This window comes from Gluconobacter sp. Gdi (genome assembly GCF_014132155.1).
In the GTDB taxonomy this organism is placed as follows: Bacteria; Pseudomonadota; Alphaproteobacteria; order Acetobacterales; family Acetobacteraceae; genus Gluconobacter.
Genome location: NZ_BLJQ01000005.1, coordinates 57,672 through 115,342, shown reverse-complemented (window position 1 = coordinate 115,342; position 57,671 = coordinate 57,672). Strand labels below are relative to the sequence as shown.

Here is a 57,671-nt window from a genome sequence, read left to right as displayed (position 1 = left end):
TTTCAAGCCGATGGAACGCAATCTCCGGGGTAGAGGCCATTTCAGCCGGATCATAAAGGGGGCCGGAAGCCTGCTGCTGGAGCGTATCGGCCCGACCGTCCCAGAACATTCCTCCTTGAGGCACCATACTGATCGTTGGGGACGCGGCTGCATTCTTCGGTGAGCGATTAGCATCGGGTGCTGCCGAAGCCAGAACGGGTGCCGTCTCACTTTCTGGATTATCCGGACCAATGCTGAAATTTGGCACGTGCTCCAGATATGTCAGGGAAGGAATGGCTCTGCGGCCATGGCTTGCCAGTGTTGGGCCTCCCAGAAACACGGAAGCAGCACCGGAAGGCCCGTAATGATGTTTTGGGCTGTGACAGGATGCACAGGACAGACGTCCTGAGCCCGAGAAGAGGGGGTCGTGAAAGATTTCACGCCCGATCTTCGCCATCTCGGAAAGAGGTGCATGCGCGGGCCGATGTAATTCGACCGGACATGGATTGCTGCCGTCCTGGGTTGGCAAACATTGATCCGAAGCGACGGCTTGACTGGCCAGCATGGTGGACATCAGGCCGCCAGTCAGCGCCGCTTTGAAAGAACGGAATAAAACGGTCAAAGCGATGTAGCGGGAGCCTGTTGAACAAGTTCACCTGTCTCCGGATTCAGGAAAACGGGTGTGAGGTGTGGTGTCTGCTTGAAGTCGAACAGATCAGACAGATCGGTAGCCTCTGCGTCAAACGATCCTTGCCCAAGACGCTTACCGTGAAGCCAGTTATCTTCAATGAAGCGGGTGATGGAACTCTGGGTAATCTGAGTATGACTGACGTAATTATGCTTGGCCCATGGAGACAGCACGATTAGAGGAATTCTGGTTCCCGGACCACAACGGCCGTTGACCGGCTGACCAGATACACCGGTTGAAGCTGGTGCCGTACCGCAGCGTCCGGGTCCATTGAGCTGATCTGCCGGATTATCATAGGAGCCGTGGATTGGCGTGACATAAGCATGATCGTACCAGCCATCGGAATCATCGTAAGCGATTATAATGGCCGTATCGTGCCAATGCGGGCTTTGCTGAATGAGATTGATAGCGTTCACCACGCCCTGCTGTTCGTCCAGTGGGTCCGAATAGCCGGCATGGCCATCCTGAAAGGCTGGCATTTTCAAAAATGATACGGCAGGCAGATCTCCTGCCGCGACGACTTTATAAAAATCTTTCAGGTCATATTGATGGTTAGCCGGGTCTCGGTGGATACCATCCTGCTGAAACGTACGCCCGATGGCGCTGAGCGATGATGGTCTCGCATGCGTCGGATTGGACGTTGTGGCGTAATACTGGAACCAGTTGTGATGAGGAATGTAATCAACCACATTCTGGGCCACGACAGAAGAATAGGTTTGGCGGTTGCAGCCTGTCGTGCCGTCAGCGTTATGAGCGGTCAGATCAAACCCACCCATAAACCCGCCCCATGTCAGGTTCTTTTCGTTCAGCAGGTCGCCGATGTTCCGGCTGGTCATCATGACCTGTTCAGTCGGAACAGAGCAGACATCTCCAGCCGGATCGATATCATTAACCATGGTCCAGCCACCTTGCCCGTCCGGAATGAAGGGTGACTGGACAGTTAGGGTGGACCGTCCCTGCGAGCTTTTAACGATCTTCATGCCATTGGTTTGCCCGGAGACCACTTCCAGAGCACCAGGAGTGGAGGGGCCATAAGTGTCCGTATAGGTGGCGTCACTCATGGCGAAATTCTGAGCGTAGTTCCACAAAGCCGTAACGGTGTTACCGTCAAAATAGCCCATCACTTGGCCGCGCGTTGAGAAAGCTCCGACGCCCCCCGGCGCACCACGACCAGTGTGACGAGGGAACAGGTCTGCCAGCCCATGATGATAAGCCTGTTGCTCAGCCGTGTAGGCGTGGTTCTGATCGGCAGTGCTGGCCTGTGTTCTGTCTAGACGGAAGGGCAAAGACGCATCTCGGCCGTTTTCAGCGCGAGTGTTAGGATTTTTTAGCAGAAGAGCGGCCGCGATGAGCGTATTGGCGTTCGGCGTGGCTGCCGCCGCATGAAAAGCAGGCTCTCCGGCAGGGTTCGCTGCCGATGGATACGTTCCGAAGTAATGATCGAAGGAGACGTTCTCCTGATAGATCACGACCAGATGATGAATTGGAGTTATTGCCTCCGGAGGCTGCGTTTCAGCGGCATGGGCCGGGGCGTGCAGGAATGGGAGGAGCGTGGTGAGGAGGAGAGCTGAACGTAAAGTCATGCAGGCAGAAATCTAGCTTCTCTGGTGAGACTGGGAAGTGCGGCGTTTGTTATCTTGTTCTGTACTGGCAAACAGGAGGTGGAGGCTAGAACTTTTGTCCTGTACGATCTGGTTGTTCCAGGCGGTCATGAGTGTTTCCCGCCAGAGTTCGTGAGGCTGCTTTAAGGTGGGCTGGTTCATTGGAAAGCCTTCTTGATGAAGCAGGCGACAGAGCCAATGGCACCATAGCGGACGAATGAGCGGGGAAATATTATGGTTTGATTAAATAGAAACCAAATATACTTTTATTTTGGTATGACATCTAAAATTCTGCACTTTGCCATTGCGTCAACAGGGTCGATCATTGCGTTTGGGGTGTGCTTTTTTCTGGCCCATTTGTTTGATCTTGCCAATAGCTTCCATGTACTGAAAATGCTGGTGTGACAGTCATTGGCATGAATTCTCTCAAGCTGAAGAGCGCAGTGGTCTGGCCCGGCCTGATGAATCTTCTAGGTTTGTTGCTTGCAGTATTGCAGTTGCTTACACCTTGATAGAATTGTTGCTGCACAATGTTCGATCGTCCCAAAACTCTGTCGCTCCAATAATAGTCGCCCTGTTTGCTCGGCATCCGGACAAGGGTCTAAAATTGTTTTTCATGCTGAGTCAGTAAAAGATTGATTCTTCGATCATTGTCCGGAACCTTTACAAATTCTTCGTCCGGATGAAAGGTCTGGGTATTTTCTTCAATGATTGAAGAAGCCTATTACGGTGAGCCAATAGGGCTGGGATCTAGAATTTCGTAACGCCAGACACCATTCCGGCGTTTGGAACGGCAGCACACGTCTTGTACTCTGCTATACCGATTAGAAGGCACTTACGACCGTACTACCTGTGAGGCAGAAGACAGACTCTCTTATGCCTCACAGGTAGTACAGGAGCAATTGGGCCTGTTAGACAGGCCCAATTGTAGAAAGGTATTTACCAGACGGTAAAGCCTGCATCGACGTTAACGATGGCACCGGTCATGAGGCTGGCGGCGTCTGAAGCCAGGAACTGCACGACGGATGCCACTTCATCCGGCTGGCCAACTCGGCCCATTGGGGTTCCGGCGATCCAGGCGTCATAGAGTTCCGGCTTTTCCATGCCGAAACGCGTCAGGGTTGTCTCAATATAAGTCGGGGCCACGGCATTGGCGCGAATGCCATGAGGGGCCCATTCTGCGGCCAGCGAACGAATATACTGATGTACGCCCGCTTTTGACGCGTTGTAGGCAGCCTGCTGCTGGGGGCGATTGACGATCTGGCCGGACATGGAGCCAATCGCAACGATGGCGCCCTTTTTCTGCTCGATCATGATCCGGCCAACAGCCTGACAGCACCGGAACATGCCGTTCAGGTTGATGTCCACCTGTTTGAGCCACTGCCCATCCGTCATATCCTCGGCTTTGACTTCTGAAATACAGATACCGGCACAGGCAACCAGAATATCCAGATGCCCCTCTTTCTCGTGAAGGGTTTTGATTGCGGACTGAACGCTCTCCGTGCTGGTGACATCCATCCGAATGCTATCCACATTCAGGTCCTGCTTGCGCAGATCTTCCGCAGATTGTGCAGCAAGTGTTTCGTCCAGATCTGCGATGATGACGCGCGCGCCTGCTTCTGCCAGAGCCGTGACGCAGGCGAGGCCAATATTCTGTGCACCGCCTGTAACCACTGCGACGCGACCGTCAAGGCGAAGTTTTTCCATGTACATGATGTATATTCCTGGGAAGAAAAATCAGGCGGCAAGGGGATGACGGCGGCAGGCCTCGAACGCCAGGCCATCAGGGGCGAAAAGGTGGCAATGCTGCGGAGGAAGCTTCAGGCTGACCGGCGTGTCGACTTCTAGGGTTGTGAAACCGTCTGTCTGAACAACGATGATCTGCCCGTCGGCACAGTGGACATGAACCAGCGTGATGGCGCCGAGGCGCTCGATAACTTCCACAACCCCACTATCATCACTCGCGGGAGCCAGCTCAACGTGTTCTGGGCGAATACCGACTGTAATCTTGGTTCCGGGCAAAATATCCGGTGGCGAGACCGGGACATGCAGAAGAGTACCGTCCCGGAGCTGAACACTCGATCCGTCCTGCCCGCCATTCTGGAAAATAGCGGAGAAGAAGTTCATGGGAGGTGAGCCGATGAACTTGGCGACAAACAGGTTGCGCGGGTGGTGATAAAGCTCCAGCGGTGAGCCAATCTGTTCCACGACACCTTTCTGAAGAACCACGATCTTGTCCGCCATTGTCATGGCTTCTACCTGATCATGGGTCACATAGATGGTGGTCGCGTTCAGCTTGCGATGGAGGGCCGAAAGCTCCACTCGCATCTGGCCTCGCAGGGCTGCATCCAGGTTTGAGAGAGGCTCGTCAAACAGGAAAACCTTCGGGTTACGCACAATGGCGCGGCCGATAGCAACACGCTGCCGCTGGCCGCCTGAGAGCTGACCCGGCTTGTGATGCAGATAGGGTTCAAGCTGAAGCGTGGCGGCAACATGCTTGATCTTCTCGCTCCGTTCTTTCTCCGGCACCCCAGCAAGTTTGAGGCCAAATTCCATGTTCTTGTAGACGTCCATGTGCGGGTAGAGCGCGTAGGACTGGAACACCATGGCAAGGCCGCGTTTTCCGGGTTCCACGTCGTTGACGCGCTGACCGTCAATCAGAAGGTCTCCGGAAGTGATGTCTTCAAGGCCTGCAATCATACGAAGCAGCGTGGATTTTCCGCAGCCGGACGGACCGACAAACACCACGAATTCACGGTCCTCGATCGACAGCGAAATGCCTTTGATGATTTCTTCCGTAAGATAGGTTTTACGGAGGTTTTTGAGTTCAAGAGTTGCCATGAATCAGGTCCCGTTCCTGAGCGTTTGGGGGACGGAGAAAGCTAGGGTAGCCATCATTTGACGGCTCCAAAGGTGAGGCCACGTACGAGCTGTTTCTGGCTGATCCAGCCCAGAACAAGGATCGGAGCGACTGCGAGTGTGGATGCGGCGGATAGCTTGCCGAAAAACAGTCCTTCCGGTGAGGAGAAGGAAGCAATGAATGCTGTGAGCGGAGCGGCATTGGAGGAGGTAAGATTGAGAGACCAGAAAGCCTCATTCCAACACAGGATCAGCGACAACAGGGCTGTGGAGGCGATCCCTGGCAGGGCAAGGGGAAGCAGGACCATTGTCATTTCCTGCCAGCGTGTTGCCCCATCCATGCGACCAGCCTCAAGAATTGGGGCAGGAACTTCCCGGAAGAAAGTAAACAGCATCCAGACGATGATGGGCAGGTTCGTCAGCATGTTGACGATGGCCAGGCCTGTGCAGGTGTCCAGAAGGTGAGTGCTGCGAGCCAGAAGATAGATTGGTACGAGCACCCCAACAGGAGGCAGCATGCGTGTCGACAACATCCACAGCAACGTCCCGCGTGTGCGCTTTGAGGGCATGAAGGCCATCGAGTATGCCGCCGGAATGGCAAGCAGGAGCGCGCCCACAGTAGCGCCAACCGAGATGATGACGGTGTTGAAGGTGAAGTGCCAGTAACTTGCGCGCTCGAACACTTCCGCGTAGCTGCTGAGGGTCGGCGCGAAGATCAGTTGGGGCGGTGTTGAGACCGCCTGAACTTCGCTCTTGAAGCCCGTCAAAATCATCCAGAAAATGGGAAAGAAGAGCCATAGCGCAATACCCCAGCCCAGACAGGTGACGGCGATTTTTGTACTGCGTTTTGTCTTGATCGCCATCTCACACCTCCAGGTTACGTGCGACAGAGCGCACGAGGAACATCGCAGCGACATTCGCAATAATGATGGCCAGGACACCACCAGCAGAGGCGCCGCCGACATCAAACTGAAGCAATGCGCGGGAGTAGATGAGATACGCCAGGTTGGTGGATGCCACTCCAGGGCCGCCTGCCGTCGTGACGGAGATCTCCGCAAAGATTGTCAGCAGATAAATCGTCTCGATCATCACGACGACGCTGATAGCGCGGCTCAGGTGAGGGAGAATGATATGACGGAACTGAGCGATCGGACCGGCACCATCCATCCGTGCGGCCTCTTTCTGCTCGCTATCCAGTGACTGGACGGCTGTGAGGAGAATGAGGACGGCAAATGGCAACCATTCCCAGCTGACGATCATCATGACTGTCAGGAGCGGGAACCGGGCAAGCCAGTCAATTGGCGTTAAACCGACAGCCCGCATCATGGCGGAATAAACGCCATAGATCGGGTGCAGCATCAGGTTCTTCCACAGCAGGGCAGACACTGTCGGCATGACGAAGAACGGAGAAATGACCAGAACACGCGCAATACCGCGCCCGAAGAACTCCTGATCGTAAAGGATGGCCAGAAGCGTGCCACCTCCTACGCTGATGATCAGGACGCCAACGACCAGAATGACTGTATGCAACAGGGAATACAGAAAATCCGGATCAGTCAGAAGGTACCAGTAGTTGCTGAAGCCAGCGAAGCCGTGAAGCGTCGGGTCAATCAGATTGTAGTTGATCAGCGAGTACCAAAGCGTCATCGCCAGTGGGACGAGGGACCAGACGAGAAGGATCAGAACGGCAGGCGACAGGAGCAGAAGCCCCGTTCGCTTGCCTGTGCGTTCTGATGCCCCTTTTGGGGGGCTATGTTCTAGAACTGCCTGCATGGCACTCTGCCTTACTTGGCGCGGCCAGACTGGCGCAGCGAACGGGTGACAGAAGATTGTGCTGCAGCCAGAGCCTGATCCACGGTCATCTGGCCGGAAAGGGTCGCGGCGACTGTCTGCCCGACCTGAGTACCAACCGCTTGGAATTCAGGAATTCCTACAAACTGCGCTCCGGTATAGGGGCGCGGGTCTGCTGTTTGTCCACTTGGGTCGGCAGTCTTGATCGCGTTCAGAACGAACGACGCAAACGGGGCAGCTTTCTGGTACTCGGAGGCAGCATATGTTGAGGCACGGGTGCCAGCGGGAACTGCAACCCATCCCTTTCGGTCCGCAACCAGCTTCACGTATTCCTTGGAGGTTGCCCATGTGATGAAGGTCTGGGCGTCCGTGCCCTGATGGGAACTGACGGGAACGGCAAGGCTCCAGCTCCACAGCCATGTTGGTCCCTTGCCGTAGGGGCCTTTGGGAGCCGACGCGAAGCCGACTTTGTCGGCTACCTGAGACTGCTTCGGATCGAACAGGAGGCCGCCGGCAACGGTGGAATCAATCCAGATGCCGCAATGTCCACTCGCGAAGAGTGCCAGATTTTCATTGAATCCGTTGGATGTGACGCCCGGTGGGCCGTCTTCCTTCAACGCCGAGACATACCATGTCAGAGCTTTTTTCCATGCGTCTGACGTGAGCATTGGCTTCCAGGACATGTCGAACCACTGGGCACCGTATGTGTTCGCCAGCGACGAGACATAGGCCATGTTCTCACCCCAGCCAGGCTTGCCACGAAGACAGATGCCATAGACCTGTCCTGACTTGTCTGTGATCTTGTCGGCGAACTGCCGGATCTGATCGTAGGTAGGTGCGTCTGGCATCGTCAGACCGGCTTTCTGGAACAGATCCTTGCGGTAGTAGGTCATGACGCTCTCGGCATAGAAGGGGAGAGCGTAAAGCTTGCCGTCTGATGTCAGGGCTTCCCGAACCGATGGCAGCACATCGCTAATGTCGTATGCGGCGTCCGGCTTGATTTCTGTGAGCCAGCCCTGTTTTGCCCAGATGGGCACTTCGTAATTCCCGATCGTCACAACGTCGAACTGACCGGTTTTCATGGCAATGTCGGTTGTGACGCGCTGGCGCAGAACGTTCTCTTCGAGAGTCACCCAGTTGAGATGAATATCGGGATGCGCTTTTTCAAACTCCTGCGACAGCTGACGCATGACGATCATGTCCCCGTTGTTCACGGTTGCGATTGTCAGGGTGCCTGCGGCTTGCGCAGTAGAAAGAACTGAACCGCTCAAGAGAACTGCAAGGGTGCAGGCTGTTTTCAGACGAGACATGGAACTCAGACCTTTGAAAAAAGAGCCGCGAACGGAGTTACGCACGACAGCTTGGGTTTTCGGGAGGCAGATCAGTGAGTGGACGTTATTTCAAAGCATCCTGCATTTTCTGACGCCATGCGAGCTGGCTTTCGAGCATGTCGTGACAGATGGAACGTTTGGCAGCGTGGTAAGTCTTCGTTTTCACATCTGGCAGGATTTCGCTGCCAGCATGGCTCATTTGAGCCATAGCTGCGCGCAGAGTGGCATATTGGCCGCTAGCGACAGCTCCCAGAATGGCCGCCCCGAGAAGAACGGAATCAGGCTCTTTTGGGAGGAGAATACGACAGCCGGTTGCATTTGCATGTTCGCGCAAGAAGATCGGGTTCTTGGTGCTTCCTCCCGTGGCCAGAATTGTGTCGATCCGGTAGCCTTGGGCGTTGAGAGCATCAATGATGTCCTGCGTGCCGTAAGCCAAACCCTGGAGGGTAGCCAGATAGAGCCTGGCGAGATCATCCGGCGTCGCTGACAGGGCGAGGCCGCTGATAACGCCTTTCAGATCCGGGTCTGCATGGGGAGAACGATTACCATGGAAATCTGGTAGTAGGTGAAGATTGGCTGTACTGCTTCCTGGCAGTTTCCGGGCTTCCAGCTCTTCAATCCGGGTATTGAGGAGGGCATAGATATTACTGCCTGATTGCTCAGCCTGCCGCTTGAGCTCAGGCCCCGCCGCATGATGAGAAATCACGAAATCAATCAGCGCTCCGGTTGCTGACTGACCTGCTTCATTCAGCCACATATCCGGGACCATGGCGTTCCAGTAAGGCCCCCATACTCCGGGCACGAAACGGGCCTCCTTTGACGCCGCCATATGGCAGCTGGATGTGCCACAAATTAAAGATATTGAGCGCTCAAGAACGGCATCAGAAATTGTGCCTTCCGCTTCGATACCCAGAATGCCAAGCCCCCCAGCATGAGCATCAATTGCTGAAACACCAACGGGAATACCAACTTCTAACCCTAGCTCCGCCGCGGCCTGAGGGCTCAAACCATCCCCGACGACACCCCCAAGCGGGCGAATATCATTGCCGATCCGGGCGTAGTTGTCAGCCGTGAGGTCTTCCAGACCGATAGCCTTGAAATATGTGTCATCCCATCTGTCTTCATGGGCCAGATAGGTCCATTTGCAAGCTGTTGAGCAGGCTGAACGGGACAGGGATCCGGTTGCGCGCCAGGTCAGGAAGTCGGGGAGGTCAAAGAAATGGCTGGCTCTGGCGAAAATGTCGGGAAGGTTACGTTTCAGCCACAGGAGCTTCGGCGTCTCCATTTCCGGAGAAATTTTTCCCCCGACATAGCGCAGGACATCGTATCCACCGTTATTAATTTCGGCAGTTTCATTCAATGCACGGTGATCGGCCCAAAGAATAATGTCCTGCTCTGGTGCACCTTGCGGGTCCACCGAGAGCGGCTTGCCGTTCCTATCAAGTACGACAAGGGAACAGGTTGCATCAAAGCCGATCCCGATGATGCGGAAAGGTTCAGTGAGTGTCGCGAGCGCAGTGCGGGTGGCTGTACAGACCGCAGCCCAGATATTTTCGGACGACTGCTGTGCAAAATCCGGGGCCGGTGACCACGTTCTGGTTGGCTGCACCGCAGAGGCCATTTTCTGCCCGGTCAGGGTGAAAATGCCAGCGCGTGCACTGCCAGTCCCAACGTCAATTCCAAGAACCAGATCCATACAGCACACCTAAAGCTGACAAACACACATAAAACACGCTGTTGGGTGGGGATAATCCAGAAAGAAGGACCGTCAAATCTCAAAGCGAACATTCTGGAATGTTACGTTCAATAAATCTGAGGTGTGCTTCTTTCGGCAGGAATAACGGCCACACAACAACATATAACGTTATTCATGTTACATATATCATTTTCACTGTCCAGCATACGAGATGGGATTTTCATCAACCAAAGGTCTGTCTCGCAAAAAGATGATGTTTTAACGCTCAGGATCCTCCGGGAACGCCAGGAAAAACCCTGAGCAGACAGATACTAGGATTGAGCCATTGCAGGCACTGGAGCACGTTCTGCAAGCAGGCCTTGTGACTTGAGTTCAGCCCAGAAGTCTTCAGGGATAGGCTGAGCAAACCACTCCAGGTTCTGCTTGAGTTGGGTCACATTTCGAGTGCCCGCGCAAAATGAAGAAATCGAGGGGTGTGCCACCACAAACTGAAGTGCGGCGGCAGGGAGTGAAACGTCATAATCGTCGCAGACTGCCTCGATTTTCTTGACGCGGTCCAGAATGTGTTCGGGTGCAGGGGAATAATTGTACTTCGCGCCCGGAACCGCTCCTGTTGCAAGAATTCCTGAATTGAAACCTCCGCCAACAATAAGGGTGGCGCCTCGCTGTTCACAGAGAGGTAGGAACTCGTTCAGCGCGTCCTGTTCCAGCAAAGTGTATCGACCTGCCAGAAGGAAGCAGTCGAAATCTCGTTGCTGGAGAGCGTTATGGCAGACTTCCCATTCATTCACACCAACACCGACGGCTTTGACGACACCTTCTGATCGAAGTTTTTCCAAAGCGCGCCAACTCCCATCCATTGCCTGCCGAAAGGCTTCAGGTTGATCGGGACCATGCGTAAATCGGTCGATATCGTGGATGAAAGCGACATCGATGTGCTCGAGCGCGAGCCTTTGAAGGGAGTCTTCAAAAGCTCGCATCGTTCCGTCGTAGCTGTAGTCAAAGGTCATTTTGTTGGGGGCTGCATTAACCCACGGAGCAAAGTCAATCTCAGTCCTGCGAGCAGAATGCAGCGTTCGCCCAACTTTTGTCATGACGATGAAATCATCTCTGTTTTTCCAACGGAGGGAGTGCCCGAGCCTGAGCTCTGCCAGCCCATGGCCATACATGGGGGACGTGTCATAAAGGCGAATGCCAGCACTCCAAGCCTGTTGGATCATTTCATCTGCCTCCTGATCTCCAACCTTCTGAAGAAAATTCCCCAGAGGGGCAGTGCCGAAGGCAAAAGCTGTAACGCTAAAGTCTTTTCGTCCGAATTTACGACGCTCTGAAGGGTTCATGGTCGCTCCTCCTGATGGGATGATCGTGCTGTGCGTGGGATCGTGATGGGGAAAGGCCGCTGGTCACAGGAGATCATCAGGGGGCTTCCGAACATCTGCAGTTTACGTTGTGATGAGGGGCTCGTTCGCGTGAGCACAGAAATTTTATTGCCGGGAAGGTTAAACTGTTGGAGTGGTTTTTAATGCTTCGGTTTTTGCTGTTAGCTGGAATGCGGAACTGGCGATTGCTGTTTGGCGCTCTTCCTGCCATTCAGGGCCCATGACGAATAACAGGCACTTTGAGATCTTTCTTGCTGCTCCTCCGGGACTGGAAGAAACCCTTTGCTCCGAAGTCCGGATGAAGGGCTTTCGCCAGCCAAAAGTCGTACCCGGCGGGGTGACACTGCGAGGAGGGTGGCCTGAAGTCTGGCGAGCTAATCTCTGGATCCGGGGAGCTAGTCGGGTACTGGCACGCGTGGCGCAGTTCAAGGCGGAGTATCTGTCTCAACTTGAAAAACGAGCACGGGAGATTAAGTGGTTGGAAGTGCTGCGTCCGGACGTTCCGTTCAAGGTGGACGTCTCCTGTTCGTCTTCACGGATCTATCATAGCGGTGCGGCGGCAGAGCGGATTTCCAAGGTTGTGACGGAAATCTTGGGTGCATCTGCTGATGCTGATGCTGATGTAGTTCTACGTGTCAGAATTGATCAGAATTTCTGTACAGTCAGTGTCGATACGTCGGGGGATCTTCTGCACAGGCGAGGGCATAAAGAGGCGGTCAATCGCGCTCCCATGCGAGAAACCCTGGCTTCGCTTTTCTTGAGGAAATGTGGTTACGACGGTCAGGAAGCAGTGGTGGACCCCATGTGCGGTTCCGGGACCTTCGTGATTGAGGCCGCCGAGATCGCGTCTCGCCTCAATCCTGGGCGCTCAAGACACTTTGCCTTCGAGCAACTCGCGACGTATGACGAAGCTGCGTGGCAGACAATGCGCTCCGTCAAAAGTGAGCGTGCACCCGGTTTCCGCTTTTATGGAAGTGACAGGGATGCCGGTGCGATTGCCATGAGCGAGGCTAATGCTTTGCGGGCTGGGGTTGCGGAGTGCACGGAGTTTCGTCAGGCCACAATCAGTGAAATCAGCCCGCCTGATGGAAGTGCCCCCGGATTGGTTATTCTAAATCCTCCTTATGGGACACGTATCGGCGATAAGGCGAAGTTATCTGCGCTATATCGCGCTCTGGGGCAAAGACTTAAAGAACACTTTAAGGGATGGCGTGTGGGTATTCTAACGACGGAAGTTTCACTGGCCCACGCAACTGGGCTTCCGTTTCTCCCCACCGGGGCTCCAATTCCGCATGGTGGTTTGAAAGTGTTTCTTTTTCAGACAGAGGCGCTCGTGTAATCCTGGAGAAAGTACTCTACCCGTTCAATGAAGAGCGCGGTGAAGGGATTGGAAATCTTTGACCGCGCCACGATTGAGAGGGTCTGGGGTTGGGTCCCGTGCTCGTTGAGAGACAGGAACTTGAGCTTTCCTTCGGCTTTCTCCTGAATGATGTCCAATGGTGTCAGGAAAGTGATATGCCCAGGGGAGAGAGCCATCTGGCGCATTAGCTCAATCGAGTTGGTCTCGATGGCCGGCGTCAAGGTCAGATTTCGAGCTGCATAGAGATCTTCGAGGTGGGGTCGAATAGCCATACTGGCGTCAGCTACGGTTAGTGGCCACGCGTTGCATTCTTCGAGGGTAATGGATTCCTGATGGGCGAGGGGGTGATGGACGCCCATCACCACGCCTAGGGGAACCGTGCGCGACGTCTGCACAACGAGGCTGTTGTCCACGGGAATATCAAACCCGATGCCAATATCGGCCTGCCCATTTTTGACAGTCTCGACGAGATCATGCGTGCCGTAGGTGCTGACATGGATCCGCACGTTTTGATGTGTGTTGTGAAAATCAGCCAGAGCAAGCGGCAAAAAGGTCGAGATGGGACCTACCATCGTAGCGATAGAAAATTCCCCGCGTTTGAGACCTTTCAGATCTTCCAAAACTTGCCGCGTGAGGTTCATGTTTTTGAGCGTCTCGCGGACGTGAGCAAGCAGGATTTCTCCTGCGGCCGTCAAAACCAGTTTGCGGGGAAGTCTCTGGAATATGGGAGTGCCCAGATTATCTTCCAGCGTCAGGATCTGCCGATTAATCGCCGTTGAGGCAACGTTTAGCTGTTCGCCTGCCTTTCGGATGGATCCGCAGCGGGCAACCGTATCCAGATAGATGAGAAGGCGGCTATGGAGCATCGTAGTTTTCGCACCGAAAAGATGCAGACTAAGAACGTTCCGAAGATCTTTCAAGGAAAGATGGAAAACATCTTTAACGCCTCTGATAGCGACAGTTTTCGTAATTGGAAGAGAATGTGTTGCATTAAGAGCACACCCTGGAAGCCGTTCGCCTTATGCTGCCATTATGATTGTGATCAGCACACATCTGATGCGAAAAACAGCGAAAATTTTAGAGCTAAAAATTCCTATAATGGATTGAAATAAAACATATATTTTAAAAATAGAAGAGCAAGGTATGATCTATCGGGGGAATGTTGCAAAACATGTGGAGGCGTGTGTAAAAGACACATCAAATGCTCGGGATCTGCCTTGTGTCCTATTTTTGATGTCGGTGCGAGGCAATTATTCGCCTTCTGAGGTAGCGCTCGATTATGTTACGTTTTCGTTATGGGAAAGGATCTCTTCTGTACAGAGATCAGGTCCTGGCAGGAACGAAAATCGTTTTGCAGCAGGAGAAGCCAAAAGGTTATGTGTCCGTACCGATTTGAAAAACACTCGTCCAGGAAGGCGCTTCTTCTTGTAACGTGTTTGGCTGGCTTTGGTTCGTCGTCTCTTGTTGCTTCCGCGCAGGCAGCTTCGAGTAACGCCGCTGTCCACCATAAAGCTCATGCGCATCACCCGCAGGCTGTGACGGGTCAAAAAGCTGAGATTGCAGCTGTTCCTGCTCATCCAAAAATGCGTCGCCCGGCATCGATCAACTCGACGGGGGATGAACACGTCACAGTGTCCACGTCCCGCCTGGCCAGAAGCCGTGGTGGCGGCATGATGCGTGTCGAGACTGCGCCTTACGCTATCCAGACAATCACGAAGGCATTTATCGAGGCTAAAAGCCCGACAAGCACAGCACTTGATCTTATCAAGAACCTGCCGAGCGTGAACGTTTCGACGCCTGATACGTCTGGTATGCAGGGTGGGCGTATTCAGAGCCGAAGCCTGACCGATGCTGATATGGCTCTTATGGTCGACGGTGCACCTGCAGCCAGTGCGGCTTATATGGCCGAAGACATTGATTCAGAAAATCTGGATAGTGTCAGCCTCACGCCGGGTTCGTCCGCCGTTGATCTGCCCGCCACGTCTGCTGCCGCGGGCGTCATGAACGAAGTATCTCATGATCCGTCGCATACATTCGGCGGCTTGATGGATTTTTCGTACGGCACGAATAACCTGTCTCGCGAATTCATGCGCTTAGAGACCGGTGATATCGGCAAGAGCGGCATTCGTAGCTACCTGTCGTTTTCGAATACACATGCTCGTTCATGGATGGGGGCGGGTATCAACGAGCGCCGTCATCTTGATTTCGGTATTCGCAAGGACTGGGAGAATGGTTCGTTTGCGAAGCTCTTCATGTCTTGGAACTTCGAAGACTTCACAATTGATCGGTATCCCACTGCTGCACAGTTCCACAAGTATAAGGACACAGGTGAGGGATACGGTCGTAAGGCTGGATTTGATGCAACTGGAAACGACTACTGGAAAAACAATATCGATCATTGGAACCAGCTCTTTCTGAGCGCTCCAATTCATATCGTCCTTACAGATAAGCTCCAGTTCGATCTGCGTCCGTATTATAACTGGGGCCAGGGATGGGATGGTTCGTCAGGTGGCTTTGCCAATGGTACAACAACATTTAAGTCTGGTCAGACCATTGCTGCTGGTACGCCGCTAACAAGCTACTTCCAAGAGAATGGAGCTCTTGACGTCGGTGCTACAGCCAAGTTGGGCTATGATATCGACAAGCATAACCATTTTGAGCTCGGGTACTGGTACGAAAACCAGGATTATACTCAGCACTTTCCTGTTAGCGTGACGAAGGCTGATGGTTCCAACCCGAGCCCGAACGATTCAACCTATCAAGTCTATTCTGGTGGTTCCCGCTCGTATTTCGGCAACACCACTGGTTATGAAATTCACTCCCTCTTCCTTCAGGATACAGCGAAATATTTTCATGACCGTCTGCTGGTCAATGGTGGTTTCAAATATGTGATGTCCAATGTCTGGTACACGACATATCCGGCACACAAGCAAATGGGCCAGAACCTGACGGCACCTCTGCCGCACCTGTCCGTCAGTTATCATTTCAACGAGCACCATCAGGTTTACATCAATGCTGAGGGTGACTTCCGTCAGCCTTCTGCATCGGCTCTTGGGAACACTACCCTCACTGGAAAGCTGCCCAAGAACCAGTATTCCATCAAGGAAGAGCTTGGATATCGGTATAATGATAAGTACGTTATCGTTGATCTTGATCTCTTCAACTATAACATTACGAACCGTCTCCTGAGCACGTACCTGGGCAATAATCAGTCGGGTGTAGTTAATGCAGGCAACCAGACTGCGCGTGGTTTTGATGCCATGTTCTCTACGCAGCCGATCTATGGTTTTAGCCCGTATGTTTCGTTCGAATACCTTAACGCGCGAATGGACACGAATATTGCCGCGTCCGATGCAAGTGGAAACCTGACCGCCTTCAGAACAAAGGGCACGCAGGCACCTCTGTCACCGCATGTTATGGCAAACTTCGGCCTGACCTATGTGAATAAAGGCTTCTTCGCTAACGCAACGGTTCATTACACAGGTCCGCAGTCCGTTTCGATTGCAGGCGATCAGCGTATTCCGGGATACGTAACGAACACACTATCTCTGGGTTATCATTTCAAGCCAGTTTGGTATGCAAAGTCTCCTACCATTCGTTTGAACTTCACCAACCTAACAGGTTCGATTGTTCGGACAGGCGTGGTTGGTGTAGGTACCAACGCTTCTGCCGTCCGGCTGATGAATGGGAATCTTTCAGGCGCTGGGTCTAGTGCTCAGTTCTACGTTGAACCGCGTTTCAGCATGACGGGAACGATTTCTACAGGGTTCTGATTTCTCTTCCGGCCTCACAAAGCCCTCAGGACATGATGTTCTGAGGGCTTTTTTTATGGTGATGTCTTTCCAGCAGGTTAAGGAGCGGTTGACGCCGTTCGAATTAAGCTGCAGTCAAATATAATTCTCTTTGCTCTAATTAATCAGAGGGATTGTAAAGCATTTTGAATTGGTGGCTGACGACATAGGCTTAATCTAAGCGTAGGGGCCTTCAATGACGGGCCTGTCATGAAGTTTTGAAGAGAAGAACTACAGACATGTCATCTTCTCTTTCAAAAAATTTAATACGGGTAACCCGCCTTCATAATACTAGAAAAAAGAAATTAAAGTATTCCGTGGATGGATAATTATACTAATTTAATATGAATAGGCGCTAATAATGTCACTGGAATGTATTAATTACATACACTCCAACGACATTTGACATGATCAGCTTTCGGGTGTCTTTAATCCTGAAAGCCGCTCATTTCATGTTTGGCTAGTAAGACGTTTTGTGAGATCTGAGCCTGATGCTACAAATCCATAGCACTGGCGAACGTTATAAACTGTTGCCTCTTGGCAGAACTCAGGAGAGGTCGTTGCGGAGCAATCGTCCAAAAAGATGCAGTCGTATCCGAGGCAGGCTGCATCTGTCAGCGTGCTCAGAACGCACTGATCGCTGTTCACCCCGGAGAAAAGCAATGTGTCCACGCGTAGGTTCTTGAGGATGCCTTCGAGGGGGGTGTCCCAAAATCCACTCATTCGATACTTGGAAACGTGAATATCTTCCGGATACACCGCGAGTTCGTTAACGATCGCAGCATTCCAGCTGCCATCTTCCAGAACTTTGCGATCTGCAGAACCTATAGCCGCTCCGATGCCCTTGTCTTCACCTGCGGGGTCATAAACATGCAGGATAGAAGGAGGAAGGTTGAGCTTATCTGGCCGATTTCCCCAGTTCAGCCAGATTACAGGGACATTATGCTCTCGCAGCGCGGGAAGGAGAGACTGAAGAGGCTTGATCGGACGACGGGCCGCCGTGATATCGACACCAATAGATGCTAACCAGCCATCAGGATGGCAGAAGTCGTTCTGCATATCGATCACGATAATGGCGGTACAAGCGAGATCGAAAGTCAGAGCCTGAGGCTGGGACGGAACGCTGACAGGCCGGGAAGGACGCTCAGGCCGTAAAAGGCTGATGGAAGACGTCGTGGCCCCCCAACTGTTGACGTGTGTACTGCCCAGACGTCTCATTGACTCCCTCCACACAGGACCGCCAAATCCTCCGCATCAAGCTTGACTGGAATTCCGCTGCGGATCAGCTTTCCGAAGTCTTCGTCTGGGGTCATCACTGTCAAAGTATAGAGTTTGTTGCTGCCTGTGTTTTCCAGAACGTGCTCGGATCCCGGCTTGACCAGAAGCGCGTCGCCAGCCTTGAGTTCGCAGCTCTGACCATCACACCAGGCGCGGCCTGTGCCGGACAGAACGAAAAACATTTCGTCCGCATCCGTGTGTGTGTTGGGCGGTGTTGCGCCACCAGGTTCAAAAATTTCGACAACGGCAATAGACGCGTAATCGCCAGCTGTCTTGTCAAACAAAATGGCAAAGTAATTGGTTGAATCCGGAGCAATCCGGAAGGCTTCAACGCTATCAGGGCTGCATTTTGCGAAAGGCATGAGAATTATCTTTCCTGTTTGATCCAAGGAAGAAGAAGGTAGGTTCCGGAGCCGCATTTGAAGTGAACTGTCGTCACCTGTTGTTGGTCCAGAGTGGCGGTAATAGGGCTGGCCCCTGTGCCGGGGTTGATCGGAAACACGGGAAAGCAGGAGAGAGACAGGGACAGCCTCAATCTTTCTCCGGCTTTCAATGTGACGCATGTTCCCCGCAACGGCAGAGATGTCTGACCAGGGGCAGTCAGCGCATATCCTTCTGCGAGAGGGTGTACTTTGCCGTTCTGATCGATACGCGAGACGCAGGCATGAAGGTCAAAACCGGCGTATTCACTTTCGATTTCAAAGCACCCTGTGATCGTTCCTGCGAGCAGCTGATCGAATTCGAGCGGGAGCGTCGTGAATGTCAGGACGTCCGAACGCGCATCGGTGCGGGCGCGATCTACGGGGCCTCCCGGAAACCCGAAGCTTCCACCACACGGACCCGAAGGGCGCCACGGATCGAGAGTAAGGCTCTCTGACGGTGCTGTAGGAGCTGTCGACGCGCTCAGAATGCCATCGCGTGTGTCAATCGCGGAGCGACCCGTCCCAACTGGATAGCTTGGAACTGTCCCTGTCGAGAGTGTCGGGAAGTTCTGCCAGCAACAGGCGCCCATATCGAAAAGGCGTACTGGGTTCGCGTCGGGTATAGGGGCAGCTTTTAGATATTGATCGAAGAATGCGATCTGCTGCTGATCGATGTCTGTAATGGCAGCCTCGCCGACGTCCACATCCCCGATATGTCGATCCCACGGAAAGTGAGACCAAGGGCCAACAATCAAGCGTGTTGGCATGTGGGGGGACAGAGCTCGATATGCTTCCAGCGTGCCAGGCAGGTGGCTGTCGTACCATCCCCCAATCAGTAGAACTGCGGGTGCTAGCTCCGAGATTTCGGTCAACCGCGATGCGGGAGAGATTTTGTCCCAGTAGGCATCTCCCGGAGGTGTCTCTCTCCAGCGGGTATAATGGCTATATTTCGCAAGAAGCGCTTCATGCGCAGGCACTGTGGGTTGTCGCCCATTGAAAGACATGCCCCGACTAGCCGCAAAGAGCGCCTGCTGGGCTTCGTAGTCTCCCTGAAGCCTGGCAGTTTCTGCTGCCAGTTGTGTCGCCCAACCAAGGTTGGCGCGCATCGGGAACGCCCCATTTTCATACGCCCAGTCCTGATCCAGCTGCCAGCCGATCATGGTAGGCGCTACCGCTTTGAGTGCTTCTGGTTTTTCTCCGGCTGCCAGAAGTTGGTTGCTCCCCTGAAAGGAGAAGCCAAACATCCCCACGCGACCATTGCTGCGCGGTAAGGATGCGGCCCAGGCGATCGTATCTGCGCCATCTGTCGCTTCATATTCGAACAGGACAAACTCACCACCAGAATCTCCGCGTCCCCGCACGTCCTGCATAATGACGATATAGCCGTGACTGGCATACCATTCTGGTGGTGCGTAGCAGAGCGACGTACCAATTTTGCGGCCGTAAGCCTGTCGCATCAGAAGAACGGGGAAGGGGCCGTCTCCTTCTGGTTCCCAGATATCAGCAACCAGTGAAACGCCATCCCGCGTTTGCATTGTCTCCGTCCGGCGAGATTTCAGCGCTAACATCAGATTTCAGCTCCCAGAGTTTCGTATGAAGGGGGAGTTGCTTCGAGAATGCGACCGTTTCGGAGAACTGTCCGTCCGGCCTGAGAGCGGCTCATCCATTCATTCATGGAACGAGCTTGAAAGATAATCAGATCCGCTGGTGCACCTTTTTCCAGACGATGGATCCTTCCCATCCAGGATCCCGGACGGCTTGTGACCGATTGCGCCCAAGGACGGTGAGTATGATCCAACTGGCCGATCCTCGTACCGCCTTGAAGAATTTCGTGCATGTCAAAGTCCCCGTAAGCGTAGAAGGGGTCTCGGACATTGTCGCTGGCAAGCATGACTGGAATACCCGCGGCATCGAGTTCCTGCAGTAAGGTTACACCTCTCCATCTTGGTGTACGCCCTGCGGTGCGGTCCTGAAGGTACATGTTGCAAAGTGGGAGACTCACAATGCCAATCCCGGCTTCGCCGAGCAGGGAAATAATGTGCGTCTGTTGCGTCTCGCTTTGAACGCTAAGGCTACAGCAATGGCCGCATAAGATCTTTTGACGAAACCGAAGCTTCAGAGCTGTCTGGGCGATCAGTTCCAGAGCCGTTCCGTCTGTTTCTCCATTCTCATCGACATGAAGATCCAGTTCGAGACCGTATTCTGTGGCCAGTCCAAAGAGAACTTCGAGGGCTTCGGGCATCGTGTTGTGCTTCATCAGGACGGCGCCCAGAACGCCCCCCTCTGTCTCGGCGACATTTCTAACGATGCCGTCCCGGTCTTCACCCATGTAGCGCTCAGGCATGGTCAGGGAGACGCCTTGCAGAGCAACTTTCCCGGACCATTTCTTTTGAAGGCGACGCAGAAGCGGCCAAACGCGGTTCCCGTGCGTTCCGAAGGTGTCTAAGTGCGTTCTTATGGCGCTGGTTCCGTGCGCGTAGGCACAGTTCAGACTGAACTCCATGCGGCGTTCAACGTCTGCGTCCGTCCAATACCCTTCTCGATCCTGAGTTGTGGCTTGCAAGGCCCCCATGAAGGTTCCATCAGGATTGGGTGCGCGCTCCCAGATGAAGGCCTTGTCCAGATGGGTATGAATATCTGCAAAGCATGGCCAGACCATCTGACCTTTCAGATCAATTGCGTCCCCGACGGAAGAAAGATTTCCTGCCGGTAGAATATCTGAGATCTTCCCTTCTGAGAGCGCGATATCGTAGCGCATGGCCTCATCAGTGAATGACGAAGGCCGCAGGCCTGCCGGAATAGTCGCATTCAGGAGGGCGCCTGGGGCGGTGCTAGAAGAAGCAGGAAAAATCATGAGCGATGTCTCAGAGCAAAGCGCTGGAGGCTGGCTGCTGCGGCATACAGGACGAGGCCTGCGACTGTAATAAGGAACAGTGCCGCGAACATCCGGGGAATATCCATCTGAAAGCCGGACTGAAGGATCTGATATGCCAGGCCAGCCGAATTGCCACCGGTTCCGGCAACAAACTCAGCTACAATGGCGCCGACAAGTGAGAGGCCTGTTGCAATGCGTAGGCCTGCCATGAACATGGGAAGAGCACTTGGAATTCGCAGTCGCAGCAGCATTTGAAGGCGGGTGGCTTTGTGCATCTGAAAGTAAGCCGCCAGATCTGGATCTACGCTGCGCAGGCCTTGCAGAGTGTTCGAGATCACAGGGAAGATCGCTACTAATGCTGCGCAGGCAGTTAGGGCGAGGGGAGTATTGTGGATCAGGATGATGATCAGCGGCGCAATGGCTACAATCGGGGTCACCTGCATGATGACCACATAAGGCATCAGGCACCGTTCGATCAGCGGGCTCTGCACCAACAGGAAGGCTATCAGAACACCCCCGAGGACGGCCACAACGAGCGCCGCAAATGTGATTTCCAGAGTGATAAGCAGCGCATGGAGTAATGACACGCCGTCCAGCATCAAAGCACGCCAGATGGCAGACGGAGAGGGCATCAGGTAAGGCGGGATATGCCAGAAGCGACAAATCGCTTCCCATGTTGCCAGAATGATGATTCCGAGAGTAATGGGAGCAAGGAGCGAGAGAGAACGGGATGTCATCATTGCTGCGCCTCCTGACCAATCATGCTGTCCCGACTGGCATCTTCGAGGAGGATCGCCAATTCTTTGCTGATGCCGGCGAACTGATCGGAAAGGCGGAAAGTTTCGTCGCGAACAATGCCACGGTCTATTTCGTATTGAGCATGAATACGCCCAGGGTGAGCCGCCATGACCATTACGCGGCTGGACAGAAATGCAGCCTCATGGAGGGCATGTGTGACGAACAGTGTGGTGAGGCCGTCTTCATAGCAAAGACGGGCCATTTCTTCATCCAAGCGGTTTCTGGTAAATTCGTCCAGTGCACCGAATGGCTCATCCATCAGAAGAAGATCTGGTTCGGTAACGAGTGCACGGGCAATGGAAACGCGCATCTTCATGCCGCCGGAAAGTTGTGCGGGATATTGATCGGCCACGTGACCTAGGCCAACGCGTTCAAGAGCGGCATGGGCACGCTTGTCAGCCGTTGTCCGATCCACTTTTTCCAAATCAAGCGGAAGGCGCACATTTTTCACGATCGTGGCCCATGGCATGAGCGTTGCGTCCTGAAAGACGAACGCCATACGGCGCCCTTTCTGACCTACGTCCCTGAAGCCGCCGCCCCACCAGTTCAGTGTGCCGGCCGACGGGGTATGAAGATTGGCGATGAGCTTGAGGAGCGTACTTTTGCCGCATCCAGATGGCCCAATCAGCGTAACGAAATCTCCTTTCTCCACACTCAGATCGACAGGAGAAAGACCGCGCACGCCGTTGGGGAAAATTTTCTCAACGCTGCTCAGGGAAAGAACGGGACTGCTCATGCGGGGACAGTTGCCAGGCTGTTGTGGACGACATCAAGGGTATACCCATCTTTCCATTTCGGACTGTCTGCAATGAGTTGAGCTGAAAGCTGGATGTCGTGAATGCGCTGCCAGCGCTCATCATTCATTGTCATGATGGGTGCTCCCGGTGCGCCCAGAGCTTTGATGTCGCGGAGTTTCTGACGGGACCACGCGAGTTGGTCCGCGCTCATATCCGGATTAGCTTTACGGATCGCAGCATCCCCCTTGGTGGACTCTCCAAAAATATAGCGTTTCCAGCCTTCGCTGCTGGCCGCGATGAACTTCTGGAGCTCGGGGCCACGTTCTTCGAGGGTCTTGCGGGACACCATCAGCACGTTTCCATAGGCAGCGTAGCCCACGTCATCGAGGAGAAAGAAATTGAATGGAATACCAGCTTTTTTGGCGCCGTAGGGCTCCGAGGAAACAAAGGCCTGCATGGCCATCTGCGGATTGAAAGCGAAGGGCTGGAGATTATAGGTGTAGGGATGGGCCTGGTCTTCCGTGAAGCCATAACGCTTCTTAAGCCACACCCAGAAGCTGGCTCGCCCTTCTGAACTGATCAGAATGGGATGGCCCTTGAGTTGGGCGATGTCGTGAATATCCGGGTGGGTCATCACGCCGCCAACACCTTTCTGGAAAGTCGTAGCGATTGCGACGGCGGGAATGCCCTGCACTGCACAGCGGATGGCTTCTTCACCCTGCATGATGGCGATGTCACATTGTCCCGCCATCAGAAGCTGGGTCATGTTCATCTGGGGGCCACCCATCTGAATTGAAACGTCCAGATTTTGAGCGCTGTACAGTCCGTCTTCGGAGGCCTGGTAGTAGCCTCCGTGCTCTGCCTGAGCATACCAGTTGGTCAGCAGGGTCAGGGGCCTGGATGCCGCTTTTGCTCGCCCAGAGGGTAGGGAAGACACCGCGCCCGCAGCCATGATGCCGCGGAGCATACTGCGTCGATCAAGCCTGTAAGGTGTCATGAGGTGCCTCCCAACGTCCATTTATAATTAGACCGTAACGGTTTTTTTGTCTCCGTGGGAAGAGCTATTCTGCTGCTGGACCGATACCTTTTTAACCCATTTGTGCGCGCAAAAAGGATGCACTCACTCTTTTTGCTGAGTGAAAATACAAACTCCCAACATGGTCATGAAAAACCGGAATGCGGCTTCCTGGCCGTTCCAGCTATGGGATTGCCACATCGCGAACCACTCACCTCCGACGACAGAGAAGCCGAAAAACCAGATGAGAAATCCTACGGCCGTCGCGACGGGAACAAGGGTATGAGCGGCCTTAAAGACCGGACTATCCATGTTGATCGCCTTCGCCATCTTCCAAGCCGCAAACGAAAAAAGAGCACCGGTTGCGAATTCAGCGCCAATAATCAGGACGTAAAAAATATGCCACAGCAGCGGGATCGAGATCGCGCGCCATCTGAGACTGTTGCCCGGGAACGTGGTATCCATCGACAGAACGTGACGAACAAATGCATAGTTTGAACCATAATCTGTAATATTATTAAGTGCGACGAGAAGGCCGAAGACTCCCAGAGACCCGACCATCACGGTTTTGGAGAGACGATTCAGGCGCACGGAGCGCGTAGGCAATGACTGTGTTGAAAGTTCGGACATAGCTGGCTCCTGTTTTTTGAAACGCTAGCGGAATGCCCGTGAAATTTGCGCCCTCTTTTTTGCATCGCTCCTGTCGAAAATAGATGCTTTAAAAGCTGCGATCTTCCTGTTTCATCTATCTTTTCGTTCCGGGATGATATCATATCGGAGCAGGGAATGTGTTGGCTCGTCCTCCCCGGGGCGTGTCATTCCACACAAGAGACAACGGAAGACAAGCCCATGACAAGCAGTTCCGAGACGGTTTTCTGGCCCAAAAAGCGCTGGTGTGACATGATTTCCCGCCAGTTTCGTCAGCTTCCCCCTGAGACCGTGGCCATTCTTCCTGTGGCCGCGGTGGAACAGCATGGCCCACATCTTCCGGTCTATGTGGATGCCTGTATCAACGAAATGCTGCTTGATAAGGCAATGGAGGCGCTCCCCGCGACCGTCCCCGCGACCGCACTTCCTATTCAGGCTGTTGGCAAAAGCGAAGAGCATGTTGCTTACCCTGGAACACTGACCCTCAGCGCGCAGACCCTTACGCAGGTTCTCATCGAAATTGGTGAAAGTGTTGCACGATCTGGTGTGAAGAGGCTGGTGCTCCTGAATTCTCATGGTGGACAGCCACAGATCTTAGACATTGTTGCCAGAACACTCCGCCGGACACATGGAATGTTTGTTGTCTGTGTGGGCTGGTCTCGTTTCGGTGTACCGGATGGCATGTTTACCGACGAAGAGCGCCGATATGGCATTCACGGTGGCGATATTGAAACATCCCTGATGCTTCACCTGCGTCCAGATCTTGTTGAGATGGAACGCGCTGATAATTTCGAGCCATGGCCTCAAAAGCTTGCTGAGACCGCCAAATGGCTGGAAGCAGAAGGGCGCGTCGGCTTTGGCTGGCTAACCCATGACATCCATCCGTCAGGCGCGGCAGGGAATGCTGGCATTGCTACGGCTGAGAAAGGCGAGGCTGTCGCTAATCAGTGGATCAAAGGCTTTCTTGAGCTTCTCGTAGAAATTGCGGAATACCCATTGGATCGCCTGCGTCCGATTACGGAGGATCTTGGTCGATGAGTTCTGTTGGGACCTTCCTGTCGCTTCTTGGCGATATTCCCGTTCAGACGGTTCCAGCTCTTGTGAAGCGGAAAAGCCGTGATTTTTACTGGTATAGTCCGGTTCTGAAGCGGCAGCTTGATAGCTGTTTTGGCGATTGTATCGTTATGCCGCGCAATGAAGAGGACCTGCTTCACATTGCCCGAGCCGCCCGTGAGACAAAAACTTTCCTTACTCCGCGTGGAGGCGGGACCGGAAATTACGGCCAGGCTGTTCCCATGGAAGGAGGCGCTGTTGTTGAAATGACAGAGCTTAATAAGCTTCTTTGGGTCAAGGATGGTGTCGCGCGGGTGCAGGCTGGCATGAATATGCTGGATCTGGATCGTGCTCTGCATGAGCTGGGCTGGGAAGCCCGCATGTATCCGTCCACGAAACGGACGGCGACGATCGGTGGATTTATTGCGGGTGGATCCGGCGGTATTGGGTCTGTTCGATGGGGCGGTCTTTCGTCACCGGGGAATATTCTGGGGCTCCGCTTTGTCACTCTGGGTGAAAATCCGGAAGCTCTCGAACTTCGCGGCTCTGATGCGCGGGGCATGCTTCACACCTACGGTACGACAGGCCTGATTACCGAGCTGGAAATTGGTGTTGAGCCAGCCGTGGATTGGCAGGATATGGCCATTTCATTCGGCACGTTTGAAGAAGCGGCAGTTTTTGCGCGTGATATTGCTCTTCAGGCGGGCATTCAGAAGAAGCTGGTGTCTGTCGTTGACGGTGACCTGCCGCCATTCTTCGCATCCGTACGCGAGCACGTGCCGGATGGGGCGTCACTGGTCATTCTCATGGTTGCTCCGGCGGGCATTGAAACGGTCAAGGCGCTGGCTGAAGCTACTAACGGCCACCTTTGCTATGAAGCTAACACCAGAGAAGCTGAAGACACGGCAGGGGCAACCCCGCTTTACGAGTTGACGTGGAATCACACGACGCTTCAGGTTCTAAAAAAGGATCGTGGTTACACGTATCTTCAGTGTGGTTATCCGGCCGTCGGAACTTTGGAAAAAGTCGCGGAAATCCGTGCACTGTTCCCTGATGATCTGATGATGCATCTGGAGTTCTTCCCGATGGGCGGTCATGTAAGTTGTGCCGCTTTGCCGGTCATCCGCTTTACAGATGAGGCGCGGCTTAATCATATCATTGCTGAACATGAGAAAAGGGGTGTGAATATTGCGAACCCCCATGTCGTGACTATTGAGGAAGGCGGTATGCACCGTGTGGCATCACCGGATCTCGCAGCTATAAAGAAGCGATATGATCCGATGTTGCTTCTAAATCCCGGCAAGATGCTTAGTGCTGGGTCAGCCTGACAAAAGACCCCGCCCCAGATCCTTGCGGCGGCAAGATTGAGTAAACTTATAAAAAACCGATCGATCTTGTTGCCGCATGATAAAACGCAGTGATTGTCCGTCCTGTCTTCGGTGGATCCGGAAGGCCGGGCTGTTCATGGTATTGTGGTGGTCGATAAAGCGGTCGGCAATGCTACGCTGTTCGTCGATGGCGAGGATATTGATAACGGCATGGCTATGAAGGCCATTCGTCGGGATAATAGGGCTCGCGGCAGGAAGGGGCACCACGGCATCTCGAAACGTGCTTGCCGGTGCTCCCCTACTGCGGCGAGTATTCATAACTTACAAATCGAATCAGTGATCGAGGTTCTGACCATCATCAGGGCCTTTGAGTAAGCGACTTTGTTCACCCGTAACGCTGACAGGCGTGTCTCCGCGCACCGTAATGCGGCGCAGAAGGCGGGGATGCGTGTCAAAATCGGCTGTAGCGTAATGCTGCGTGGCGCGATTGTCCCAGATGGCCACATCACCGGGTTTCCAGTTCCAGCGGACGGTATTGTCAATCTGCGTGATGTAAGACTGGAAGATCTCCAGCAACCGGTTGGCGTGCTGCGTGGGGACGCCGCGAATTTCCTTGAAGAAATGGCCCAGGATAAGGGTGCGCTCACCGGTCTCAGGATGAACGCGCACGACCGGATGCTCTGTCTCATACAGGCGTGAAATGAAACGAGCGCGGAAGTCCGCAATTTCCTCGTGGCGCGTGTCGTATTTGTAGAAATTGGTGTCGTAATCGTTGCCATGAACGGCCCAAAGTGTGTCGGCAAGCTGCTGCAGAGGCGCGGGCAGATCGTCATAGGCAGTTGCTGTGTTGGCCCAGAGTGTGCTGCCGCCGTAGGGCGGGATCGTGATAGCGCGCAGGATCGAGGCCTTGGGATAGGCCGGCACGAAAGTGACGTCTGTGTGCCAGGAATCCGTTGAACGACCGTTGCGGGAATTCAGTTCGAACGTATAGGGCGTGCCGTCAGCGGCGGGGATAGTCGGGTGAAGGATCGGATCTCCGAAGACGCGGCTAAGCGTCTCGTGCTGGGCATCATCGAGAAACTGGTCGCGCAGGAAGATCACCTTGTGGCGCAACAGGGCCTCATGGAGAAACGCCTTGTGCTCGTCGGAAAAGGGCTCGCGGGCGTTGATGCCGTGAACGATGGCGCCGATACGGGATGTGACCTTTTCGATCGTAAGTTGTGTCATGAGGGAACTCCTTCGGATTGGGGGAGTGCCTGACTACTGGTGCGGTCAGGTCGCGTGAGAGACGGAGGCGTAATGAAAAAGGTCAGGATTGCGCTTGCCAGGAACAGAGCGGCGTAGATGAAGATAATTCCCTGCGTGCCTACGGCGCCTTCAAAAAGGTAAACGATGAAAGGCCCGATCCAGACGCTACTCCCTGCACCAAGATTCAGAAGGGACATGGCAATACCTTTGTGATCCGGCAGAAGAGACGGCGTCAGAGCCGAAAGCGGCACATATCCGGCAAGTGTCATGCCAAAAACTGCGGCAGAGCCATAAACCGCGAGCAGGCTACTGTGGGCGTACAGCAGCGGGATCCAATACAGACCAACGCAACTTACGGCGCTCCCGATACCGCCAAACCAGATGATGGTCTGCCGCCATGAAATATAGTCGCTGGCAAAACCGATCAGCAGGTTAAAGACGATGTTGCTGGCGAAGATGATTTCGAGAAAGCGGATCCATACATCCTGGGACAAGCCCAGACGGCCCGTGAAAAAGAACGGCATGAAGACGATCAGGCCATGCGTAGCGCTGGAATTGACCGCCCGCACGATGCACGCCAGACCGACGCCCGGATTGTGGCGGATCTGACGAACCGTTTCGCGCAGGGTTGGGCCGATGTCTTTCAGGCTGCCTTTCTCTGCACGTGGCGTAGTGGGCAGCGGCAGGACGGCAAGGAGGCCACCCGCTCCCACCCCGAGAAGGGCGATCCAGAGTGTAATGTACTGGCCGTAAACGGGGAGCAGGAGTTGCGCCACAATAGAACCGACCGTGGGCAAGCCGCAGGTAAAGCAGAACCAGAACAGACCGACAGCACGACCCAACCGGTCCTGACGGATCGTAGTGACGAGCAGGGTCAGCAGTCCATAGGAAAACAGCGGATACCCTGCTCCTCGCAATCCGTAGGTCAGGAGTAGCAAGGCTGAAGAATGAGCCGGAATGGCAACGCCAAGAAACAGGAGTTGCGGCACGATCCAGAATAACAGACCCGCCGTCATGACGGCGCGACTACCAAAGATGTCGCACAGCAAGCCCGAGAACCAGGCCGCCAAAGCAGCGAAAAGTCCGTAGGCTGTGAAGAGAAGGGCTACGAAGTGCTCCGTCTGCCCCGTCTGGACCAGAAACGGCGACAGATAGCCGACCTCGACGCCATCCCCGATCATAAAGACCAGAAGGCCGGCATACTGGAGGGCAAAGCTCCGGGGCAGGCGGCTGGCAGGCAGAAGCGGAGCGGCAGGAAACGTCGTCTGCATGTCAGAAATCCGCATGAACAGCGCCGAAATACTGGCGGGGCGCACCGAGGACGACAGACTGGTAATCACCAGCCATAGGGTAACCGTTCTGCCCCATGGTGGAGATGTATTTTACGTTCGTCAGGTTATAGACGTTCAGGTCTACCGAGAGGTGCTGTAGAAAGCCCGTGTGAGACAAGCGGTGCAACTGTTTGCTCAGGTCGTAACGTGCACCGAAATTAGTCAGCCAGTAGGACGGAACCTTCGTGTCGCCAGTGTAGCTAAGATTCCGCTTGCCGACATACTGGGCTTCGATATGCGCCTGAAGATCATGCCAGGTGTAGGACAGGTCAGCGTGATACATGAGACGCGGATAGGCCACGACCTGCTGGCCGCGGATATTGTAGGTCACCCGCGATCCGTTGACGGTCTGAGTAATGTTGTTGTCATAGACGGCATGGTTGTAGCTGATGCTGTTGGTCAGGCTCAGCCCCTTAACGGGTGTGAGCGTGACGGCACCATCCACACCGGTCATCGTTACGCCACCGACGTTCTGGATGGTGGTGTACGGCTGGGTTGTCGGACCGGTGGAGATGCGCTGCAGCCGGTTGGAAAAGATCGTGTGGTAGCCATAGAGCGAGCCGCTGATGAGGCGGCCGGTGTAGCGATAGCCTCCCGCAAAATTCCAGTCGGTTTCGGGGCGCAGCGTGCTTTTCGAAGCCAGATAGGCGGCCTGGGTGGTCGAGAACGGGGATGAACCGCTGTTATAGCCCGAGACAGGATAGACCTTTACGTTTTCTGCGATGTCAAAATAGAGCTGGTGGCCAGGAGCGAAGCGCCATTCCCCGCTGAAATGCGGCAGGAAAGGCTTACTGGACGTCAAGGAGTTTCCGCCCGCGATAGCGGTCGTGCGGGTGTAAGTTTCCCAGTTGGCCAGCGCGCCGACGCGGGTCGTGTTCAGGACGGACCGGAAACCAGCATGAAGCGCGATGGTGCTGGTTACGTGATACGTATCCTGGAAATAAGCGACAAACGTGTTGGTATTAAAGACCTGTCGGTAGCCATTCTGGAAAGGGTTCTTGAGGTTGTCGAGCCCGTTGACGGGTGTTGCGGTCCCGTCGAGGACGTCCTGCAGCAGCGGCTGCTGGTAAAGCGGCTTACTAATGTCGAAATGGGTATTTTCATACCACAGACCTGCATTCAGCACGTTATGCGCGATGCGATAGGACAGGGACGTCGTAAAGCCGAAGCGGTTCGTATCGGGCTGCGTAACCTGATCGATCAAAGGCGCTCCGTTAGGAGACGAGATCAGAGGGCTGGCGACTGAACCGCGCTGATAGGAGCGATGCCCATAGACGGTACTCTGCCAGCGCAAGCGATCAGTCAGAGCAAGATCGGCCGATACACCCCCGACATAGGAATGCTGCATTTGGGCGCCCTCGTAGTAGGACGCGGTGTAAGGGCTCTTGAGGTTGGCATAGGCTGCAGGAACCTGCCCTCCCGGAAGTCCACGCTGGGCCAGCGCGAGACGATATGCCTTTTCATAGCCGCCAGGCTGCCCAATGAAGTTATCGATCGCGTAGCCACCGTTATTGAACATATCCAGGCTGTAGTCCTGATAGTTCTGCATCTGCATATCGGTGTAGTCGAAGTAGGCCGTAATACGGCTGTCCTGCCCGATAGGGTGCAGAACCTTGGCGTTGACCTGCTGCATGAACTGGTCCTGCCCACCACGCCATTTGGTGGTGTCGTTGCGGGCATAGGAGACATAGAAGCGCGTCCCCTGGCGGTTCAGATCGCCGCTTTCAAGACGCACAAACGTCCGGTAGGTCGCATTACTCCCGAAGGTCTGGTTCACACTGGCCCCACGTTTGTGAGACGGATCGCGTGAGATAAACTGCACCGTACCGCCCAGATTGGACGTACTGGCCACGCTCTCCGAACCAGTGGACGCCGAAACATCCATACGCTCAATGTTTTCAGACGAAATAGCGGAGGTCGGGCTCAGGCCGTTAACGTTACTGAATTGCTGGTCTCCAAGCGGAATCCCATCCAGCGTCATGCCGATCTGGCTCTGATCGAAGCCGTGCATCAGGAATGAGTTCTGCCAGGTGTTCACACCCTGCGGATCACCGGAATTGAACAGAACCCCAGGTAGTCGGGTGAGGGCCTTGAGCGGATTGGTCCCGGCGGCATATTCGCGAATGGTAACCGCAGAAACGGGATTGGATACCCAGTTAGCCTGCCGGTGTCCCTCCACCCCAATGCTCTCGGTTGCTTTGGCGCTGATGGCGCGGGAGGGAGCCGGTTTGTGAGCAGGCAGTGCAGGCGTGCCGTGACGCGGATTTGTGCCCACCTTGGTGGCCGGAGAAGCGGTATCAGCGAAAGCGTAAGTATTAACCGAGAGGGTCAGCAGGGCAATCAGAGAAACAGAGCCACTGGCGCTACGGCTGGAAAATGAAAAAGCGGGCATGGAAATACACTCACAAGATACAGGAAACAGGGATTTTCAGGTCTTGGGAGGATCAACAGCCCCAGGCCGGATGGTCGGGAGCTGGATGTGCGGACATATTCTGCGGAAAAAGCCTTTCACGCAGGGTCTTGCCGTCCTTGGGCTTGATACGGCCACGACGCTTCAGTTCCGGCAGGACGAGGCGGATGAAGTCGTTATAGCTGTCCGGATTAACAAGCTGGATCAGATTGAGGCCATCGGTCTCGGATTCCTCGAGCCATTGCTCAATCTGATCCGCGACGGTTTCACCTGTACCGACGAAAGTTTTGGCACGGCCAAAGCCTTCTGCCGGGCTTGTGGCTTCTGCAATAGTCCATGAACGACCACTGATGGCAGGGTCAAACTGTTCAAGGACAGACTGGCTGGCTTCTGTCGGACGATAGGTCAGGACCTCGTCTGTCTGGTTCTTCGAGAAGTCCACACCCGTCATTGAGGAGTAATGAATGAGCGATCCGGTGGCATCGTAGAAGGCTTTGTATTCCGCAAATTTGCGAATAGCGTCTTCCTCAGTCTCCCCGACCACGACTGCAGCGGCGCAAATGAAGCGCAGGCTGCCTGGATCGCGACCTTCGCGAGCAGCGTCCTCACGAATACGCCGGACATTTTTGCGTGTCCCTTCTGCGCCTGCACCAACGACAAAAATAACCTCGGCATGTCGCGCCGCGAATGCGCCGCCCCGGGCTGAAGCGCCTGCCTGAAGCAGAACGGGAACCCGTTGCGCGCTGGGCTCGGCAGTATGGCTGTCCGGAACGCGGTAGTACTGGCCATCATGCCGTATAGGGTGAACTTTTGCCGGATCGGTGTAGATCCACTCACCTGAAGCCGTTTGGCGTCGGATGACAGCATCGTCTTCCCAGGATTTCAGCCACAGTTTGTAAACGACGCTCATGAACTCGTCCGCCCGGTCATAGCGTTCGTCATGGGGTATCTGATGGTCCAGCCCAAGATTGCGCGCCGCACTCTCCTGCTGCGACGTCACAATGTTCCAGCCCAGACGGCCCTTTGTCAGATGGTCGAGCGTCGTCAGCTTGCGGGCGAGAAGATAAGGGTGCTCGTAAGTGGTAGACAGCGTGATGCCAAAACCAAGCGTCGTCGTCGCGGCGGCCATGGCGGACACCAGCAGAAGCGGATCGATCAGTGGGGACTGGATACCGTGCTTCAGGGCAGCATCTGGACTACCGCCGTAAACATCAATCTGGCCGAGGGCATCCGCGATAAACAGGGCATCGAACCCAGCGTCATCGAGCGTGCGTGCCAGATCAGTCCAGTAGCTGATGTCCTTGTAACGATGTGTCTGGTCAGCGGGATGGCGCCACAGGCCGTAATTCAGGTGCGAAACCGTAGCCATCGTAAAGCCGTTGAGGATGATGTGCTGTCCCATTACGCCACCCCCACGCGCCACTGAGGGGGGGGCAGGGTGCCATTGACTGCGTAGTCCCCAACGACGCGCGTGCGATAGACACGGGGGTTGTGATTACCCAGTGTACGAACGTTGCGCCAATGTCGATCCAATCCGACGACGCGCAAGGTTGCACCACCGCTTAGCGCGTCGAACAAAGCGGTCGTGGCTTCCAGTACCAGCGGCAAAATCCGATCCTGTACCTGCCAGACTTCGAGTTCGGCACGAGCAACCGTGAGATCGAGCTCTGGGGCAGGGCTGTCTGCAACGGCTTGAATAGCGCGGGTGGCACGTTCAACAGCCGCACCAGCGATATAGGCGCCACTGAAGACATGACCGACAATTTCGAGGATCTGAGGATCTTCCGCCGGAAGGTCTGCATTCCCGTGGCTGAAAGAGCGTTTGCGGCGGCGCACGGCATCCGCAACGTCCGTTGCAGCAGCGCGGGCAATCCCGGCGACAGTGGCTAAATGATAGAGCTGAAAGAAGGCCTGAGAGTACGGGAAGGCTGTGTTGCCGTAGTGCAGGTCGGCTTCTTCTGTGTGAACATTTCGGAAATACGCGGTGCCACTGGCGGTCAAACGCTGTCCAACGCCATCCCAGTCATCGACGATTTCGAGGCCGGGATCATTGCGGGCAGCCAGTGTTTTAACGGTCTGGCCATCTTCCGTGGTGCCCGTGACGGTTAGCCAGTCTGCGTAAAGGGAGCCGGTCGTGAAGAATTTGGAGCCGTTGATGACCCACTGACCATCTTTCTGGGACAGGGTCGTACTGAAAAGATCACGCTTGGACGCTGGGCCTTCTGCTGCTGCTGCGCCTGCGGTCTGTCCAACTCCAAGGCGGTCGAGCCATTTTGTCCGGTAAGACCCGGCAGGTTCGAACAGGAGATGCTCAACAAAGCCAAAATGGGCCCGGAGCGCCTGTGCGACGTTTGAATCAGCTCTGGCCAATGCGGTGACAAGCGAGAACAGGTCTTCAAGGCTGGCACCAAGGCCACCATGCGCAACGGGAACGCGGAGGGCCGTGAAACCACTCTCTTTAAGAAGGCGGATCTGCTCGAAGGGTAGTTCGCGGTTCAGTTCAGCCCGAAGTGCCTTCGTGCGGATCTGCTCGAAAACAGGAGCAAAGCGGTCGTGAAGATGGCTGGCTTCACGAGCATCCTGGCCCCAGAGCAGGGAGAGATCAGGAAGCGGAGCGGAGATGAAGGTCATGATATCTGCCTGTGACGTGCGGTCCGAACAAGGGGAATGAGAGCGGGGAGGAACCCGGCATCATCGGTGGACAGGGACAGGACAGCATTACAGACATAGAACTAGATCATTTCGTGTTTATGTAAGACATGAGAATTAGTGTAGTGATTCTTTTGTTTCGTCAACATGATAGTTATTTATAATAAAAACTATATTATATAGTTATATATCCAAGGGGTAGTTTATGCTTGGAGCAAGATTTGCGGGTGTCTGGAGTTGGCCGTTTCAAGACGGGCAAGGGGCAGCATCTTCTAAGCGGCTTAAGGAACCTTATGATGGCCTGTCCGGTCCCAGTCAGATACGGAAGGACTGCCTTCGTTCGAGCATTTGACGTTAACCAGGATCGTAGCCGTAGAATTTAACTGTTCTGGAATTCTTCGGCTGGGTTTTGTCGGCTCCAAAGTGAACAAACGTGCTCTTAGAGCGACTTTATAAGTAACTACAGCGAACAAGCTCTAATCAAAGCACAACATGAGGAGCCGACGCCATTTTATGTGGCAATATTACTGCATTTCTCGTGTGTGAGGCCACACTATTACCATAATTACGATAACAAACTAATTATCGCCATATTCAATTATGCAGAGGCCCTATGCCGCTTCCGATCCCAATAAACATGAAGCACTTAGCGGAACGTAATGGCGGGATAGATATCCTTCGCGGCCTTACTGTTGTTCTGGTGGTCATCCATCATATGGCGCTACGGATCCCTCTGGCGCAAACCGGCCTTGCCACTATTTTTCCGTTATGGCTGCTCAAAGTATTTAGTGGGAATGGTCGAAGCGCTGTAACCATCTTCTTCGTCATTTCCGGCTTTATCATCACGTCTCATACCCTCAAGCGATGGGGTACTTTGAGCCAACTGGATTGGCGAAATTTTTACCGACGACGGGCGGCACGCATCTTACCCTGTCTGGTGACCCTCGTTGTGGTCCTTTCAGTGCTTGATCTTACTCAGGTCCCGGACTACACGATTGAACATACCGATCAGTCTCTTCCCCGAGCAATCCTGGCTGCTTTTGGAATGCACATGAACTGGTATGAGGGCCAAACGGGCTATCTCCCTTGCGGATGGGATGTCCTCTGGTCCCTATCCATTGAAGAAGCCTTCTATATCGACTTTCCTTTATTCTGCCTGATTACCGCTCATTTTAGCCGATTTCGGGCATTCATGTTTTTCTGTCTCGCGTATCGATAAAGCGGCGCACAGCATTGCGCTCATTGATCGGAGTAACAGGTGCCATTGTTCTCTCATCCTATCTGATAAATGCGCCCTTCTTCTGGAACATATTGGGCAGCATCGGGGCTCTCGCTCTGACTATCTCGACAGCATTTCTGCTCATTGCGTTTTCGTGGGGATGGATGGCTGATTACACAACGCGTGGCACCAAGTGGCTTCGATCCTTCGGGTTTATGAGCTACGAAATTTATCTGAGCCATATGTTCGTGGTTTTCCCACTCATAGCCCTGTTCCGCATCAGCGGTGGAAATATGTACATAGGCTGGCTATGGTTTGTACCTGCGATCAGTCTTTCGTGGATACTGGGCTATGGCGTGGAGCATCTTTTATCCCGTTCTGCCGACCGCCGGTTGCGTGATCGTCCAAAACCGCAGGTTATTGATCCAGCTACAACCTGACAGGCTTGTTCATTGTAGATGGATGTTAGTCTCCTATATTCCGACCACACATGATATTTAAAGCGCTCAAAAAGCGAATACTCCAAGTGTCGCGAATTAGGAACGATCCGATTTGCATATGAAATGCAAATCGGATCAAATGCTTGTAGCTGCCCTACACTTACCAGCCCAGAGCTCCACCCTCATTGATGAATGTTCCTGTTGGCCCATCATCGCCCAGCAAAGCATACTGGATCGCGATCTTAGCAGCCTGATCAGGCTTCCGATCTCCATAATGGTTGGTAGCATCCGTCGCGGTTAGGCCGGGACAAATCGCATTCACCTTGATATTCTGGTCAGCGAGAAGTTTGGCGTAGCTGAGAGTCAAAGAGTTCAGAGCAGCCTTGGATGCCTGATAGGTCGGCATGGCCACGTCCTTGTAAACCCAGTCTGCTTCTCCCCGGCTCGAAAATGAGGCGAGAACGGACGACACATTAACAACCCGCCCATGCGCAGATTTTTCAAGCAACGGAATCATCGCGTCGGTGAGCGCCGCTGTGCCGACAACATTCGTTTCAAATGTTCTCGATAGTTTTTCCCGAGCCGACAGATCTGGATAGAAATCTAGGCTGATGCCGGCATTGTTTACCAGAATGTCCAGCCGACCATACTTCTCACGGATCAGCGCTGCCAGACTGTCAATGGTGGCCTGATTGGTCGTGTCGAGCTCAACAGCTTCTGCCTGAGCATCTGGTGCGCTGATTTCTGTTGCGGCTTCCTGACCTATCTGAAGGTTTCGGGCACCCAGCAAGACCTTGACGCCTTGATGGGCGAGCCCCTGTGCAATGGCGCGACCAATACCACGCGTTGCTCCACTGACGAGTGCAATTGGTTGACTTTGAATCATGATAAACTTTCCAAAGATTTGAGAGAGGAGGAAAACTCGGTGTTGACTATGGCCCTGAACGCGTCATTTTTTGTGCAGATAAACAGACAATATCAGGAGGCTGAGCACGACGAGTGGGGCAATCGCGTGAGAGTATTCGCCATGGAAGACCACCGTGGCGATCGCTGAAGCCATAATGCAACCGCCAAGGACGCTACCAACAATCCGGCTCGCCGATCGCGCCATCAAAAGGGCGGAGGTTAACTCAAGGCATCCGGTTACCAAATGGAACCAGTGCGGATAGCCCCATCGCGCGTACTCTTCTGCAATGGTCTTTGGCGCCATAATATTCCCGGCAGCTCCTATAAGAAAGAAGCCCACCAGAACATACGCTAGAACCTGTTTCGCTGTAATATTACGCATGATCTGTCTCCTGAGCTGCGGAAAGAAAAAGCGAGACGGCCAGAGAAACCGTGCTTCTGTCCTGCTCTTCGGTCGTGCAAGGGCCACCACTCAGCAACTGCAACTGGGCCTCCCCGGTGACCATATGGATGAAAGCGTAAGCCAGTCCTGACGCATCTAATGCAGATCGAAGTTTGCCCTGCTCCTGCTGCCTCCGGATCCAGGCGGCAAGGACTGATTTTGCGTTATGATGACCGGCGAACCATATGGTCTGCGAAAGTTGGGGAAACCGCTTTCCTTCCGCGATCATTAGGCGGTGCAGTTCAAGTACGCGGGGCTGTTTGATGATATGCAGGATTTCTGCACCGAACTTTTCCAATGTTTGTCGGACGCAGCGATCTTCCAATATGAGGCTTTCAAGCGGCGCAGCCAGTTTCACGCACTCTTCCGCGATAACGGCTGAAAAAAGCCCTTCCTTGCCCCCAAAGCGCTCATAGATATTGCGTCGCGATCCGCCGACCTTCTGGATGAGCATATCCATGGAAGTGGCTTCATAACCATGCTTAAGGAAAAGCTCGGTGGCAGAGTACGTAAGCCTTCTGAGGCGCTCGACACCCTTGGGGTGCAATCCCTTTTCGGACGCAAGAGGGAAGGGGAGATCACTAGCCACCATATTCAAACAAGCCCTTCATGCTTTTGAAAGGTATGGTAATATACCGTACCATAATTACAAGAGGCTAGTGCGTGAACGGTTTGCCATCACCATCCTGGTTATGAACCTGAGTTTTCCAGGTATCAGGGCTCACCCGTCAGGTTATGCCATAGGAGGAATGGATCCCTGAAGTTTTGGGAACGTGTTCAGCATCAACTCGACATCAAATATGAAACATACGGTATTAAAGATGCTTAACGAACACGTGCTGATCGGTTGTAAAATGTTTGGTTTTCCGCAGGGGCAGTCGTTTTACCCTTAACAGCATGGACAATTAAAGCATCCGAAACTCGACTGATTGGCATGGGTCATTGGACCGCATCATAGATGGCCGAAATACAGGTTTCTACCGCCTGTCCCCTTAAGGTCTTCGGCCGCTTGGCAAGCCCCGTATCAACAAGACGTCCGATAACACTGGCCCTTCCGATAAGCGGTATACGCGTCATCATCGCAAAATCAGATTTGTAAGGACGTCCGTGAGCTTGCCAAATGGTGGCTGAAGCAGTGTCGCCGCATTGAAACGGCCCTGTCGGTACACACCACGGGCATGTGTGAGCGCGACGAAGCCTTCCTTTCCATGATATGCTCCGATGCCACTGTCTCCCACGCCGCCAAAGGGCAGATCGTCTTGCACATAATGCATCAATGTGCCGTTGATCGTCACGTTGCCTGAAATGGTGCGTTTCAGAAGCCTGTCGCGTTCAGCGCGGTTGTTGCCAAAATAATACAGGGCCAAGGGCCGGGGACGAGCATTAATGAAGGCGATTGCTTCATCATAGGTCCTGTAGGTCAGCACAGGCAGGAGAGGTCCGAAAATTTCCTCCTGCATCACCGCTATGTCAGGCTGGGCATTTAGTATGAGAACGGGCGACAGAACATGACTGGCGGTTGAATCGCTACCCATCCTGATGACCTGTGCGCCATGCTCCTCAGCATCACGGATCAGACCGCTCAATCGCTCGTAATGATGCGTGTTGAGAATTGCAGTATAATCGGGAGAGCCCACATAACCGCCCGGATGCAGCTTCTTCACGGCGGCCTGATAGGCCGCAGTAAAAGCGTCCTTATCGCCTTCATGCACCAGCACGTAATCCGGCGCGATACAGGTCTGTCCCGCATTGGTCAGCTTTCCGAACGCCACACGGTCTGCCACCCGCTGCATGGAAAAACCGGGCTCGATCACTACGGGAGATTTGCCGCCCAGTTCGAGCGTGACGGGCGTCAGATTGCGCGCCGCAGCCTCAGCGACCTTCTTGCCGACGGCTGTACTGCCAGTAAACAGGATATGATCGAAGGGTAGAGCCGAAAACGCAGCCCCCACCTCGCTACCGCCAGTCACGACAGAAACTTGTTCGGGTGTAAAGACAGCCCGAACAATCTCTTTGATCAACGCAGATGTTGCGGGCGTGAACTCCGACGGTTTGAGTATGGCGCGATTGCCGGCGGCAATAGCCGTTGCCAATGGTACGAGAGCCAGAGAAACCGGATAATTCCACGGGGCGATAATTCCTACGACGCCCACCGGTTGCCGGGTTATCCAAGCGCTACCGCACTGGAAATAGGCCGATATATGGCGGCGTTCCGGCTTCATCCAATGCCCCAGATGCACGATCATGTAATTGATCGACCGCACTAGCGGGATCAGTTCCACAATGGCGCTCTCGCGTTCGGACCGCTGGCCGAAATCTGCTTTCAGGGCGCGCACGATGTCAGTCCGCCGCTTCAGGATCTCGGCTTTCAGACAACGCAGATGGGTCCGGCGCTGTTTCAGGTCAGGTGGTCCGGCATGCAGAAACGCAGCACGCTGGCGGTCGAGAATGCGGCGCAGCTCGGCAGGCGTAACATCGGACATTGCGTCCTCCATGTTTACAAGGGAAACTTATGCAGGCAAGATATTGAGCATGACGTTCCAGTGTCAATAAAAGTTTCTTCTGTAAACATGAGCCTCACGAATGAGTGAAACCAAAGACCAACCCTATCATCACGGTGATTTACGCCGCGCTCTGATCGACACGGCGTTAGCCATGCTAGCAGCAGATCAGAACTGGACCTTCACCTTGCGGGAGGTGGCTCGGCGCACGGGAGTCAGCCATGCAGCGCCTTACAAGCACTTCCGCGACAGGGAAGCGCTGCTTCGGGAACTAGCCCGAATTGGGTTCGTCAGGCTTGAAAAGACTATGACCGAGGCCATGCGCCCGGATCTTCCTTCCACACGCGCGCAATTCATGGCCGCAGCGCAGGCCTATATCGGGTTCGCCTGTCAAAACCCCGGACTTTATCGTCTGATGTTCAGTTCTGATGCGGATAAAACGATAGATCCGCAGTTACATGGCGCGGCCATGAGCACATTTGGAATTCTTCTGAGACTTCTGGAAAACGGACAGCGAGACGGGAGTTTCCGGACAGTCGCCATAAGTGCGCAGGCAGCAGCAAGCTGGGGGCTGGTGCATGGTCTCGCCATGTTGGCGATCAGTAACCAACTACTGGAAGAGAAGGTCGGGTCAGCGCCAGTCCCCGCCGCACTGGATGTGCTGCTTGACGGCATATGCTGCCGCAATTGACTCAGCTATCGCACGATATACGTAATCCTTCATCGCTTTTAAAACGTCCAGCAGCCGTTGGGACAATCAGTTCTTGAGCATATTAACCGTTTTGCCGCTCGTGATCATCACATCGAAAAACGGCCTCTTGTACCGCCAACCCCTCGTCTGAGCCGGGCTAAAGCACAATTATGACTGTCTTTTCTCACTCCTTTAGCATCGGCAGATCATAAGAAATGTTCTCCTGTGATCTGCCGATCGATCCCATGAGGACATTCTGGTTCGTACGTCCAACCACGGCGCCTCTGTGATGCAGGCCCGAATGGAGAAATACGAGAATATCCTTCATGACATGACTTCTCTGGAAGGGCTTATTGTGCGGAGAGGGCGACCTGATAACGCTGTTCGACCATCTCCCAATCCACTAGGTCCGTAAGGAAAGCCTCCACGTATTTCGGGCGCATATTGCGATAATCGATGTAATAGGCATGTTCCCATACATCACATGTCAGCAGCGCTGTTTGCCCATGTACCAGTGGAGTATCGGCATTGGCGGTCTTTGTAATAGCCAGTTTTTCACCGTCGTGCACCAGCCAGCCCCAGCCGCTCCCGAACTGAGAAACGCAGGCATTTTTGAATTGGGCCGTGAATGCATCCAGAGAACCGAAATCCGCGATAAGCTGCTTTTCCAAGGCGCCGGGGATAGATCCACCGCCTTTTGCTTTCATGCTCTGCCAGAAAAAGGAATGGTTCCAGTGCTGGCCTGCCTGATTGAATAATACTTTCTGGGCGGCATCCTGAGCCGATTTTCGGATTACCTGGTCCAGATCAAGTCCCTGATATGAACCGCTGGCGGTCAGTTCGTTCAGCTTGTCGACGTAGGCCTTATGATGCTTGCCATGATGATACTCAAGTGTCTCGGCTGACATGTAAGGCGCCAGCGCGTCCAGAGCGTAAGGTAGCTCGGGAAGTTTGAACATTTTCTCTCCAATTCTGTTTGACTAGACCCTCGTCTATGAGGGGTCTCCTTGGGGTGGGACGTCTTCCAGTGAGGTTTGTGCTGCGTAGCCAGAAATCCGATAAACGGCGAGCGCCACAGTTCGGGCATTAAGCACCAGCATCTGGGTTTCCTGCTGCTCGGACAGCGCACCGCCCTTACACCCCATCAGTGCAACAACGGCGGGGCGCAGCTGCTCCACGCAGACCAATCGAGCCCGCATGGGCAGGCTAGGCAGTTCGGCTAGGCGAATTAGTTCTGTACAAGCGCGACGCAGAAAGAGAACTGCATGATCAGGCTTTTTCTCCACGACATACAGATCGGATAAATTATGGCAGGAAACGACAAAAATAGTGGGGGCCGAAAGATGCAGCCCTGTTTCCTGAAAATGATCCAGAAGTTCGGAGGCTTTCGTCATGGCGTGCGCATAAAGAGTCCGTGCCTGTTCATGATCGTGAAGTAGTAAGCCTGATTTGCCTGCTGGGTCAGCTCCTGCCAACTGATACTGGGTTCTGATAACTGATCGAACTGCGACATTTTTACGACACTTCGTTCCATGGAGCTCCACCACCTAACGCTAGGAAATAAGCAATCACTTTACTTTATGCAATATGCTATATTTATATGCGTATTGAAACCGCATTGGTAGGTCCAGTTGCCCACAGATTCATGAAGTTGCTACGCGGCAATTGGTTGATAATTTTACGGTATAAAATCGTGGTTAATGTGTGTCCGTTCGTACCAAGTGATAAATATTTAATAAATATATTTAAATTTAATAGAAATCTGTTCGATATATAAAATTAATATTTATAAATAATTATATTTTTATATTAAATGTTATATGTATACTACATCGTCCATTATGGCATCAAATAACTTGATAATTTCATTTAACTACAAGACGTTATTATCCGGTTTGCGAATGGGCCGGGCGATATGCCTATCATATCTCGTTCGGAAACGGTCTTCCGTAATGATAATCTGTTCCTATTCAAGATAACGCAGCAGTTCTGCTTTGCCTTCAACACAGAAACCCGCAGCGTATAGCCTGCGGGTTTGAGAAGAACACTCATAAGAATGCTCCCGGCTAGGTTTGGTATAGAACCGTTTAGAGACGTCACGCGAATGCCAATATGATCAAATGTCAGGTCAGAAAAGTTCATTATTGGCCCTCATTTCCAGGTCAACCACGGTTTTCTGGAATGGAACAAATCACTCCAGACTTTCTACTTGAGGCAGCCAAACAGCAATCACGTTATATTCGGACAAATCGACATCGCCCGCCTCTTCCTCGAGGGGATCAACGTGAGTGTATAATGATCCAAAGCACAATGCCTTTCGCTCTGCCCAAAACGCAGAGCGAAAGTCCATCACCCAGAACCGTTAATCAGCAGTTGCTCGGTTCCTCTAGATGGCCCAGTTGCTTTTTATCGGTATTTTTGCCACTAGCATGTCGCCCATTTCAATGTGCATTAGAACAATTCTCTAGAATGAGAATTTTCATGGGAGCTAAACGGGGAACATTTTCGTATTATTGGCTAGGAAGGGAGGGGTATATAAAGTTTACTCCCATTCGATCGAAAGCGCTTTTCACAGTATTAGCCAACAAGGTGCAGGTTGTAAGTGGTCCAACACCATCCGGAACTGCGGTAACCGTATGCGCGACACCTTTGACAGATTTGAGGTCGACATCTCCCACAACACGCCCCTCATCCGGGCAATAGCTGATCCCGATGTCGATGAGACAACTTTTTGGCTTGATCCAGTCCGCAGTGACTAATCTGGCTTTTCCTACCGCTGAAAAGAGAACATCCGCTTTCCTGCAATGCGACTTGATGTCCTGAGTATCGATGTGAACAACAGAAACCGTCGCGCCGCGATCCAGAAGAAGCATGCTCAAAGGGCGCCCGACAACGGGCGAACTGCCAATGATGACACAGTCTTTTCCGCGCAGATCTCCAACGAGATGTTCTGCCGCCATTAAGGCGCCTGTTGCCGTGCAGGGCTCGAAGTATGGAGTTCCATTCATGATGCTTCCAAGATTGAGTGGATGGAGACAGTCCACATCTTTCTCCGGGGGAAGAGCGTCTATGATGGCTTGGCGGGAAATTTCTTCCGGGAGTGGGAAAAGGATCAGAATTCCGTCTATCTTCTTGTTAGCGCCAAGCTCTCGGACTGTTTGGCAAAAATTGCTTTCGTTTTGTCCCGCAACGTCAACAACTTGTAGGTTAACGCCGGCTTGTTCCGCCAGTAAGTCAATGCGGCGCAGATAGGCCGATGGGCCTGCGTCAGAAGAGCCTATGACGACCGTCAGAGTGGGCGTATGGTCCAGAGTTTTCTGCTGTGAGCGGATCTGTGCTTTGAGGCCGGCCAAATAGTTTTGGGCAAGCTCAGAAGTATGCAAGATGATTGTCATTTGTGGGTCTCACAGGGCGCTGACAAGATAGGTCGCGCATCGCTGAAGGTGGGGAACCAGATCCTTCTGAATCTGTGTCATGGAGTATCGACTGGTTGGAAAGACGATGCTGAGCGCACCAGCAATTTGGCCATTTACATTAAAGGCAGGCACCCCAAGGGCACGCAGATCGCTTTGCGGAGACACATCTCTCAAGGCGAAACCCTGAGAGTGAACGTCTTTAAGACTCTTAGCCACGCGTGCCGCTTCTGTTTCAGAAAGGCCTGAGGTGGCCAGTATGGTCTGTTGTCTGATCTCGGGTAAAAAGGCGCAAATGGCTTGGCCAGTTGCGGTTCTGGCAAGAGACATGCTGCTGCCGATAGTATGCCCGGACATTTCGGCAGATTTGTCTGCGGGATTATGGAAGACATAGATTGCCTCGTCTGCGTCCAGCAGAGCGAGAGAAATGGATTCTCCGATAACAATGGATTCAGCTCGCAGAACCGGCCCGACAAGATGACCGATGGAGGGACTTTGTAGAAAGCCAAGCCCCAGTTTCAAGGCGCGTGCTGTGAGTCTGTATCGCTGATCAATGCTCCGGACATATCCCAGGGATTCCAACGTTCTGACAAGTCGCCGCGTGGCAGCCCGTGTATGACCGACCAACCGAGCAATGTCGGCAACAGTCATGTCTGTCTGACCATTTTCAAATGCTCGCAGAACTTCAAGACCCTTAACAAATGTCAGGGAAATCTCGGTATCGGGCACAGGCGAGGGTTGATCCATGGACAAATCCGTTCTTGGACAAAAAACTATGCGTAGACGTTACGAATATCATTGCAGGCTGAAAATGATTATGCCTAAAATAATTATAACGAACAAGAGTTCGAATATCGAACGAAACTCTTTTAATAGAACCAGAAAAACAGGAAGCACCGCGTGAAAATCCACGTCATTTTTGCCCATCCTCTGGAAGATAGCTTCAATGCTGCGCTGTTCAGGCTTGTTAAGCAGACGCTGGAAGCTGAAGGACATGAAGTCGACGCTCTGGACCTGTATCGGGAAAATTTCGATCCTGTACTCAGTCCACAGGATCGTATTGAATACCATGATGTCACCATCAATCAGCATCGCGTGGCAGATTACGTGAAGCGCCTTCAAAGTACGGATGTGCTAATTCTCTGTCATCCCGTATGGAATTTTGGCTGGCCCGCCATTCTCAAGGGATATTTTGATCGGGTTTTCCTGCCGGACGTCTCTTTCAAACTGATAGACGGAAAACTTTCTCCCGGTTTTACAAACATCAAAAAGGTCATGACTGTCACCACTTATGGTTGCCCAAGGCACCGTGCTTTCGTTCTTGGTGATCCGCCAAGGAAGAATGGGACACGCTTTCTGCGGGCTGTCATGAACCGCCGTGTTAGTGTCGATTACTTGGGGCTTTACAATATGAACAACACCACGTTGAAGGCCCGTCGGACGTTTATGAAAAAAATCGTTCGTCGTCTGAAAGCCATCTGAGACCTTTGCCAACCGGGGAGTAAATGCGGTGACTGCTCGTTTCTTTGACCTGGACGCCCTGGGCCTCACACTTCTAGAAGAGAGCAAGGGCAGGGCCGCAGCGTTGACGCGAAAGGGGATTATTCCCTGTCTGGCGCTAGTGGAGGTCGGCGATGACCCGCATAGCGCTACATACGTCAGTCGCAAAATTGAGGACTGCAAAAAGGTTGGGATTGCAGTCCAGAAGATTGTTTTGTCCGAAACGGTTACGCAGGCTGACCTTTTGGACCAGATCCTGCGGCTTGATAGAGACACATCTATTACCGGAATTTTGGTTCAACTTCCTTTGCCCGCACATTTGAATGAGGGACAGGTTCTTCAGGCGATCAGCGCCGAGAAAGATGTTGATGGTCTTCACCCTGTGAATTTGATGTCTCTGACGACATCAGATCCGTCTGTTATTCCCTGCACTGTGAGGGGAATTGATGCAGTGTTGCAGCAGACGGGCCTTGTCCTGGAAGGGGCAAATGTCTCTGTTTTGGGGCGAGGGCGCCTTGTCGGAGGTCCGGCGACACTCTTGCTTTCTGGAAAGAGCAGGAATGCAACCGTTACGTCATTGCATCGTAAGAGTAGAAATTTTAAGGATGTGCTTAGGAATTCCGATGTCATTATAGCAGCAGCGGGTTCAGCGCATCTTGTGACACCTGATATGGTTCGCGCCGGAGCGGTGGTCATTGATGTTGGCATGAGCTGGCCCGAAGGCTCTTTGCAAGGCGATGTTCACCCTGCGGTTGCTGAGATTGCGAGCTGGATGACCCCGCCTGATCGAAGCTTTGGCGTGATGACACGCATGATGCTTCTCAAAACCGTTCTGGACCTCGCGGAAAAAAGGATTGCTGCATGACTGTATCGGTCGGCCGAGTGCGTGCGGAGCTCATGAAGGAAAGCTCCATTGAGCTTCTGCCGTCCCGTATTCTGGAGCTTTCGGGTGTTCTGCCCGATCTCGCCTGTGGGTCGAGGGTTTTCGTCACCTGGCTTCCAGGTGTTCCCTTTGCAGACGTCTTGGCTGCCTGTGACCTGCTAAAACTATGTGGCTATCTACCTGTTCCTCATGTAGCGGTCCGCTCTATCCGCAATAAAGACCATTTGCAGGAAATCTGCACTGCGTTGAGTGAGCGGGATATTCCGCGGATGCTCCTGATCGCAGGGGGAGCAGAGAAACCTGCTGGCATCTTCGCGGATACAGTACAGGTTTTGGAAACAGAGATCCCTGTTCGCACGGGCATTCGCACTGTCTACGTTGCGGGGCATCCTGAAGGGCACCCGCAAGCCTCCGAGGCAACATTGCTGGAGTATATGCGCCGCAAACAGGATCTTGCACGGGCGCAGGGTTTGAATATGCAGATCGTAACGCAGTTCTGCTTTGATGCTGCTCCAGTCCTTGCTTGGGAGAAACGGCTAAGGGAAGAGGGCATTACACTGCCAATCAACCTGGGAGTTTACGGGCTGACAACGCCAAAAACGTTGGTGCGGTATGGTCTGGCCTGTGGTGTTGGGCAATCTTTGCGTTTCATGCAGCGTCAACGTTGGAAACTTCATCGCTGGTTTATGCCGTGTAATCCGCTGCCTCTTGTGGATGCCGTTGCCCGAGAAGTTGCCGAAACACCTAACACCAATTTCCGCGGACTACACTTTTACCCGTTTGGAGCGATTGCTCGCACGCTGGAGTGGCGTCGTACACTTTCTCTCAGCACTGGAGACCATTCATGACAAAAAAACTGTCGGGCCTGACATGTGCGGCGGGTGCGCTTCTATTGGGGCTTGGAGGGTGTTCAACATCACCGCATGCGTCCTCTTCAAATCTCCCGGTTGATGACCGGTACGGTGACGGGGGCGTGAGTGCCTTTTACAGGGCCACTTCAGCTACTCCGCCAATACCGGGACAGCTGATACAGCATGAAGAAATGGATCCGACCAAACTCCCTCAAGGAGCCAGTCATGGGGTCAGGATCCTGTACTCTGCCAATAATGGGATGAAAAAAGGCGATCTCGTAACGGTTTCAGGGCAGGTCCTTTTCCCAAAAGGTCAACCGCCAGCCGGGGGATGGCCTGTTGTCGCCTGGGAACATGGAACAACGGGAATTGCGGATGTCTGCGCTCCATCATGGCGCGGCTATTCGAGCCGGGATAAGGCTTACCTCTCACGTTGGCTGTCTGAGGGGTTTGTTGTTGTCGCGACCGATTATCAAGGTTTAGGGACACCGGGACCGCATCCATATCTGTTTTATCGCCCCGAAGGGTACAGTGTTCTGGACGGGCTACGAGCTTCCCTCAAAGGTTTTCCCGACGAGATCCGGAACTGGATTGTGCTCGTTGGGCAGTCTCAAGGCTCTGGCGCAGCGCTGGGAGCAGCGTGGCTGGCCCCCTCATATGCTGCTGAGTTGAATATTCATGGTGTGGTTGCAACGGGTCTCGTGACAGGCTTTGCTGTGCCGCCCGGAGCCAGACATGCTCCCATCCCCGAAGTCTATACAGATGCTAGCAAAATGGATTCCGCATTTGCCATGCTTCGGGTCGAAGGTTCTGATCAATCTTTACAGCCCGAAACAGACAGTCATACGGTCATGACAAGCGCGGGGCACCACATGTCCCAGATTGCCCGACATGCGTGCCTTCATGATCTTTTCGACAAGGCGGATCAGTTAAAAGTGCAGAGTAGTGCACTGTTCAACGAGAAGCTTTCTGCTTTTGAAGCAGGCCATGATGCAGCATTCACGATCCCGAACGCGAAGATCAGCTTTCCCGTTTTTGCCGGGACAGGTCTGGCCGATGATGAGGCCGGGGTGAACGGGCAGTATAACGCTGTGGCAGCCATGTGCGATGCAGGAACGCATGTCTTCTGGAAGCGCTATCCGGGCATGACCCATAATGGTGCAGTCAATGTGTCTCTCAAGGACTCCGTTCCCTTTGTGAAGAGACTTCTGGCTGGCCAAAAGCCTCAGCAGAACTGCGCTTCAATCAAGCCTCCCGGACCTGTAGAGGCAGCCCTTCCGAATGTTCCATGGAATAACTGAATCGACTGAATAGCCCTTAGCCGGACCCGTGGCCGGCCTTTTCAAGGATATGAGACTATGCAGACCACGAGCGACAGATCAGGCTATCATCTCTTTCTTGTTTTGGTGATTTACGTTTATTCGGCAGTATCCATGGCCGTTGTCGGACTGGTGGTTCCGTTTATCAGTGCGATTGCGGAAGCTCGACATGTTTCTCCGGGACCTGTGGGCACCAGTTTGTCCTTCTTTTCCGTGCCCGCAGCCTTCACATCCTTCCTGTTCGGCATGGTGGTTGACCGTATTGGCGTAAAGCGCGCCTTTCCAATTTCCATTGTTCTTACGTTGATTGGTGACAGTCTTCTCCTATCAACATCCACGTTGTGGAGCCTACGGATCGGGCTTATGTTGTGTGGATGTGGGTTTGCGTTTGCGACAGCGGGTTCTCCGGTGTTGTTTATGCGCTATCTGCCGGAAAAAAGTCGCTCCAAAGCTTTGGCATTTTGGTCCACTTTTGCCCCGGCCGGATATTCAGCCGGTCTTCTGCTCGCCATTCCTTTTTTGAATGGGGGACGCTGGCAGGCAGCCTGCACGGCCCATATGGCGCTGATGGTTGTTATTCTTGCTGTTGGTGTTCTGACACTAGCTGGCTTGAAAGAGCCGCCGGTTGTCTTGACTGAAAGCGGTCCGGCCAAGCGACTGTCACCTTGGCTGGTCACGGCTCTCGGGCTGTCAGTAACGCTCCCGAATGGGATTGCTTATGGAACCAGTTTGATCGCGCCGTCTTACCTTGCGCGCGTTCACCATGTGAGTTTGGCTGCGTCTGCCGCAGAAGTCGCGATCATCAAGATTGTCGTCATGCTGGCTGGTGGGCTGATTGTCAGTCTGTGTGTCGGAACGGAGCGTCGTTCCCGGGTGATGTTCTGCATCATGGCGGCTATTGGCATGCTGGCTCAATGGCTGCTGCTTTTCCCGGGAAGCACGATGCTGGTCGCGTCTGCCGGGCTATTTCTTTGGACATTCGCCTATAGCGGCCTAAGTGGTGCAGGGATGTCTTTGCTGCCGGTGGTTGCGACAGACAGGAAGACCCGTGGCGTTGTTGCAGGCACGGTCGGCCAGTTTATTTCCGTCTCGGCAGTTCTGATGCCTTACCTGTACTTCTCAACAACGCTCTGGACCAGTTATGCCCTGTTTGCGTTCTGCGCCCTGGGAATGGGTTGCCTGACAATTTTCCAGGTCAGGCAACGTAAGGCGCTGGCTTGATCTTTAAAGGGCAGCACCAGTTACTGTGGTACTGCCTTTCGATTCAGTCGCCGCAAAATTAGCCTTCAGGCGTTCCAGAAGATAGTTCTGGGCCGAGATCGGAGCATATTTCTTCTCTGGCCCCTGAATGATTGCATCCCGATTGGCTTGGCAGAAAAAGGGGATGGAGAGACGCTCACCAAGATATTCGCCCGGTTGTGGCATGCGAACACGATGAAGCGTGGACAGTAGCTTGTCGTCGCTCCACCGCATCAGCATGTCACCAATATTGCAGGTCACATATCCTGAGACGGGTTCAACGTCGGTCCATGCCCCGCTCTTTGCATCCTTCCCAGGGCAAACCTGAAGGCCGCCTTCGCCTGTTCGCTGATGAAGAAGTGTCAGGCAATCAAAATCCGAATGGGCGCCTGCACGCCAGCGTTTGAAGTCCTCCGGCAGAGCATTCTCCATGCTCATATAATGAATGAGACGCAGGGTGCACTGGTAGTCAGAAGAGGACGGGTCGTGCAGTTCGGTGAAGAACTTTTCGTCAAATCCGAGTTTGATGGCAAAGCAGGACAGGATCTTCATACCCAGAAGCCAGTTCTGGTGCTCGAAGTGAGACAGGAATTCCTTGAAGTTCGGCGCGTCATGCTCTGTTGGCCATAGAGCCGCCATTCTGGGAAGGGTGATCTGAAATGATTCTTTATGGTCAGGTGTACCTGTTGAGGGCCGCACCTGTTCCTGAAACTCCCATCCGGCGTTCGTACCAGGTTTGAGGGGAAGGCGGGCCTTTGCCTCTTTAGGGAGGGCAAAGAAGGCTGTTGCCAGTGAAAACGCTCGATCTATGTCGTTCTGCGGAATGCCGTGATTATAAACCTGAAAAAAACCGATTTCCGTGGCTGCAGACCAAAGTTCGTCGGCAATCTGGTATTTCCGCTCTTCAAAAGAGGACAGATCGATCCTGGGAATTTGACGGGCGATATTCGTCCCCATTCCGCCAATATGGCGTTCGGTTTCAAGTTCGCTCAGACCTGTCGGGACCATACTCGTTTTCTCCATAAACGTATTGAAGACAACAGAGACGGAACTACGGCAGGGTGAGGGGCTATAGCGATCAATCATGGCAAATGCCCCCAACCAGAGCCGTGATCCGGATCTGTTGGAGCAATGCCCAAAGCCTGTAACAGGGCTTCGACCGCTTCTACTCGTTTTCAACACAAAACATGGTGGGCATTTGCCTGTCAATTATAAAAGCCGTTCTCATAAAAGCATTTCAATATTCTCAAATTAGGCACTTTCATGAAAACCATTTCGATTCATAAACTATGATTGAATGAAGAATGGAGAACGCTCCGTATGTCCAGGATGTCTCTCAGTCGCAGGCAAACCCTTTTGGGGTTGGCTGGAAGTCTCGGCGAATTATCCATGCCGCTCACCAGTAGGGCGCAAAATGCGGGGACGCCCGTCAAGCTTATAACATCCTGGTATGCACAAGCTGAGTTTGGTGGGTTTTATCAAGCTCTAGCCAAGGGGTATTACGCACAGGAAGGACTGAACGTTACGATAGAGGCTGCCAGCCCGCAAATGAATGTTCCTCAGCTTCTGGCTGCCGGCCGTGCAGATTTCATTACTGGCTACGACTTCCAGCTTCTTTCCGCCGTCGCCTCTGGAATTCCTCTTGTTGCGGTAGCCAGTACATTTCAGCACGATCAGCAGGGCCTGATGACTCATGCTGGCGTCAAGGATCTCAGCCAGCTCCGTGACCACCCAATTCTGATAGCAGCGTCTTCCCATGCGACGTTCTGGCCATGGCTCAAAAATCGCTTTGGTTACAGGGAAGAGCAGGCGAGGCCTTATTCTTTCAATCTCTAGCCATTTTTTCTAGATCAGGAAATGGCCGTTCAGGCTTATGCATCCTCCGAACTGTGGGATGCCAGACAGAAAGGAATGCCGGTCGAGTTTTTCCTGTTCAAGGATCTGGGTTATCCGCCCTATGGCGCCCCTATGGTCACCACTCAGCAGATGGTTGCGACGGATAAAAAAAAGGTAAGCAGCTTTGTAAAAGCGTCTTTGATGGGATGGCGGGATTATTTTCAAAATCCCAATCCGGGGAATGCTCTGATCCTCAAAGCTAACCCCAACATGACGCTGGAGCACTTGGCTTTCGGCTATGCGGGGCTGAAAAAAGCAGATGCTCTGTCATCCCCAGATGTCAAAGAGCGAGGTCTTGGCGCGATGACGCTTGCCCGGTGGCAGGCCACACGGGACTTTATGGTCAGCCAAAACCTTTTGCCAGCCGATGCTGACTGGAAAAGTGCCTTCACCACAGAGTTTGTGGATACTCTCCGGGTGATGCCAGCATGAGCTTACTGATACAGAATATCGGTGGAATTTTAACTGGACTACGCGGCGATGCCGCTAGACGTACCGGTGACATTCGCATTCGCGACGGCAGGATCACTGAAATCGGTCGTTTGGCACCTGGCTCTGGAGAGAAGGTTCTGAACGCCAAGGGAGGAATTGCAACTCCCGGGCTTATAAGCACGCATCATCACCTTTTTCAGAGTGTGCTCAAAGCGGTTCCCACGGCCATTAATAAGCCATTGGAGCCATGGCTTCGCCTTGTGCCCAATACTTACTGGAACCGCATAGATGAGCGGGCGCTCAATGTGGCGGCCCGGGTTGGAATGGTGGAACTGCTCTTGTCAGGATGCACGACGGTCGCTGATCATCATTATCTGTTTGCAGATATGTATGCATATGATCCGGCTGCCGTTCTGTTTGAAGCCGCTGAAGATCTGGGTCTGCGCTATGTTCTGGCACGTGGTGGCACCACGCGCGCCAGGAAATTTGATACGGACGATATTATTCCAGCCCCGACGGAAACGCTGGATGTGATGATGAAACGTGTCGAAGGGCTTGTCGGCCGGTATCATCAATCGGGCCCGAACGCGAAACGCCGAATTGCTCTGGCCCCTAACACACCAACCTGGGGCGTCACGCCGGACGAGCTTCGGGAAATGGCTATCGCTGCCCGAAGTATGGGTATTTCGCTACACTCGCATCTGTCTGAAACGGAGAACTATGTCCGGTTCTGTCTGGAAACTTACGGAATGCGACCCCTTCAGTTTGTTGCCGAGCATGGTTGGGTTGGAGAGGACGTCTGGTTTGCGCATCTGGTTCATCTTGATGAGAGCGAACTAGCGCTTATGGCCCAAACCGGGACCGGTATGGCGCATTGTCCTCAGAGTAACTGCCGCCTTGGTTCAGGGATCGCGCCTGCACCAGCCTTGGACGCTCTGGGCGGGCGCGTATCGCTGGCAGTTGATGGGGCAGCATCCAATGAAGCCTGTGACATGGGGGCAGAGATGCATTGTGCGTGGATGATTCATCGCGCAGTTCACGGTGCTGATGCTGTTACGGCCGAGGATGTTATGCGCTGGTCAACATCCGCGGGAGCGCAAATCCTGGGGCTTCCTGATGTCGGCCGAGTTGAGGTCGGCGCAGCGGCGGATCTGGTTATTTATGGTCTGGATGCACCCAGATGTGCTGGATTGCATGATCCACTGATTGCTCCGGTCGTGTCAGGTGCCACAACTGTACGTCATGTCCTGATGGATGGTGTGCCCGTGGTAGTGGATGGTTCTATTCCCGGACTGGATCTTGAGGCTTTACTGGCAGAGGCTCGTGACGTTGTGGGTTGTCTTACGCGTGCCTGAAGAAACCTGTGCCAACTCAGCATGGGTACAGTTCAGCGGCACTTCCTGTTAGAGTGGATCAATCGTTTTGACGCTTTGATTCTTCTGTCTCGACAAGGACCTGCAATGCTTACCTGTGTTGGTTACGCGGCCTCCAGCCCGACATCTCCCTTGGCTCCCTTCGCTTTTGAGCGCCGTGACTGCGGTCCTTTGGACGTTCAGATTGACATTACCCACTGCGGTGTCTGTCACTCTGACATCCATACCGCACGGAGCGAATGGGGACCTGCTTCTTATCCATGCGTGCCGGGACATGAGATTATCGGACATGTCAAAGCGGTTGGCCCAGACGTAACACGCTTTAAAGTCGGTGACCGGGTGGGCGTGGGCTGCATGGTGAATTCATGCCGAACCTGCGCGTCCTGCGAGGCTGGTCTGGAGCAGTATTGCGATGCCAGTCCAACATGGACATACAACAGCCCCGATCCGGCATTTCCGGCAGAAGGCGCCTACACGTTCGGCGGATATTCGCGCGCCATCGTTGTCGATGAAGGTTTCGTCCTGCGTATTCCCGAAAATCTTGATCCTGCCGCAGCGGCACCATTGCTTTGCGCCGGGATCACGACATGGTCTCCGTTGTCTCACTGGAAAATCGGAACAGGGCATCGTGTTGGTGTTGTAGGGCTCGGTGGACTTGGCCATATGGGGGTCAAATTTGCCGTTGCGCTTGGTGCCGAAGTGACGCTGTTCACAACGTCTCCGAATAAAGTCGAAGATGGGAAGCGACTTGGTGCACACCGGGTTGTCATTTCCCGCGATGAACAAGCGATGGCTGCCGAGGCGAACCGCTTTGATTTCATTCTTGATGCTGTGTCGGCAGATCATGACATCAATGCCTACCTGTCCCTGCTGAAGCAGGACGGACATATGGTGCTTGTAGGGCTGCCGGAAAAGCCGATGTCTGTTGGGGCGTTCAGCCTTGTTGCCAAGCGTCGTAGTCTGGCTGGCTCTGCTATCGGTGGCATTCAGGAAACGCAGGAAATGCTCGATTTCTGCGGTCAGCATAACATCGTCAGTGACGTGGAAATCATTCGGATGGATGAGATCAATCAGGCGTATGAGCGCGTCCTGCGTTCAGACGTCAAATACCGCTTCGTGATCGATATGGCGTCCATGCCAGACAGCATCGCAGGCTGAAACCTTAGGGAGGGGAGGTGGTAGCAAGAAACTCCCAGCCTCCTTCCTAAGAAAAGCTTTACTTCTGGAGTTTCTACCCAACGGGAAGACATGATTTTAGAATGAATCATCACGTTGCGACGTGTCGGGCGGAACTGGTTGCCGTCCTGACTACACTCCAGAGCGGAACACCAGAAGTTCTGACCGTTCAGAACGGAGCCTGCTTACCTGCCGGTGCCTTGGAAACGGAACACTCATCACTGCAGCGTGGTGTGCGCCATTGGGTAGAAGAACTTACGGGGTTCCGCCTGGGCCATGTTGAGCAACTCTATACGTTCGGCGACTCTGTTCCTGCTGAAACTGAACGGCTTGTGCGTATTTCCTACATGGCTTTGACGCGCGACAGTGGTGATCAGGCGGGATGGAGGGGATGGTATCAGTACTTTCCCTGGGAAGACCGCCGAACAGAAGGGAGTGTTACGCTCCTCAAGTCCATTGAGCGAGCACTTCTTGAGTGGGCTGCCCATGAGGAGGAGAGGCTGGACCGCTGCAAGGTCACGTTCGGTTTAAACGGAGAAAGCTGGAACGACGAAGCCGTGCTGGAGCGTTATGAGCTACTATGGGAGGCTGGTCTGGTCCAAGAGTCACCCCATTGTAGCGCCGGGCTGGGAGAGACTCCCATGCTCTGGGATCATCGGCGTATTCTCGCAACGGCGATGTCTCGTTTAAGAGCAAAAATTCGTTACACGCCTGTCGTGTTCGAGCTTGTGCCCGAAGAATTTACGCTTCTTCAACTCCAACAGGCGATGGAAGCCCTTTCGGGGCGTTTGATGCACAAGCAGAATTTTCGTCGATTGGTACAAAATCAGGATCTGGTCAGCGAAACCGATCGCTACGAGAGCGGGGTTCAGGGAAGACCTGCGCGGCTTTACAGGTTCCGGAAGGACAATTCTGAAAACTGCTATCTGACAGGGGCCAAGCTTCCACTGGGAACCTTCTCCTGAAAACGTGTTGACCGACAGGCTTGTGAATACTGTAAGATACATTATGCTCAATGGGAGCATAATGTTATTACGGAGTCCGTCATGGGCCGTCAGCATGTCTTGGAAAGCCGTGACAGGCTTTACGAACCTGTCTCCCGCCTGATGGCGCGGGAGGATTGGGAACGTTTATACGCGGATGACATCGAGGCTATTCTTCGCCTGAAACGCGAACGAAATGCGGTTATTCTGGCTCATAACTATCAAACGCCGGAAATTTTCCACTGTGTCGCGGACATCCGCGGAGACAGTCTGGCTCTGGCTCGTGATGCCCAGAACCTCGATGCAGACATCATTGTCATGGCGGGCGTTCATTTCATGGCGGAAACTGCCAAGCTGATGAATCCCGACAAGACGGTTCTAATTCCGGACGATCGGGCTGGCTGTTCTTTGGCAGAGAGCATAACGGCGGAAAACGTCCGGGAGATGAAGCGGCGCTATCCGGGAGTTCCGGTTGTCACCTACGTGAACAGTACAGCGGAAGTGAAAGCGGAAACAGACGTCTGCTGCACATCCGGCAATGCTAAACGCGTTGTGGAAAGCCTGGGTGTTCCGCGCGTTATCATGATTCCAGACGAATTTTTGGCTCAAAACATCGAGAACGAAACAGGCATCGAAATGCTGACCTGGGCGGGTCATTGTGAAGTGCATGAACGCTTTACACCGCAGGAAATTCGGCAGTATCGGCGAATTCATCCAGGTGTGACGGTCATAGCGCATCCTGAATGCCCGCCAGACGTGGTTGCCGAGGCGGACTATTCCGGTTCCACCGCCAATATGATTGACTACGTCGCGACCCACCGCCCGGAAAAAGTGTTGCTGGTGACAGAATGCTCGATGAGCGACAATCTGGCCGCGCTGAATCCGGAAACCGAGTTTGTTCGCCCGTGTAATCTTTGCCCACACATGAAGCGCATTACGTTGGCAGGAATCCGCAGAGCGCTCGAAAAACTCGAAACTCCGGTAACCATTCCGTCCGAGCTTGAAGGGCGAGCCCGCATGGCGGTCGAGAGAATGCTGGCAATCTAATTGTGAAGGACATTCTTTTAAGTCACCTCGCTGGGCAACCCGTTATCGTAGGGGCAGGACTGGCAGGTCTTTCCGCTGCCCTGCACCTTCGCCAGCCCTGTGTTGTTCTCAGCCCGGCTCCGTTAGGGCACGAGGCGGCGAGTTCTTTGGCTCAGGGGGGAATTGCAGCCGCAGTTGGAGCAGAAGATTCACCGGATCTGCACGCTCAGGACACGTTAGCCGCAGGTGCCGGCCTCAGTGTTTCCCACATAGTGAAACTGATTACGAGCTCGGCACCTGACGCCATCAGGACCTTGCTCGAGTGGGGCGTCCCTTTTGCAAAGAAGGGCGAAGCACTGGACCTGCATCTGGAGGCCGCCCATTCCAGACACCGTATTCTCCATGTCGGCGGAGATGGAAGCGGTTCTGCGATCATGCAGACGTTGATAAAGCGTGTTCGAAGTCTCGATACCGTCACTGTTCTGGAAGGAGCGCGATTAGAGGGCTTGGTTACGGAGGAAGAGCGCCTTGTTGGAGTCAGAACCTCACAAGGTTTTCTGTCCACCTCATGCTGCGTCATCGCCTCCGGAGGCATTGGCGCTCTTTACGACTGTACCACTAGTCCTGAAACATTGACCGGGAACGGTCTGGCTTATGCTGCACGTGCCGGCGCCAGATTAATCGATATGGAATTTACCCAGTTTCATCCAACAGCTCTTAAAGGCGTCGGGCAGACTGGCCGCAGACCTCTGGTGAGCGAAGCGGTACGCGGGGCGGGTGCTCGTCTGGTCGATGAAACTGGAAACAGATTTACGGAAGAACTCCAGCCACGCGATATCGTCGCGCGAGCGATTTCGGCTCATATTCAAAGCGGACACGACGTTTTTCTGGATGCGCGGGCAATAGGAAAAACGCCCTTTAGTCTGAGGTTTCCGGGCATAAAAGCGTCATGCATGGCCATGGGGATTGATCCGGACGCACAGCTCATCCCGGTCAGTCCAGCAATGCACTATCACATGGGTGGCCTAGATGTTGATGAGCAGGGGCGTACCTCTGTGCCGGGTCTGTGGGCCTGCGGAGAAGCGGCTTGTACCGGCCTTCATGGCGCTAATCG

At 53.6% G+C, this 57,671-nt stretch carries 52 protein-coding genes (2 of these 52 cut by a window edge); 19 read left to right on the top strand and 33 right to left on the bottom strand.

The annotated features are described in order from the left end of the window. The 9 genes from JN414_RS10920 to JN414_RS10880 form a co-directional block, all read right to left on the bottom strand. Positions 1-436, bottom strand: partial view of a cytochrome c peroxidase gene (locus JN414_RS10920; RefSeq protein ID WP_202208015.1) — the start only. Its footprint begins 737 nt before the window's first position; 436 of the gene's 1,173 nt are visible here — the first part of the coding sequence; the start codon lies at positions 434-436; its stop codon lies beyond the left edge, outside the window. Positions 437-597: 161 nt separating this feature from the next. Then, a complete protein-coding gene (locus JN414_RS10915; RefSeq protein ID WP_202207897.1) occupies positions 598-2,250 on the bottom strand; it encodes a phospholipase C in 1,653 nt (550 codons plus the stop codon). Positions 2,251-3,207: 957 nt separating this feature from the next. After that, on the bottom strand, positions 3,208-3,981 hold the full coding sequence (locus tag JN414_RS10910; protein ID WP_046901882.1) for an SDR family NAD(P)-dependent oxidoreductase: 774 nt from the start codon (positions 3,979-3,981) through the stop codon (positions 3,208-3,210). Between the two features lie 24 nt (positions 3,982-4,005). Continuing rightward, positions 4,006-5,109, bottom strand: a complete 1,104-nt coding sequence (locus JN414_RS10905; RefSeq protein ID WP_202207896.1) for an ABC transporter ATP-binding protein — start codon at positions 5,107-5,109, stop codon at positions 4,006-4,008. A 53-nt stretch (positions 5,110-5,162) separates the two neighbouring features. Beyond that, positions 5,163-5,990: a carbohydrate ABC transporter permease gene (locus tag JN414_RS10900; RefSeq protein ID WP_202207895.1), complete on the bottom strand. Its 828-nt coding sequence runs from the start codon at positions 5,988-5,990 to the stop codon at positions 5,163-5,165. Position 5,991: 1 nt separating this feature from the next. Continuing rightward, entirely contained in the window at positions 5,992-6,900 is a 909-nt protein-coding gene (locus JN414_RS10895) for a carbohydrate ABC transporter permease (RefSeq protein ID WP_202207894.1), read from the bottom strand. An 11-nt stretch (positions 6,901-6,911) separates the two neighbouring features. Further along, complete coding sequence (locus JN414_RS10890) at positions 6,912-8,228, bottom strand: sugar ABC transporter substrate-binding protein (protein ID WP_202207893.1); 1,317 nt, start codon at positions 8,226-8,228, stop codon at positions 6,912-6,914. A gap of 85 nt (positions 8,229-8,313) precedes the next feature. Beyond that, positions 8,314-9,945 (bottom strand): FGGY-family carbohydrate kinase, encoded by a 1,632-nt coding sequence (locus JN414_RS10885; RefSeq protein ID WP_202207892.1) that lies wholly within the window; start codon positions 9,943-9,945, stop codon positions 8,314-8,316. A 311-nt stretch (positions 9,946-10,256) separates the two neighbouring features. Further along, entirely contained in the window at positions 10,257-11,285 is a 1,029-nt protein-coding gene (locus tag JN414_RS10880; RefSeq protein ID WP_202207891.1) for an aldo/keto reductase, read from the bottom strand. 259 nt (positions 11,286-11,544) lie between these two features. On the opposite strand from JN414_RS10880, the gene JN414_RS10875 reads away from it, so the two are divergent. Then, positions 11,545-12,663 carry a class I SAM-dependent RNA methyltransferase gene (locus tag JN414_RS10875; protein WP_202207890.1) on the top strand — a complete coding sequence of 373 codons (1,119 nt, stop codon included), beginning with the start codon at positions 11,545-11,547 and terminating at the stop codon, positions 12,661-12,663. On the opposite strand, the gene JN414_RS10870 is transcribed toward JN414_RS10875, so the two are convergent. After that, entirely contained in the window at positions 12,642-13,550 is a 909-nt protein-coding gene (locus tag JN414_RS10870) for a LysR family transcriptional regulator (RefSeq protein WP_237390001.1), read from the bottom strand. The genes JN414_RS10875 and JN414_RS10870 overlap by 22 nt on opposite strands. Positions 13,551-14,060: 510 nt before the next feature. On the opposite strand from JN414_RS10870, the gene JN414_RS10865 reads away from it, so the two are divergent. After that, on the top strand, positions 14,061-16,457 hold the full coding sequence (locus tag JN414_RS10865) for a TonB-dependent receptor (protein ID WP_202207889.1): 2,397 nt from the start codon (positions 14,061-14,063) through the stop codon (positions 16,455-16,457). Positions 16,458-16,925: 468 nt separating this feature from the next. On the opposite strand, the gene JN414_RS10860 is transcribed toward JN414_RS10865, so the two are convergent. The 8 genes from JN414_RS10860 to JN414_RS10825 form a co-directional block, all read right to left on the bottom strand. Further along, positions 16,926-17,693, bottom strand: coding sequence for a cysteine hydrolase family protein (locus JN414_RS10860; RefSeq protein ID WP_202207888.1), 768 nt, complete (start codon positions 17,691-17,693; stop codon positions 16,926-16,928). Next, positions 17,690-18,115 carry a cupin domain-containing protein gene (locus JN414_RS10855; protein ID WP_202207887.1) on the bottom strand — a complete coding sequence of 142 codons (426 nt, stop codon included), beginning with the start codon at positions 18,113-18,115 and terminating at the stop codon, positions 17,690-17,692. The genes JN414_RS10860 and JN414_RS10855 overlap by 4 nt, the downstream gene beginning before the upstream one ends. 5 nt (positions 18,116-18,120) lie before the next feature. Then, positions 18,121-19,710: a CocE/NonD family hydrolase gene (locus JN414_RS10850; protein WP_237390000.1), complete on the bottom strand. Its 1,590-nt coding sequence runs from the start codon at positions 19,708-19,710 to the stop codon at positions 18,121-18,123. Positions 19,711-19,742: 32 nt separating this feature from the next. Beyond that, complete coding sequence (locus tag JN414_RS10845) at positions 19,743-21,029, bottom strand: cytosine deaminase (RefSeq protein ID WP_202207885.1); 1,287 nt, start codon at positions 21,027-21,029, stop codon at positions 19,743-19,745. Further along, positions 21,026-21,790 (bottom strand): ABC transporter permease, encoded by a 765-nt coding sequence (locus JN414_RS10840; protein WP_202207884.1) that lies wholly within the window; start codon positions 21,788-21,790, stop codon positions 21,026-21,028. The genes JN414_RS10845 and JN414_RS10840 overlap by 4 nt, the downstream gene beginning before the upstream one ends. Next, complete coding sequence (locus JN414_RS10835) at positions 21,787-22,584, bottom strand: ABC transporter ATP-binding protein (protein WP_202207883.1); 798 nt, start codon at positions 22,582-22,584, stop codon at positions 21,787-21,789. The genes JN414_RS10840 and JN414_RS10835 overlap by 4 nt, the downstream gene beginning before the upstream one ends. After that, entirely contained in the window at positions 22,581-23,582 is a 1,002-nt protein-coding gene (locus tag JN414_RS10830) for an ABC transporter substrate-binding protein (protein WP_237389999.1), read from the bottom strand. Before JN414_RS10830 ends, JN414_RS10835 begins: the two co-directional genes overlap by 4 nt. 123 nt (positions 23,583-23,705) lie before the next feature. Beyond that, positions 23,706-24,230: a DUF2165 family protein gene (locus JN414_RS10825; RefSeq protein ID WP_202207882.1), complete on the bottom strand. Its 525-nt coding sequence runs from the start codon at positions 24,228-24,230 to the stop codon at positions 23,706-23,708. Between the two features lie 219 nt (positions 24,231-24,449). Between JN414_RS10825 and JN414_RS10820 the strand changes: the two genes are divergently transcribed. Then, positions 24,450-25,286: a creatininase family protein gene (locus JN414_RS10820; protein ID WP_202207881.1), complete on the top strand. Its 837-nt coding sequence runs from the start codon at positions 24,450-24,452 to the stop codon at positions 25,284-25,286. Then, positions 25,283-26,629 carry an FAD-binding oxidoreductase gene (locus tag JN414_RS10815; protein WP_202207880.1) on the top strand — a complete coding sequence of 449 codons (1,347 nt, stop codon included), beginning with the start codon at positions 25,283-25,285 and terminating at the stop codon, positions 26,627-26,629. Before JN414_RS10820 ends, JN414_RS10815 begins: the two co-directional genes overlap by 4 nt. Here the strand turns inward: JN414_RS10815 and JN414_RS10810 are convergent. The 6 genes from JN414_RS10810 to JN414_RS10785 are packed head-to-tail and all read right to left on the bottom strand — an operon-like array spanning position 26,621 to position 34,249. After that, positions 26,621-26,947: a hypothetical protein gene (locus JN414_RS10810; protein WP_202207879.1), complete on the bottom strand. Its 327-nt coding sequence runs from the start codon at positions 26,945-26,947 to the stop codon at positions 26,621-26,623. The genes JN414_RS10815 and JN414_RS10810 overlap by 9 nt on opposite strands. Before the next feature lie 15 nt (positions 26,948-26,962). Then, positions 26,963-27,856, bottom strand: a complete 894-nt coding sequence (locus tag JN414_RS10805; RefSeq protein WP_202207878.1) for a TauD/TfdA family dioxygenase — start codon at positions 27,854-27,856, stop codon at positions 26,963-26,965. Further along, positions 27,853-29,148, bottom strand: a complete 1,296-nt coding sequence (locus tag JN414_RS10800) for an MFS transporter (RefSeq protein ID WP_202207877.1) — start codon at positions 29,146-29,148, stop codon at positions 27,853-27,855. Before JN414_RS10800 ends, JN414_RS10805 begins: the two co-directional genes overlap by 4 nt. Before the next feature lies 1 nt (position 29,149). After that, on the bottom strand, positions 29,150-31,600 hold the full coding sequence (locus tag JN414_RS10795) for a TonB-dependent receptor (RefSeq protein ID WP_202207876.1): 2,451 nt from the start codon (positions 31,598-31,600) through the stop codon (positions 29,150-29,152). A gap of 52 nt (positions 31,601-31,652) precedes the next feature. Next, positions 31,653-33,020, bottom strand: a complete 1,368-nt coding sequence (locus JN414_RS10790) for an LLM class flavin-dependent oxidoreductase (protein ID WP_202207875.1) — start codon at positions 33,018-33,020, stop codon at positions 31,653-31,655. Then, positions 33,020-34,249 (bottom strand): acyl-CoA dehydrogenase family protein, encoded by a 1,230-nt coding sequence (locus tag JN414_RS10785; RefSeq protein ID WP_202207874.1) that lies wholly within the window; start codon positions 34,247-34,249, stop codon positions 33,020-33,022. The genes JN414_RS10790 and JN414_RS10785 overlap by 1 nt, the downstream gene beginning before the upstream one ends. Before the next feature lie 655 nt (positions 34,250-34,904). Here JN414_RS10785 and JN414_RS16920 point away from each other — a divergent pair. Together JN414_RS16920 and JN414_RS16915 are read left to right on the top strand one after the other, a co-directional pair. Continuing rightward, complete coding sequence (locus JN414_RS16920; protein ID WP_237389998.1) at positions 34,905-35,486, top strand: acyltransferase; 582 nt, start codon at positions 34,905-34,907, stop codon at positions 35,484-35,486. A 14-nt stretch (positions 35,487-35,500) separates the two neighbouring features. Next, on the top strand, positions 35,501-35,926 hold the full coding sequence (locus JN414_RS16915; protein WP_237389997.1) for a hypothetical protein: 426 nt from the start codon (positions 35,501-35,503) through the stop codon (positions 35,924-35,926). 160 nt (positions 35,927-36,086) lie between these two features. Here JN414_RS16915 and JN414_RS10775 read toward each other — a convergent pair whose 3' ends face one another. From JN414_RS10775 to JN414_RS10760, 4 genes are all read right to left on the bottom strand, one after another. After that, the gene (locus JN414_RS10775; RefSeq protein ID WP_202207873.1) at positions 36,087-36,812 is read right to left on the bottom strand and encodes an SDR family oxidoreductase; all 726 of its coding nucleotides are present in this window, start codon (positions 36,810-36,812) and stop codon (positions 36,087-36,089) included. Positions 36,813-36,875: 63 nt separating this feature from the next. After that, positions 36,876-37,214 carry a DoxX family protein gene (locus JN414_RS10770; protein WP_202207872.1) on the bottom strand — a complete coding sequence of 113 codons (339 nt, stop codon included), beginning with the start codon at positions 37,212-37,214 and terminating at the stop codon, positions 36,876-36,878. After that, positions 37,207-37,866: a TetR/AcrR family transcriptional regulator gene (locus tag JN414_RS10765; protein ID WP_202207871.1), complete on the bottom strand. Its 660-nt coding sequence runs from the start codon at positions 37,864-37,866 to the stop codon at positions 37,207-37,209. Before JN414_RS10765 ends, JN414_RS10770 begins: the two co-directional genes overlap by 8 nt. A gap of 484 nt (positions 37,867-38,350) precedes the next feature. Further along, complete coding sequence (locus JN414_RS10760) at positions 38,351-39,757, bottom strand: coniferyl aldehyde dehydrogenase (RefSeq protein ID WP_237389995.1); 1,407 nt, start codon at positions 39,755-39,757, stop codon at positions 38,351-38,353. A 100-nt stretch (positions 39,758-39,857) separates the two neighbouring features. Between JN414_RS10760 and JN414_RS10755 the strand changes: the two genes are divergently transcribed. Beyond that, positions 39,858-40,466, top strand: a complete 609-nt coding sequence (locus JN414_RS10755) for a TetR/AcrR family transcriptional regulator (RefSeq protein WP_202207869.1) — start codon at positions 39,858-39,860, stop codon at positions 40,464-40,466. A 350-nt stretch (positions 40,467-40,816) separates the two neighbouring features. Here the strand turns inward: JN414_RS10755 and JN414_RS10750 are convergent, their stop codons facing one another. The 4 genes from JN414_RS10750 to JN414_RS10735 all read right to left on the bottom strand — a co-directional run bounded on the left by JN414_RS10750 (position 40,817) and on the right by JN414_RS10735 (position 44,626). Beyond that, positions 40,817-41,425, bottom strand: a complete 609-nt coding sequence (locus JN414_RS10750) for a superoxide dismutase (RefSeq protein ID WP_202207868.1) — start codon at positions 41,423-41,425, stop codon at positions 40,817-40,819. A gap of 33 nt (positions 41,426-41,458) precedes the next feature. Further along, entirely contained in the window at positions 41,459-41,860 is a 402-nt protein-coding gene (locus JN414_RS10745; protein WP_202207867.1) for a hypothetical protein, read from the bottom strand. A 1,116-nt stretch (positions 41,861-42,976) separates the two neighbouring features. Then, the gene (locus JN414_RS10740; RefSeq protein ID WP_202207866.1) at positions 42,977-43,861 is read right to left on the bottom strand and encodes a bifunctional 5,10-methylenetetrahydrofolate dehydrogenase/5,10-methenyltetrahydrofolate cyclohydrolase; all 885 of its coding nucleotides are present in this window, start codon (positions 43,859-43,861) and stop codon (positions 42,977-42,979) included. Positions 43,862-43,870: 9 nt separating this feature from the next. Then, positions 43,871-44,626 carry an IclR family transcriptional regulator gene (locus JN414_RS10735; RefSeq protein WP_202207865.1) on the bottom strand — a complete coding sequence of 252 codons (756 nt, stop codon included), beginning with the start codon at positions 44,624-44,626 and terminating at the stop codon, positions 43,871-43,873. A 153-nt stretch (positions 44,627-44,779) separates the two neighbouring features. On the opposite strand from JN414_RS10735, the gene JN414_RS10730 reads away from it, so the two are divergent. Genes JN414_RS10730 through JN414_RS10710 form a run of 5 tightly spaced genes read left to right on the top strand, consistent with a single transcriptional unit; the run spans position 44,780 to position 49,653 of the window. Then, a complete protein-coding gene (locus JN414_RS10730) occupies positions 44,780-45,361 on the top strand; it encodes an NAD(P)H-dependent oxidoreductase (protein WP_202207864.1) in 582 nt (193 codons plus the stop codon). Between the two features lie 28 nt (positions 45,362-45,389). Next, positions 45,390-46,244, top strand: coding sequence for a bifunctional 5,10-methylenetetrahydrofolate dehydrogenase/5,10-methenyltetrahydrofolate cyclohydrolase (locus JN414_RS10725; RefSeq protein WP_202207863.1), 855 nt, complete (start codon positions 45,390-45,392; stop codon positions 46,242-46,244). Continuing rightward, on the top strand, positions 46,241-47,110 hold the full coding sequence (locus JN414_RS10720; RefSeq protein WP_202207862.1) for a methylenetetrahydrofolate reductase: 870 nt from the start codon (positions 46,241-46,243) through the stop codon (positions 47,108-47,110). The genes JN414_RS10725 and JN414_RS10720 overlap by 4 nt, the downstream gene beginning before the upstream one ends. Continuing rightward, a complete protein-coding gene (locus JN414_RS10715) occupies positions 47,107-48,414 on the top strand; it encodes a lipase family protein (RefSeq protein WP_202207861.1) in 1,308 nt (435 codons plus the stop codon). The genes JN414_RS10720 and JN414_RS10715 overlap by 4 nt, the downstream gene beginning before the upstream one ends. 57 nt (positions 48,415-48,471) lie before the next feature. Then, positions 48,472-49,653 (top strand): MFS transporter, encoded by a 1,182-nt coding sequence (locus tag JN414_RS10710; RefSeq protein WP_202207860.1) that lies wholly within the window; start codon positions 48,472-48,474, stop codon positions 49,651-49,653. 3 nt (positions 49,654-49,656) lie between these two features. On the opposite strand, the gene JN414_RS10705 is transcribed toward JN414_RS10710, so the two are convergent. Next, complete coding sequence (locus tag JN414_RS10705) at positions 49,657-50,694, bottom strand: isopenicillin N synthase family oxygenase (protein ID WP_202208012.1); 1,038 nt, start codon at positions 50,692-50,694, stop codon at positions 49,657-49,659. 297 nt (positions 50,695-50,991) lie between these two features. Between JN414_RS10705 and JN414_RS16910 the strand changes: the two genes are divergently transcribed. The 7 genes from JN414_RS16910 to JN414_RS10675 all read left to right on the top strand — a co-directional run. After that, on the top strand, positions 50,992-51,507 hold the full coding sequence (locus tag JN414_RS16910; RefSeq protein WP_237389994.1) for an ABC transporter substrate-binding protein: 516 nt from the start codon (positions 50,992-50,994) through the stop codon (positions 51,505-51,507). A 21-nt stretch (positions 51,508-51,528) separates the two neighbouring features. After that, a complete protein-coding gene (locus JN414_RS16905; protein ID WP_237389993.1) occupies positions 51,529-51,999 on the top strand; it encodes an ABC transporter substrate-binding protein in 471 nt (156 codons plus the stop codon). Beyond that, entirely contained in the window at positions 51,996-53,354 is a 1,359-nt protein-coding gene (locus JN414_RS10695) for an amidohydrolase family protein (protein WP_202207859.1), read from the top strand. The genes JN414_RS16905 and JN414_RS10695 overlap by 4 nt, the downstream gene beginning before the upstream one ends. Before the next feature lie 105 nt (positions 53,355-53,459). Continuing rightward, positions 53,460-54,530, top strand: coding sequence for an NAD(P)-dependent alcohol dehydrogenase (locus JN414_RS10690; RefSeq protein WP_202207858.1), 1,071 nt, complete (start codon positions 53,460-53,462; stop codon positions 54,528-54,530). Positions 54,531-54,631: 101 nt separating this feature from the next. Beyond that, on the top strand, positions 54,632-55,513 hold the full coding sequence (locus tag JN414_RS10685; protein WP_202207857.1) for an NrtR DNA-binding winged helix domain-containing protein: 882 nt from the start codon (positions 54,632-54,634) through the stop codon (positions 55,511-55,513). Positions 55,514-55,594: 81 nt separating this feature from the next. Beyond that, positions 55,595-56,578, top strand: a complete 984-nt coding sequence (nadA, locus tag JN414_RS10680; RefSeq protein ID WP_202207856.1) for a quinolinate synthase NadA — start codon at positions 55,595-55,597, stop codon at positions 56,576-56,578. A 2-nt stretch (positions 56,579-56,580) separates the two neighbouring features. Further along, positions 56,581-57,671: the 5' portion of an L-aspartate oxidase gene (locus tag JN414_RS10675; RefSeq protein WP_202207855.1), read on the top strand. It continues 379 nt past the right edge of the window; 1,091 of the gene's 1,470 nt are visible here — the first part of the coding sequence; the start codon lies at positions 56,581-56,583; its stop codon lies beyond the right edge, outside the window.

What these genes read in the sequence shown, in the direction of transcription:
- JN414_RS10825 (WP_202207882.1), bottom strand. Translation starts at nt 24,230, where the DNA reads ATGTCCGAACTTTCAACACAGTCATTGCCTACGCGCTCCGTGCGCCTG.
- JN414_RS10750 (WP_202207868.1), bottom strand. Translation starts at nt 41,425, where the DNA reads ATGTTCAAACTTCCCGAGCTACCTTACGCTCTGGACGCGCTGGCGCCT.
- JN414_RS10765 (WP_202207871.1), bottom strand. Translation starts at nt 37,866, where the DNA reads ATGGTGGCTAGTGATCTCCCCTTCCCTCTTGCGTCCGAAAAGGGATTG.
- JN414_RS10835 (WP_202207883.1), bottom strand. Translation starts at nt 22,584, where the DNA reads ATGAGCAGTCCCGTTCTTTCCCTGAGCAGCGTTGAGAAAATTTTCCCC.
- JN414_RS10695 (WP_202207859.1), top strand. Translation starts at nt 51,996, where the DNA reads ATGAGCTTACTGATACAGAATATCGGTGGAATTTTAACTGGACTACGC.
- JN414_RS10905 (WP_202207896.1), bottom strand. Translation starts at nt 5,109, where the DNA reads ATGGCAACTCTTGAACTCAAAAACCTCCGTAAAACCTATCTTACGGAA.
- JN414_RS10865 (WP_202207889.1), top strand. Translation starts at nt 14,061, where the DNA reads ATGTGTCCGTACCGATTTGAAAAACACTCGTCCAGGAAGGCGCTTCTT.
- JN414_RS10745 (WP_202207867.1), bottom strand. Translation starts at nt 41,860, where the DNA reads ATGACGAAAGCCTCCGAACTTCTGGATCATTTTCAGGAAACAGGGCTG.
- JN414_RS10705 (WP_202208012.1), bottom strand. Translation starts at nt 50,694, where the DNA reads ATGGAGAAAACGAGTATGGTCCCGACAGGTCTGAGCGAACTTGAAACC.
- JN414_RS10720 (WP_202207862.1), top strand. Translation starts at nt 46,241, where the DNA reads ATGACTGTATCGGTCGGCCGAGTGCGTGCGGAGCTCATGAAGGAAAGC.
- JN414_RS10885 (WP_202207892.1), bottom strand. Translation starts at nt 9,945, where the DNA reads ATGGATCTGGTTCTTGGAATTGACGTTGGGACTGGCAGTGCACGCGCT.
- JN414_RS10795 (WP_202207876.1), bottom strand. Translation starts at nt 31,600, where the DNA reads ATGCCCGCTTTTTCATTTTCCAGCCGTAGCGCCAGTGGCTCTGTTTCT.
- JN414_RS16920 (WP_237389998.1), top strand. Translation starts at nt 34,905, where the DNA reads ATGAAGCACTTAGCGGAACGTAATGGCGGGATAGATATCCTTCGCGGC.
- JN414_RS10740 (WP_202207866.1), bottom strand. Translation starts at nt 43,861, where the DNA reads ATGACAATCATCTTGCATACTTCTGAGCTTGCCCAAAACTATTTGGCC.
- JN414_RS10770 (WP_202207872.1), bottom strand. Translation starts at nt 37,214, where the DNA reads ATGCGTAATATTACAGCGAAACAGGTTCTAGCGTATGTTCTGGTGGGC.
- JN414_RS16905 (WP_237389993.1), top strand. Translation starts at nt 51,529, where the DNA reads ATGGCCGTTCAGGCTTATGCATCCTCCGAACTGTGGGATGCCAGACAG.
- nadA (WP_202207856.1), top strand. Translation starts at nt 55,595, where the DNA reads ATGGGCCGTCAGCATGTCTTGGAAAGCCGTGACAGGCTTTACGAACCT.
- JN414_RS10870 (WP_237390001.1), bottom strand. Translation starts at nt 13,550, where the DNA reads ATGCTCCATAGCCGCCTTCTCATCTATCTGGATACGGTTGCCCGCTGC.
- JN414_RS10895 (WP_202207894.1), bottom strand. Translation starts at nt 6,900, where the DNA reads ATGCAGGCAGTTCTAGAACATAGCCCCCCAAAAGGGGCATCAGAACGC.
- JN414_RS10860 (WP_202207888.1), bottom strand. Translation starts at nt 17,693, where the DNA reads ATGAGACGTCTGGGCAGTACACACGTCAACAGTTGGGGGGCCACGACG.
- JN414_RS10850 (WP_237390000.1), bottom strand. Translation starts at nt 19,710, where the DNA reads ATGCAAACGCGGGATGGCGTTTCACTGGTTGCTGATATCTGGGAACCA.
- JN414_RS16910 (WP_237389994.1), top strand. Translation starts at nt 50,992, where the DNA reads ATGTCCAGGATGTCTCTCAGTCGCAGGCAAACCCTTTTGGGGTTGGCT.
- JN414_RS10845 (WP_202207885.1), bottom strand. Translation starts at nt 21,029, where the DNA reads ATGATTTTTCCTGCTTCTTCTAGCACCGCCCCAGGCGCCCTCCTGAAT.
- JN414_RS10735 (WP_202207865.1), bottom strand. Translation starts at nt 44,626, where the DNA reads ATGGATCAACCCTCGCCTGTGCCCGATACCGAGATTTCCCTGACATTT.
- JN414_RS10760 (WP_237389995.1), bottom strand. Translation starts at nt 39,757, where the DNA reads ATGTCCGATGTTACGCCTGCCGAGCTGCGCCGCATTCTCGACCGCCAG.
- JN414_RS10710 (WP_202207860.1), top strand. Translation starts at nt 48,472, where the DNA reads ATGCAGACCACGAGCGACAGATCAGGCTATCATCTCTTTCTTGTTTTG.
- JN414_RS10900 (WP_202207895.1), bottom strand. Translation starts at nt 5,990, where the DNA reads ATGGCGATCAAGACAAAACGCAGTACAAAAATCGCCGTCACCTGTCTG.
- JN414_RS10820 (WP_202207881.1), top strand. Translation starts at nt 24,450, where the DNA reads ATGACAAGCAGTTCCGAGACGGTTTTCTGGCCCAAAAAGCGCTGGTGT.
- JN414_RS10715 (WP_202207861.1), top strand. Translation starts at nt 47,107, where the DNA reads ATGACAAAAAAACTGTCGGGCCTGACATGTGCGGCGGGTGCGCTTCTA.
- JN414_RS10690 (WP_202207858.1), top strand. Translation starts at nt 53,460, where the DNA reads ATGCTTACCTGTGTTGGTTACGCGGCCTCCAGCCCGACATCTCCCTTG.
- JN414_RS10840 (WP_202207884.1), bottom strand. Translation starts at nt 21,790, where the DNA reads ATGATGACATCCCGTTCTCTCTCGCTCCTTGCTCCCATTACTCTCGGA.
- JN414_RS10755 (WP_202207869.1), top strand. Translation starts at nt 39,858, where the DNA reads ATGAGTGAAACCAAAGACCAACCCTATCATCACGGTGATTTACGCCGC.
- JN414_RS10815 (WP_202207880.1), top strand. Translation starts at nt 25,283, where the DNA reads ATGAGTTCTGTTGGGACCTTCCTGTCGCTTCTTGGCGATATTCCCGTT.
- JN414_RS10785 (WP_202207874.1), bottom strand. Translation starts at nt 34,249, where the DNA reads ATGACCTTCATCTCCGCTCCGCTTCCTGATCTCTCCCTGCTCTGGGGC.
- JN414_RS10685 (WP_202207857.1), top strand. Translation starts at nt 54,632, where the DNA reads ATGAATCATCACGTTGCGACGTGTCGGGCGGAACTGGTTGCCGTCCTG.
- JN414_RS10800 (WP_202207877.1), bottom strand. Translation starts at nt 29,148, where the DNA reads ATGCAGACGACGTTTCCTGCCGCTCCGCTTCTGCCTGCCAGCCGCCTG.
- JN414_RS10810 (WP_202207879.1), bottom strand. Translation starts at nt 26,947, where the DNA reads ATGAATACTCGCCGCAGTAGGGGAGCACCGGCAAGCACGTTTCGAGAT.
- JN414_RS10910 (WP_046901882.1), bottom strand. Translation starts at nt 3,981, where the DNA reads ATGTACATGGAAAAACTTCGCCTTGACGGTCGCGTCGCAGTGGTTACA.
- JN414_RS10880 (WP_202207891.1), bottom strand. Translation starts at nt 11,285, where the DNA reads ATGAACCCTTCAGAGCGTCGTAAATTCGGACGAAAAGACTTTAGCGTT.
- JN414_RS10855 (WP_202207887.1), bottom strand. Translation starts at nt 18,115, where the DNA reads ATGCCTTTCGCAAAATGCAGCCCTGATAGCGTTGAAGCCTTCCGGATT.
- JN414_RS10915 (WP_202207897.1), bottom strand. Translation starts at nt 2,250, where the DNA reads ATGACTTTACGTTCAGCTCTCCTCCTCACCACGCTCCTCCCATTCCTG.
- JN414_RS10875 (WP_202207890.1), top strand. Translation starts at nt 11,545, where the DNA reads ATGACGAATAACAGGCACTTTGAGATCTTTCTTGCTGCTCCTCCGGGA.
- JN414_RS10790 (WP_202207875.1), bottom strand. Translation starts at nt 33,020, where the DNA reads ATGGGACAGCACATCATCCTCAACGGCTTTACGATGGCTACGGTTTCG.
- JN414_RS10775 (WP_202207873.1), bottom strand. Translation starts at nt 36,812, where the DNA reads ATGATTCAAAGTCAACCAATTGCACTCGTCAGTGGAGCAACGCGTGGT.
- JN414_RS10830 (WP_237389999.1), bottom strand. Translation starts at nt 23,582, where the DNA reads ATGACACCTTACAGGCTTGATCGACGCAGTATGCTCCGCGGCATCATG.
- JN414_RS10890 (WP_202207893.1), bottom strand. Translation starts at nt 8,228, where the DNA reads ATGTCTCGTCTGAAAACAGCCTGCACCCTTGCAGTTCTCTTGAGCGGT.
- JN414_RS10805 (WP_202207878.1), bottom strand. Translation starts at nt 27,856, where the DNA reads ATGACACAACTTACGATCGAAAAGGTCACATCCCGTATCGGCGCCATC.